This window comes from Stutzerimonas stutzeri, assembly GCF_024448955.1.
Classification (GTDB): Bacteria; Pseudomonadota; Gammaproteobacteria; order Pseudomonadales; family Pseudomonadaceae; genus Stutzerimonas; species Stutzerimonas stutzeri_AQ.
The window spans coordinates 115343-173013 of record NZ_JAMOIH010000008.1 but is presented as its reverse complement, the minus strand read 5'-3'; the positions used below and the strand labels follow the sequence as shown (position 1 = coordinate 173013).

48 protein-coding genes and 1 pseudogene (2 of these 49 running past the window's edge) are annotated in these 57671 nt (G+C 61.9%); 18 read left to right on the top strand and 31 right to left on the bottom strand.

Annotated features, from left to right (window positions below; genetic code table 11):
• Positions 1-538 carry the 5' portion of a MerR family transcriptional regulator gene (locus tag NA645_RS10895; protein WP_256048813.1) on the bottom strand. The gene continues 407 nt to the left of window position 1, outside the view, so the window shows 538 of its 945 coding nt (coding positions 1-538); the start codon lies at positions 536-538; the stop codon falls past the left edge of the window.
• A gap of 142 nt (positions 539-680) precedes the next feature.
• On the opposite strand from NA645_RS10895, the gene NA645_RS10890 reads away from it, so the two are divergent.
• Complete coding sequence (locus tag NA645_RS10890; protein WP_256048812.1) at positions 681-1127, top strand: PAS domain-containing protein; 447 nt, start codon at positions 681-683, stop codon at positions 1125-1127.
• 11 nt (positions 1128-1138) lie between these two features.
• On the opposite strand, the gene hemH is transcribed toward NA645_RS10890, so the two are convergent.
• A complete protein-coding gene (gene hemH, locus NA645_RS10885; RefSeq protein ID WP_256048811.1) occupies positions 1139-2164 on the bottom strand; it encodes a ferrochelatase in 1026 nt (341 codons plus the stop codon).
• A gap of 384 nt (positions 2165-2548) precedes the next feature.
• On the opposite strand from hemH, the gene NA645_RS10880 reads away from it, so the two are divergent.
• The 4 genes and pseudogenes from NA645_RS10880 to NA645_RS10865 all read left to right on the top strand — a co-directional run bounded on the left by NA645_RS10880 (position 2549) and on the right by NA645_RS10865 (position 7361).
• On the top strand, positions 2549-3508 hold the full coding sequence (locus NA645_RS10880) for a YbgA family protein (protein ID WP_256048810.1): 960 nt from the start codon (positions 2549-2551) through the stop codon (positions 3506-3508).
• A gap of 9 nt (positions 3509-3517) precedes the next feature.
• Positions 3518-4942 carry a deoxyribodipyrimidine photo-lyase gene (gene phrB, locus NA645_RS10875; RefSeq protein ID WP_256048809.1) on the top strand — a complete coding sequence of 475 codons (1425 nt, stop codon included), beginning with the start codon at positions 3518-3520 and terminating at the stop codon, positions 4940-4942.
• A 74-nt stretch (positions 4943-5016) separates the two neighbouring features.
• Positions 5017-6510, top strand: a complete 1494-nt coding sequence (locus tag NA645_RS10870; RefSeq protein WP_256048808.1) for a methyl-accepting chemotaxis protein — start codon at positions 5017-5019, stop codon at positions 6508-6510.
• An 82-nt stretch (positions 6511-6592) separates the two neighbouring features.
• A pseudogene (locus NA645_RS10865) lies at positions 6593-7361 on the top strand (SIR2 family NAD-dependent protein deacylase).
• Between the two features lie 78 nt (positions 7362-7439).
• Here the strand turns inward: NA645_RS10865 and NA645_RS10860 are convergent.
• Positions 7440-8060, bottom strand: a complete 621-nt coding sequence (locus NA645_RS10860; protein WP_256048807.1) for a glutathione S-transferase — start codon at positions 8058-8060, stop codon at positions 7440-7442.
• Positions 8061-8143: 83 nt separating this feature from the next.
• The gene (locus NA645_RS10855; RefSeq protein WP_256048806.1) at positions 8144-10120 is read right to left on the bottom strand and encodes a DEAD/DEAH box helicase; all 1977 of its coding nucleotides are present in this window, start codon (positions 10118-10120) and stop codon (positions 8144-8146) included.
• 168 nt (positions 10121-10288) lie between these two features.
• Here NA645_RS10855 and uvsE point away from each other — a divergent pair, with 168 nt between their 5' ends.
• A complete protein-coding gene (gene uvsE / locus NA645_RS10850; RefSeq protein ID WP_256048805.1) occupies positions 10289-11317 on the top strand; it encodes a UV DNA damage repair endonuclease UvsE in 1029 nt (342 codons plus the stop codon).
• A 185-nt stretch (positions 11318-11502) separates the two neighbouring features.
• On the opposite strand, the gene NA645_RS10845 is transcribed toward uvsE, so the two are convergent.
• Both NA645_RS10845 and NA645_RS10840 read right to left on the bottom strand, forming a co-directional pair.
• Entirely contained in the window at positions 11503-11721 is a 219-nt protein-coding gene (locus tag NA645_RS10845) for a hypothetical protein (protein WP_177493025.1), read from the bottom strand.
• 223 nt (positions 11722-11944) lie between these two features.
• Positions 11945-13084, bottom strand: coding sequence for an aminotransferase class V-fold PLP-dependent enzyme (locus NA645_RS10840; RefSeq protein ID WP_256048804.1), 1140 nt, complete (start codon positions 13082-13084; stop codon positions 11945-11947).
• Between the two features lie 526 nt (positions 13085-13610).
• Here NA645_RS10840 and NA645_RS10835 point away from each other — a divergent pair.
• The 8 genes from NA645_RS10835 (at position 13611) to NA645_RS10800 (ending at position 23986) form a co-directional block, all read left to right on the top strand.
• Positions 13611-15350 (top strand): glycoside hydrolase family 5 protein, encoded by a 1740-nt coding sequence (locus NA645_RS10835; RefSeq protein WP_256048803.1) that lies wholly within the window; start codon positions 13611-13613, stop codon positions 15348-15350.
• A 197-nt stretch (positions 15351-15547) separates the two neighbouring features.
• Positions 15548-16636: an endonuclease/exonuclease/phosphatase family protein gene (locus tag NA645_RS10830; protein ID WP_256048802.1), complete on the top strand. Its 1089-nt coding sequence runs from the start codon at positions 15548-15550 to the stop codon at positions 16634-16636.
• 143 nt (positions 16637-16779) lie between these two features.
• Entirely contained in the window at positions 16780-17997 is a 1218-nt protein-coding gene (locus NA645_RS10825; RefSeq protein WP_256048801.1) for an MFS transporter, read from the top strand.
• Positions 17998-18057: 60 nt separating this feature from the next.
• Positions 18058-20061: a TonB-dependent receptor domain-containing protein gene (locus tag NA645_RS10820; protein WP_256048800.1), complete on the top strand. Its 2004-nt coding sequence runs from the start codon at positions 18058-18060 to the stop codon at positions 20059-20061.
• A gap of 52 nt (positions 20062-20113) precedes the next feature.
• Positions 20114-21151, top strand: coding sequence for a FecCD family ABC transporter permease (locus NA645_RS10815; protein WP_256048799.1), 1038 nt, complete (start codon positions 20114-20116; stop codon positions 21149-21151).
• Between the two features lie 2 nt (positions 21152-21153).
• A complete protein-coding gene (locus NA645_RS10810) occupies positions 21154-22197 on the top strand; it encodes a FecCD family ABC transporter permease (protein WP_256048798.1) in 1044 nt (347 codons plus the stop codon).
• Positions 22197-23045 carry an ABC transporter ATP-binding protein gene (locus NA645_RS10805; protein WP_256048797.1) on the top strand — a complete coding sequence of 283 codons (849 nt, stop codon included), beginning with the start codon at positions 22197-22199 and terminating at the stop codon, positions 23043-23045. The genes NA645_RS10810 and NA645_RS10805 overlap by 1 nt, the downstream gene beginning before the upstream one ends.
• Positions 23042-23986: an iron-siderophore ABC transporter substrate-binding protein gene (locus NA645_RS10800; RefSeq protein ID WP_256048796.1), complete on the top strand. Its 945-nt coding sequence runs from the start codon at positions 23042-23044 to the stop codon at positions 23984-23986. The genes NA645_RS10805 and NA645_RS10800 overlap by 4 nt, the downstream gene beginning before the upstream one ends.
• 43 nt (positions 23987-24029) lie before the next feature.
• Here NA645_RS10800 and NA645_RS10795 read toward each other — a convergent pair whose 3' ends face one another.
• The 8 genes from NA645_RS10795 to NA645_RS10760 all read right to left on the bottom strand — a co-directional run bounded on the left by NA645_RS10795 (position 24030) and on the right by NA645_RS10760 (position 38491).
• A complete protein-coding gene (locus tag NA645_RS10795) occupies positions 24030-25475 on the bottom strand; it encodes an amino acid adenylation domain-containing protein (protein WP_256048795.1) in 1446 nt (481 codons plus the stop codon).
• A complete protein-coding gene (locus NA645_RS10790; protein ID WP_272892034.1) occupies positions 25472-30025 on the bottom strand; it encodes a non-ribosomal peptide synthetase in 4554 nt (1517 codons plus the stop codon). Before NA645_RS10790 ends, NA645_RS10795 begins: the two co-directional genes overlap by 4 nt.
• Before the next feature lie 153 nt (positions 30026-30178).
• Positions 30179-30937 carry a 2,3-dihydro-2,3-dihydroxybenzoate dehydrogenase gene (gene dhbA / locus NA645_RS10785; RefSeq protein ID WP_423836576.1) on the bottom strand — a complete coding sequence of 253 codons (759 nt, stop codon included), beginning with the start codon at positions 30935-30937 and terminating at the stop codon, positions 30179-30181.
• Positions 30938-30947: 10 nt separating this feature from the next.
• A complete protein-coding gene (locus NA645_RS10780) occupies positions 30948-34043 on the bottom strand; it encodes an amino acid adenylation domain-containing protein (RefSeq protein WP_256048794.1) in 3096 nt (1031 codons plus the stop codon).
• Complete coding sequence (locus NA645_RS10775; protein WP_256048793.1) at positions 34040-34912, bottom strand: isochorismatase family protein; 873 nt, start codon at positions 34910-34912, stop codon at positions 34040-34042. Before NA645_RS10775 ends, NA645_RS10780 begins: the two co-directional genes overlap by 4 nt.
• A gap of 11 nt (positions 34913-34923) precedes the next feature.
• Positions 34924-36549 (bottom strand): (2,3-dihydroxybenzoyl)adenylate synthase, encoded by a 1626-nt coding sequence (locus NA645_RS10770; RefSeq protein ID WP_256048792.1) that lies wholly within the window; start codon positions 36547-36549, stop codon positions 34924-34926.
• Entirely contained in the window at positions 36546-37718 is a 1173-nt protein-coding gene (locus NA645_RS10765; RefSeq protein ID WP_256048791.1) for an isochorismate synthase, read from the bottom strand. The genes NA645_RS10770 and NA645_RS10765 overlap by 4 nt, the downstream gene beginning before the upstream one ends.
• Positions 37719-38014: 296 nt before the next feature.
• Entirely contained in the window at positions 38015-38491 is a 477-nt protein-coding gene (locus NA645_RS10760) for a GreA/GreB family elongation factor (RefSeq protein ID WP_256048790.1), read from the bottom strand.
• 177 nt (positions 38492-38668) lie between these two features.
• Here NA645_RS10760 and NA645_RS10755 point away from each other — a divergent pair, with 177 nt between their 5' ends.
• Together NA645_RS10755 and NA645_RS10750 are read left to right on the top strand one after the other, a co-directional pair.
• Positions 38669-39472 carry a redoxin domain-containing protein gene (locus NA645_RS10755; protein ID WP_256048789.1) on the top strand — a complete coding sequence of 268 codons (804 nt, stop codon included), beginning with the start codon at positions 38669-38671 and terminating at the stop codon, positions 39470-39472.
• A 111-nt stretch (positions 39473-39583) separates the two neighbouring features.
• Positions 39584-40024, top strand: a complete 441-nt coding sequence (locus tag NA645_RS10750; RefSeq protein ID WP_231752173.1) for an HU family DNA-binding protein — start codon at positions 39584-39586, stop codon at positions 40022-40024.
• Positions 40025-40210: 186 nt separating this feature from the next.
• Here the strand turns inward: NA645_RS10750 and NA645_RS10745 are convergent, their stop codons facing one another.
• Positions 40211-40975, bottom strand: coding sequence for an SDR family NAD(P)-dependent oxidoreductase (locus NA645_RS10745; RefSeq protein WP_256048788.1), 765 nt, complete (start codon positions 40973-40975; stop codon positions 40211-40213).
• Between the two features lie 111 nt (positions 40976-41086).
• Here NA645_RS10745 and NA645_RS10740 point away from each other — a divergent pair, with 111 nt between their 5' ends.
• Positions 41087-42391 (top strand): hypothetical protein, encoded by a 1305-nt coding sequence (locus tag NA645_RS10740; protein ID WP_256048787.1) that lies wholly within the window; start codon positions 41087-41089, stop codon positions 42389-42391.
• A 643-nt stretch (positions 42392-43034) separates the two neighbouring features.
• Here the strand turns inward: NA645_RS10740 and NA645_RS10735 are convergent.
• From NA645_RS10735 to NA645_RS10670, 14 genes are all read right to left on the bottom strand, one after another.
• The gene (locus tag NA645_RS10735; RefSeq protein WP_256048786.1) at positions 43035-45920 is read right to left on the bottom strand and encodes a LysM peptidoglycan-binding domain-containing protein; all 2886 of its coding nucleotides are present in this window, start codon (positions 45918-45920) and stop codon (positions 43035-43037) included.
• Between the two features lie 72 nt (positions 45921-45992).
• Entirely contained in the window at positions 45993-47039 is a 1047-nt protein-coding gene (locus tag NA645_RS10730; protein WP_256048785.1) for an EscU/YscU/HrcU family type III secretion system export apparatus switch protein, read from the bottom strand.
• Between the two features lie 240 nt (positions 47040-47279).
• Positions 47280-48098, bottom strand: a complete 819-nt coding sequence (gene sctT / locus NA645_RS10725; protein WP_256048784.1) for a type III secretion system export apparatus subunit SctT — start codon at positions 48096-48098, stop codon at positions 47280-47282.
• Between the two features lie 21 nt (positions 48099-48119).
• Positions 48120-48362, bottom strand: a complete 243-nt coding sequence (gene sctS, locus NA645_RS10720) for a type III secretion system export apparatus subunit SctS (protein ID WP_272892037.1) — start codon at positions 48360-48362, stop codon at positions 48120-48122.
• A gap of 28 nt (positions 48363-48390) precedes the next feature.
• A complete protein-coding gene (gene sctR, locus NA645_RS10715) occupies positions 48391-49047 on the bottom strand; it encodes a type III secretion system export apparatus subunit SctR (protein WP_256048783.1) in 657 nt (218 codons plus the stop codon).
• Positions 49040-50062, bottom strand: a complete 1023-nt coding sequence (gene sctQ / locus NA645_RS10710; RefSeq protein WP_256048782.1) for a type III secretion system cytoplasmic ring protein SctQ — start codon at positions 50060-50062, stop codon at positions 49040-49042. Before sctQ ends, sctR begins: the two co-directional genes overlap by 8 nt.
• A gap of 10 nt (positions 50063-50072) precedes the next feature.
• Positions 50073-50546, bottom strand: coding sequence for a hypothetical protein (locus tag NA645_RS10705; protein ID WP_256048781.1), 474 nt, complete (start codon positions 50544-50546; stop codon positions 50073-50075).
• Positions 50543-51871 carry a FliI/YscN family ATPase gene (locus NA645_RS10700; protein WP_256048849.1) on the bottom strand — a complete coding sequence of 443 codons (1329 nt, stop codon included), beginning with the start codon at positions 51869-51871 and terminating at the stop codon, positions 50543-50545. Before NA645_RS10700 ends, NA645_RS10705 begins: the two co-directional genes overlap by 4 nt.
• A gap of 11 nt (positions 51872-51882) precedes the next feature.
• On the bottom strand, positions 51883-52473 hold the full coding sequence (sctL, locus tag NA645_RS10695; protein ID WP_256048780.1) for a type III secretion system stator protein SctL: 591 nt from the start codon (positions 52471-52473) through the stop codon (positions 51883-51885).
• Complete coding sequence (locus NA645_RS10690) at positions 52470-53078, bottom strand: hypothetical protein (RefSeq protein ID WP_256048779.1); 609 nt, start codon at positions 53076-53078, stop codon at positions 52470-52472. Before NA645_RS10690 ends, sctL begins: the two co-directional genes overlap by 4 nt.
• Complete coding sequence (sctJ, locus tag NA645_RS10685; protein WP_256048778.1) at positions 53075-53836, bottom strand: type III secretion system inner membrane ring lipoprotein SctJ; 762 nt, start codon at positions 53834-53836, stop codon at positions 53075-53077. Before sctJ ends, NA645_RS10690 begins: the two co-directional genes overlap by 4 nt.
• A gap of 1 nt (position 53837) precedes the next feature.
• A complete protein-coding gene (locus NA645_RS10680; protein ID WP_256048777.1) occupies positions 53838-54242 on the bottom strand; it encodes a hypothetical protein in 405 nt (134 codons plus the stop codon).
• 32 nt (positions 54243-54274) lie between these two features.
• The gene (locus tag NA645_RS10675) at positions 54275-54493 is read right to left on the bottom strand and encodes a hypothetical protein (RefSeq protein WP_256048776.1); all 219 of its coding nucleotides are present in this window, start codon (positions 54491-54493) and stop codon (positions 54275-54277) included.
• Between the two features lie 44 nt (positions 54494-54537).
• Complete coding sequence (locus tag NA645_RS10670) at positions 54538-55155, bottom strand: type III secretion protein (RefSeq protein WP_256048775.1); 618 nt, start codon at positions 55153-55155, stop codon at positions 54538-54540.
• A gap of 270 nt (positions 55156-55425) precedes the next feature.
• Here NA645_RS10670 and NA645_RS10665 point away from each other — a divergent pair, with 270 nt between their 5' ends.
• Positions 55426-56217, top strand: coding sequence for a tetratricopeptide repeat protein (locus tag NA645_RS10665; RefSeq protein WP_256048774.1), 792 nt, complete (start codon positions 55426-55428; stop codon positions 56215-56217).
• 4 nt (positions 56218-56221) lie between these two features.
• On the opposite strand, the gene NA645_RS10660 is transcribed toward NA645_RS10665, so the two are convergent.
• Both NA645_RS10660 and NA645_RS10655 read right to left on the bottom strand, forming a co-directional pair.
• Positions 56222-56611 (bottom strand): hypothetical protein, encoded by a 390-nt coding sequence (locus tag NA645_RS10660; protein ID WP_256048773.1) that lies wholly within the window; start codon positions 56609-56611, stop codon positions 56222-56224.
• Positions 56601-57671 carry the 3' portion of a type II and III secretion system protein family protein gene (locus NA645_RS10655; RefSeq protein ID WP_256048848.1) on the bottom strand. Its footprint extends 213 nt past the window's final position, so the window shows 1071 of its 1284 coding nt (coding positions 214-1284); its start codon lies off the right edge, out of view — the gene reads right to left on this strand; its stop codon occupies positions 56601-56603. The genes NA645_RS10660 and NA645_RS10655 overlap by 11 nt, the downstream gene beginning before the upstream one ends.

Here is a 57671-nt window from a genome sequence, read left to right as displayed (position 1 = left end):
TTTGCAGCACGTGGGCACGGAGGAAGGCATCGAGGAACAGCCATTCGCTGGTCTGGCCATATTCGCCCTGACGCAGCGACAACCGCTGCCACAACGGCAGCATCACATCCTGAAGGACTATCAGCAGCGAATAAGTAGAAATGAGCTGCCCGTAGATCTGTTCAAGCCAGGAGTGATCGAAGCTGCCCACGGCACGCTGCACCTGCGCCGTCCAATCGCCCCACTCGGCTGCGTCCGCATGCCACCGCCCCTCAGACTTTGCAGCGTCGCGAGACAGGATACTGCCCACTTTGCTTACCGCGACGCCGCGGTCAATCCAGGCCAGGATGCTGCGAATCGTCTCGATATCGGCCAGGGAATAAAGGCGATGGCCGCTTTCGGTGCGGATGGGCCGAATGAGGCCGTAGCGGCGCTCCCATGCTCGCAGCGTGATCGGGTTGACACCTGTCAGGCGCGAGACTTCCCGAATGGGAAAGAGCTCTTCCTGACCGGTCGGATCAGAAGCAAGTAGTGTAGAAGCACGGCCAAATTGAGTCATGACACGGGACAGCTCATGCAGAAAGAGTGGCGCATTGTAGCTCAGCGTTTGCGCATGAACCGCGCGAGCCAGTATCAAGGGCGTTGTGCCGCGCCGTCCGAACCTGCCCTAGAATGCCGCAACACCGACAAGAGACGCCCAGATGATCAATGCCAAACTGCTGCAACTGGTAATCGAAGCCTCCAACGACGGGATCGTGGTCGCCGAGCAGGAAGGCGAAGACAACATCCTCATCTACGCCAATCCCGCCTTTCAGCGTCTGACTGGCTACGACGTGGACGATATTCTCTATCAGGATTGCCGCTTTCTACAGGCGGGCCACCGCGACCAGCCTGGCATCGCGGCGATTCGCAAGGCGGTCAGAAGCCGCCAGCCGTGCCGCCAGACCCTTCGTAATTACCGCAAGGATGGCAGCGCGTTCTGGAACGAGCTGTCGATTACGCCCGTGTTCAACGAAGCGGACCAGCTCACCTATTTCATCGGCATCCAGAAGGATGTGAGCCGTGAGGTCGAGGCCAGGCAGCGCGTGATCGAACTGGAGGCCGAAGTGCGGCGACTCAAGGAGCAGCTCGCCGCTCTGAAGCAATGACCGTGAATACTTCATAGCGCCTGCGGGGCGCGCCGGCACAGGGCGATCAGCGCCTGCACCCAGCTCTCATGGGTATTGAGACAGGGGATCAGCTGCAGCTCTTCCCCGCCCGCGGCGATGAATTGCTCGCGGCCACGGTCGCCGATTTCCTCCAGCGTTTCGATGCAGTCGGCAACGAACGCCGGGCACATCACCAGCAGCTTCCTGACGCCTTTTGCTGCCAATTCGTCCAGCTGCGCCTCGGTGTAGGGCTCGATCCATTTGGCGCGGCCGAGCCGCGACTGGAACGACACCGACCACTGCTCCGCGCGCAATCCGGCACGTTCGGCAAATGCGGCGCCGCTTTGCATGCACTGAGCGCGGTAGCAATTGGCGAGGACGGCTCCTTCGGCCCGCTGGCAGCAATCGGCGCCTTTCAGGCAATGCGAACCGGTCGGATCGGCCTTGTGCAGATGGCGCTCGGGCAGGCCATGAAAGCTCAGCAGCAGATGATCGAAGTTCTGGGTCAGGTACGGTTTCACGCTGTCGACCAGTGCATCGAGGTATTCGGGCTGATCGTAGAAGGGCTGCAGGATCGATAGCCTGATATCCAGACGATTGTCCCGGATGACCCGGCGTGCTTCCTGGATTGCGGTCGTCGTGGTGCTATCGGCGAATTGCGGGTACAGCGGCGCGAAAGTCACCTGCTTGATACCCCGCTTCGCCAGCCCGACCAACGCGCGCTCGATCGACGGCTCGCCATAGCGCATCGCCAATTCCACCGGACCCTCCGTCCAGTGAGGGCGCACCGCATCGGCCAGCTGCTGGCTGAGCACCACCAACGGCGACCCTTCCGGCCACCAGATCGACGCGTAGGCGTGAGCGGATTGCGCCGGCCGCTTGAGCAGAATCAATGAGACCAGCAAGCGTCGAACGGGCCACGGCAGGTCGACGACGTAAGGATCCATCAGGAACTGATCAAGATAACGACGCACGTCCGCCACCTCGGTAGAAGCCGGTGACCCCAGGTTTACCAATAACAACGCCTGCTCAGACATGCACATTCCTGACTACTGATTGAACAACTTCGCTGCCCCACCGGGCGCGCCATTTTCACACAGGCGGCTGCGGCTTGCGCAGGTTCGCCAATGCCGCATCCAGTTTCCCCAGTATCGGCCCCTGGCAATCCCCGTTGGCTGCGGCGAGCGGCATTGTAGGACGCGTGCGCAGCGGCTGCCGCAACAGAAAATCTATCAGAGCAATTCGGTCGATCTGATTGCACGCGCAAGCCGCATCACGAACGGTACGACCATCGGGCTAGCTATGTACGGCGACGAGTGAATTGTACAAAGCAAGTTGACTTGTATAAGTCCGACCTTAAGATACCGGCAAATACTGTACAAACAAGAAGGTTTGTACAGGCACGTATCGAGGCCAGCCCGATGTCTACATCCGCCACTGTCATCAAGGTCGGTATCAGCGCCTGTCTACTTGGCAACCCGGTGCGCTTCAATGGCGGGCACAAGGAGTCGCGTCTGTGCAGCGAAACGCTGGCTCGTCACTTTCAGTTCGTACCGATCTGCCCCGAAGTGGCTATCGGGCTGGGCACGCCACGCGAGCCGATTCGGCTGGTTGGTGATCCTGATCACCCGCGCGCGGTGGGCACGGTGCATCCAGAGCTGGACGTCAGCGATGCGCTGAACGCTTACGGCGAGCGGATCGCCACAGAGCTGGACGACGTCAGCGGCTACATCCTCATGCAGAAATCACCCTCCTGCGGCATGGAGCGGGTGAAGGTGTACCAAGCCAACGGTCATCCGGTCGACGGTGGCGGCTCCGGTCTGTTTGCGAAGAGTCTGATGCGGATGCGCCCAGATCTGCCAGTCGAAGAGGCTGGCAGGCTCAACGACCCGGTACTGCGCGAGAACTTTCTGACGCGGGTATTCGCCCATGCCGAATGGCGGCGCCTGTTGCGTACAGGACTGACACGCAAGGCGCTGGTGGATTTCCATTCACGCTACAAGTACCAGCTCATGGCGAGCGACCCGCAGCAATACAAGGCGCTTGGTCGAATGGTCGCCAGAGTCGGCACGACACCGCTGGAAGCCTTCGCACCGGCCTACTTCAGCCAGCTGATGGCCGCGCTGAAAAAGGCCGCCTCGCGCGGCAACCACAGCAACGTGTTGCAGCACCTGAGCGGCTATCTGAAACGCCACCTCGAAGGCGAAGACAAACAGGAACTGCAACGTCTAATCACCCAGTACCGTGAAGGAATCGTGCCCCTCGTCGTGCCGCTGACCCTGCTCAAACATCACTTCCGCCGCCATCCGGATCGCTACGTAGCCAATCAGGCCTATCTGCAGCCGCATCCCGAGGATCTCAGCCTGCGCAACGGGATCTGACCAACCGCAATGAATCAACTGATCTGGCTGCGCAGCGATCTGCGCGTGACTGACAACACCGCCCTGTCCGCCGCGATGAATGCCGGCCCGACCATCGCGCTATACCTGATAACGCCCGCGCAGTGGCTCGCCCATGACGACGCGGCATGCAAGCTTGATTTCTGGCTGCGCAACCTGAGCGCATTGTCGGTACGTCTGGCCGAGTTGAACGTGCCGTTACTGATCCGTCGTGTCGACGATTGGCAGGCTGTGCCCGCGCTTGTGGCCGATATGTGCCGCGAGCACGAAATCGGCAACGTGCATATCAATGACGAATATGGCGCGAACGAGCAGCGGCGTGACGATGCCGTGGCCGCAGAACTTCGCAGCAACGGCGCGTCGCTGCGACGTCATCTGGACCAGTTGCTTTTTGCGCCGGGCAGCGTGCAAACCCTTGCCGGCCAGTGCTTCAAGGTGTTCAGCCAGTTCCGCAAGGTTTGCCATTCACGCCTGAGCCATTCTCTACCGCGCTGCCTGCCGATTCCCGCGCCGCAAACGTGGCTGTCTGTTTCAAGCGATCCGATCCCGACGACGATAGAAGGCTTCGCCCTGCCTAGCGAGCAACTGCGCGCGTACTGGCCGGCCGGCGAAGACGTTGCACGTACACGCCTGGCCTGCTTTGTCGAAGACGACATGGCGGACTATCAATACCGTCGCGACCTTCCCGCCGAGCCCGGCACCAGTCAGCTGTCGCCGTACCTGGCTGCCGGGGTCATTTCACCGCGGCAATGCCTGCATGCCGCTCTGGCAGCGAACCGGGGTGAGCTCGACAGCGGTCAGCCAGGCGCCGCCACCTGGATCAACGAACTGCTCTGGCGCGAATTCTATAAACACGTCCTGGTGGGCTATCCGCGGGTCTCGATGGGGCGCGCCTTTCGTCCCGAAACCGAAGCCCTGCCGTGGCGCAATGCGCCCGATGAGCTAGCCGCCTGGCAGCAGGGGCGTACCGGCTTTCCAATCATCGATGCGGCCATGCGGCAGCTGTTGGCAACCGGCTGGATGCATAACCGCCTGCGCATGCTGGTTGCCATGTTTCTGAGCAAGAACCTGCTGATCGACTGGCGCGAAGGCGAGCGCTGGTTCATGCGGCATCTCATCGATGGCGACCTCGCCGCGAACAACGGTGGCTGGCAATGGAGCGCCTCGACCGGCACTGACTCGGTGCCCTACTTCCGCCTGTTCAATCCGCTCAGCCAATCGGCGAAGTTCGATTCGCAAGGCCGTTTTCTCCGCCATTGGTTGCCCGAACTGGCGCACTTGAGCGATCGCGACATCCATGACCCTAGCGCCCGCCGGGGCCTCGATGTCGCCGGTTACCCGCACCCGATCGTCGAGTTGTCGATGAGCCGCGAGCGCGCCCTGTCTGCCTTCAGGCATTTGCCAAAGCGTGTATGACCGAACCGCGATGGCCACACCGAAGCCCTCTTTCAGCACCGCAAACACCACGCGACCTGTCTCGGAGAAACAGCATGTCCAGCGACACTTTCACGCTCAAGGATCACTACCGCAAGGCTGATCGCATCATGCTCGCCGTGCTGTGGTTTCTGGCGGCCTATGCGCTCGGCCTGGCCGCGCTGTATGGCGATTGGGCGCAAGCGTTCGTTATCGGCGGCGGTACGGCGCTGGCCATGACGCTGCTGCATGGTCTGATCGCCGGTGAGCGACTGCTGCGCTGTCTGATCGGCGCAGCCTTTATGGTCATGGCCGCGCTGCACATCAACCTCGCTCACGGCATGCTGGAAATGCACTTCGGCATCTTCGCGCTGCTCGCTTTCCTGGTCTATTACCGAGACTGGCTGCCAATCGTCGTGGCGGCCATCACCATCGCCGTTCACCACCTGAGCTTCTTTGCGCTGCAGCACCACGCCAACGTATTTCTGATGCCGGATGGCAGCTGGGGCGTGGTGATGCTGCATGCGTTCTATGTGGTGTTGGAGAGCGCCATCCTGATCTACCTAGCCGTGCGCGCCAATGCCGAAGCGCGCGAAGGCGAAGCGCTGCTGAGCGCCGCCGCCGATATCACGCGCGATCCCGTGCAGATCGACCTGCGCCAACGCAGCATCGCCAGCGGGCCGATCGCCCAGCGCTTCAACCACTTTCTCGATCAGCTCGCCGAGCTGGTTGGTGCGGTGGTTCGCGATACACGCGGACTGGACGACACCGCTCGCCACCTGCACCAGGCCACTCGCGACATGCGCGGCGGCGCTGATCGTCAGCTCGCGGAGACCGCTTATATGGTCAATGCCATGCAGCAGATGTCGACCGCCATCGGTGACGTCGCGAGCCACGCCGACCGTGCTGCCCAGGCCGCGCATTCAGCCAATACGAAGGCCGAACAGGGGCGAACCGCGGTTTCGGCCAGCCTGGAGGAAATCACCCTACTCGCCCGGCGTATCGACTCTACCGATGAGGTGACGCAGGACCTGGCCATTCAATCCGAACAGATCGGCCGCGTGCTGGATGTGATCCGAAGCATTGCCGATCAGACCAACCTGCTCGCGCTCAATGCCGCGATCGAAGCGGCACGGGCCGGTGAGCAGGGCCGCGGCTTCGCCGTGGTTGCCGAAGAGGTGCGTAGCCTGGCGAGCAAGACGGCCGAGTCCACCAGCGAAATCCTTGAAATCATCAGCCGTCTGCAACAGGACAGCCGCAAGGCCGCAGAATCCATGCAGCAAAGCCGTCAAAGCGTCACCCGTTGCGTTGCGGACAGCCAGCAGACCACCGCTCTGCTGGCAGCGGTCGCTCAGGAAATCGATGCGATCAGCCAGATGAACGAGCTGATCGCCGCCGCGACCCATCAGCAAACCACCGTATCGGCTGATGTCGCTCGTCATTTGCAGAGCGTTCAGCAGATCGCCGATCAGAATGCGTCAAATGCGAATCGCCTCGATCAGAACAGCAGCGCCCTCAGCGCATTGGCCTCGCGACTGGGCTCGCTCAGCAGCCGCTTTGCCTTGAGCTGAGGCAGCAGCGATTGGAATCAGCCGTATGTCGGTGGTCTGATGGACAGCGATTTCTGCCATCAGTAACCGAGGAGCCGTGCCAATGATCCCAGTCCCGCTGATCGAAACCCTGCGCAACGCCCAGCACGTCGTCGTGTTCACCGGAGCGGGCGTGTCAGCCGAAAGTGGCATTCCGACGTTCCGCGACTCGCTGACCGGACTTTTGGGAACGCTTCGACGCCGCCTCGATGGCCACACCCGAGGCTTTCCGTGCGGACCCGGAACTGGTCTGGGGCTGGTATGAGTGGCGTCGCATGAAGGTTCTGCAAGCCCAACCGAATCCGGCGCACCGGGCCATCGCCGAGCTGAGCCGGCATGTACCGCGCCTCACGCTGATCACTCAGAACGTCGACGATCTGCACGAGCGCTCCGGCAGCGATGAGGTCATCCATCTGCATGGCAGCCTGCATCAGCCACGCTGTTTTGAATGCGGCGAAGCTCCGAACGAACCGCTCGACATGCCCGACGAACCGGAAGGCGGCCGTCGAGTGCAACCACCTCGATGTGCGATCTGCGATGGCGCGTTGCGCCCCGGTGTGGTCTGGTTTGGTGAAAGCCTGCCGCAAGAGCAACTGAATACTGCATTCGCAGCGGCGCAAGATTGTGATGTGCTGATATAGGTAGGCACATCCGGCCTGGTCTATCCAGCGGCAGAGATGCCAGGACTGGCCTGGCGCGCCGGCGCAACCGTCATCCACGTCAATCCCCAGGCAAGCGCCAGTCATGACGAACGGGAATACGCATTGGCCGGCCAGGCCGGCGACACGTTGCCGGAACTGCTCCGGCAGGCATTTGGAAGCCTCCGGACTTGAAATCGGCCGACCCGATTGCGGCCAACTTGAGCCCTGCTATGCCAGCCACGATGAGCGACCGTCAGCCGCTGAGGCCTGTCAGGTCAAGGGTGTGATCACCGCGGTCTGATACGCCGGGCGCTGTTGTAGTCGCTCATACCAGTGCCGCAGGTGCGGCAGATCTGGCCGCTCGATAGGCATCTCGAACCAGGCGTAGGCGAAGCAACCCAGCGGGATATCGCCCATGCCAAATGAATCGCCCGACAGGTACGGCTGCGCTGCCAGGTCTCGGTCGACGATGGCGAGCAGCTTGCCGCATTCATCCAACGCTGCTTGCACGGCGGCCATGTCCCGCTTTTCCGGAGCGGTTCGCACGATGTTCCAGAACAGCGGGCGGAAGGGCGTGGCCAGGGTTGAGGTCGCCCAGTCCATCCATTTGTCAGCCCCGGCGCGCTGGCGCGGATCGGTGCTCCATAGTGTGCCCTCGCCATACTGTGCGGCGAGGTAACGAACGATGGTGTTCGATTCCCACAGCGCCAGCTCGCCGTCTTCGAGGCATGGCACCAGGCGATTCGGATTCTTTGCGATGTACTCGGCTTCTCCTACCACGCCGAAGGCACCTCCCGCATCGATGCGGGTATGAGGGACGCCAAGTTCTTCGAGGCACCAGAGCGCCTTCCTCACGTTGGTCGAGTTGATTCGGCCCCATAGCTTCAGCATGCAATCGTCCTCCGTCGGTTCGGCGTTCATCGCCGAGGCCAAACCCTAACCGCAATTTATGTCACACGCGACGTTGAAGCCGCTCAGAGCGTTTTTCTTCGTGCCTTCAGCAAACGCGTTGCGCCTTGGGTTTTCTGGGTGAACCAAAAGACCCGACTGACGCCACGGGTAATCGCCACGTAGGCCAGGCGCAGGCTCTCGTCGGTCATGGCTTGGTCATAGCTGTTTCGGAAGAAGCCCGAATAGGCGTACAGCGCGTTGCGCAGCGGGTGCTTTTCCGGCAGTGAGCAGTCATCGACGATGATCGCGACCTCCGCCTGCAATCCCTTGGCGCGGTGAATGGTGTAGGTCTTGACCGGCAATTTCTTGTCCAGCTCGGCCTGAATGGCGCGCAACGGCTCGTTGCGCCGGCTCAGCACCAGCACGGCGTTGCGATCGGCGTCTGGCCGGGCCGCGACATGCGCGCACTGCGCCTCGATCTGCCTGATCAGGTCCGGCAAGCGGGCTTTCAGGTCGAAGCCCGTCACCAGCTTCACCCCGTGATCGCCCGGCTGAGTCGCCTTGCCGGCCTTGCTGGTTTTGTCCTGTTTGAACTCGACGCCGGCCAGCACGGCTTCGCCATCGCGGATGATCGGCTCGATGGAGCGATAGTTGGTTTCCAGCATCAGCACCAAGCTCTTCTTCGACGCGCCTTTGCTGGGGAAATACTTGTCGAAATCCATGAACAGCTCCGGCGAACTGCCGCGCCACCCATAGATCGACTGCCAGTCATCACCGATGGCCATCAGACTGACCGGCTCGCCCAGACCGGCCAACGACCGATGCAACGCCTGCAGCCACTGGACGATCTGCGGCGAGATGTCCTGAAACTCGTCGATCAGCAAATGGCTGAACGGTGCCAAGGCGTTGGTAGAAGCACCCTTCCCGCCCGCGGCCAGACGCTGCGTAAGCTGCTGAAACGCGCCGTTGAAAGTCATCAGCCCCTGCGTCTGTAACGCTGTCTGGAAATGCTTCCAGAACAGGATCAGCGCGTCGATGAACCAGCGTTCACGTTCCGAGCAGGTCATCCGACTGGTTTGCATCTGTTCGATGCGGATGCCGATGCTCTCGATGAAACCCGCCTGCGCATAGAACGCCTCGAACAGCGGGACAGCGACGAACTCGCCAGCCAGCCTGAACGCATCCAACGGCGCTTTTGGCGTTTTGCGCTGATCGGCAACCGGCGATGGCAGGTCGAGTAACTGGTGCACCAATGTTCGGAAGTCTTGATCTTCGGCATAGCAGCTCTGGTAGGCCTGCTTCAGCAGCCGCTGCTGCGCCGGTCGCAAACGCGAAGCGGTCAGCGGATTGTCCAGCTCGGTCGGCGAGGCACCCTTTTCGTCGAGCTGCTCGAACCAGACCGGTTTGCCCAGCACATCCTTGGCCAGCACCGCCATCGCAGAATGGAAGGTCCGTACGCATTGGCGTGCACTGGCGGGATCGAACTCGAAGTTCCAGAAGCCAAGCACCCGCACCAACTGTTCGCGCAGCTGCGCGCAGGAGGCATTGGTGAAGGAAATCACCGTCAGCCGCTCCGGTGGTATTTCCAGATGACAGAGCATGAACACCACGCGCAGCACCAGCGTGGTGGATTTGCCCGAGCCGGCACCGGCGAAGATCCGCGTCACCGGGCTGTCGCTGAGGATCATCGCCCATTGTTCCTCGGACGGCGCGCAGATCACCCCGGCTTCGACCGCACGGCCGACGCGCAGGCGCATCGCCTGGATCTGCTGGTCTTCCACCGACAGTTTCGCCGGCCCGTAGATGCCTTCGCTGGCGGGCTTGCGGGGTTTGGTTCTGGGTTTGGCGGTTGCATCTGCTTGCTTGACCTTGCGACCGACTGCGGCGGGCGGCTTGCCGGCGTGTTTGGCGACTCGCTTGCCTCCCTGTTTGGGAGCGGCGCCGGGCCAACGGTGCAGGATCAACTCTTCTTCCGATTGCAAATAGGCCGAGGTGCGGGGAAAGCAACGCGCCAATGCTCCCGAAACCAGGCGCTTGTAGCGTTTGACGGCAGACAACATGACGATCAACCAGACATAAACAAGTGGCTGATATGGTAAGGGTTTTTCGTAGGTCGCTGGCTTCCCGACGCCAATTGACGCGATGCGTTCGTCGGTTGTTCCGCACCTCTGCGCGCGTGCGGGTAACTAAATGGAATCCCATCCATATAAGTGCCTGCTCAGGTTTCTATGCACAGAATCGGTTTCGCCTGCATGTATCGCCATCCCGGACACAGCGAATCGCTGAAGGAGCTGGAGGCCATCGAGCGTGCCTTCAACCCGCGTTCAACCACGTTGCGCTGGCTCAACAGCGTGACGCAGGACGCAGCTCGCGAAAAGCTGAACGGCATCATCGAGCACAACCTGGCTGCGCAGCTGCGGTTGCTCGAATACGTCGGAACGCTGCCAGCCCAGCTGCACATGCTGCGTCTGAGCAGCGATCTGCTGCCCTTCTACAGTCATCCGGAAGCAGCTGATTTCTATCGCCAGACCGAGGTGCGGGATGTGATCGAGAAGGGTTTTGCGCAGATCGGTGACTGCGCCAAGGCGCTGGGCATCCGCCTCTCGTTACACCCAGGGCAATACTGCGTGCTCGGCTCGGACAAACCGCAGGTGGTGGAAAACAGCCTGGCGGAATTCGAATACCACGCCGACATGATCCGCATGATGGGCTTTGGCCGGCAGTTTCAGGACTTCAAGTGCAACGTGCATATCGCCGGGCGGCTGGGCGTCGATGGGATTCGCGCGGTCTGGCCGCGTCTGTCGCAGGAAGCGCGAAACTGCATCACTTTCGAGAACGAAGAAAAGACCTACGGGGTCGGCGACTGCCTGCAACTCGCAGACCTCGCGCCGGTGGTGCTGGACATCCATCACTGCTGGATCAATGAGGAACGCTACATCGACCCGCATGACCCACGCGTCGCCCGAATCATCGACAGCTGGCGCGGTGTGCGGCCGACCATGCACTACTCCCAGCCACCGGAAAATCTGATGGAGCTTGGTTATTCACCGGAACGGAAGCTGGAAATGCCTGACCTGCTGCAACGCGTCAGCAAGCGCGATCTCTATAGCCACAGCAAGCGCATGTGGAATCGCTGGACCAACCTGTACGCTCGCGAATTCCTCGACCGCTTCGACATGATGTTCGAGGCCAAGGACAAGAACCTCGCTGCACTGGATTACTACACCGATTACCTGGCGGACAGCGTTGACTCCTGATGCCGTGGCGGCATGCAAGGCTGACTAATCGGTACTGGGTTTGGGAGATTTGGGACTGGCGCAGGATGAGGAATCACTGTTTGAGTCTATGCCCCGGCTGGGCATGTACTCGGCATGGACCTAAGCGAAGTTGACTGTTGACCCTGCGCAAGCCCCGTGTCGGTTTGCGCAGGGTGATCAAGGGATCAGAAGTTTCGAAGCAGAATTTCCTGTTCTTTGCGCTTGGCCAGCGCGTCGGCGGCCACAAGGGCCAGTAGTGGCAGCACGCCCACCTTGAGCGCGAGGTCCCAGGATCCAAGGAAACCGATCAGTACAGCTCCAACGACGACGAGTATGGCCATGCAATGTGCACAGAAGCGCCACAATTCGAGTGCAACGACCTGAGCATTCTGGTTGTTGATCATACTGAGCCCCTCTTTTGTTGTTTTAATCGCCTTGTACAAGCTTCAGCGTAGCTACCCTGCGCGCATGCGCAACCATATTTTTGTGTCATTAATGTGTCTAGCACGCCGGTTACAGCGATTTTTTACGAGAGTTCCGTCAACGCCAACGGATCGATCAGCAATCTCGCCACCGACATGTCGCAACCAGCCATGGCGACACGCGGCGACGTTTGGTGTCAGCGGATCAACGATCCACTCCGAGAATATTGTCCAGCGCGCCCCGGAGAATCTCGACGGTGCGATCCAGGTTTCTCAGCTTTTCCAATCCGAACAGGCCGATGCGGAAGGTCTGGAAGTCGGTTGGCTCGTCGCATTGCAGGGGGACGCCCGCGGCAATCTGCAGGCCTTGCGCCGCAAACTTGCTGCCGCTCCTGATTTCGCTGTCGGTGGTGTAGCAAACCACCACGCCCGGCGCCTCGAAGCCATCGGCCGCGACGCTTCTGAATCCTTTTTCAGCCAGCAGCGCCCTCACCCGCCGGCCCAGCTCCAGCTGGTCGGCACGAAGGACGTCGAAGCCGTAGTCCCGTGTTTCCAGCATGACGTCGCGAAAACGCATCAGTGCGTCACTCGGTAGGGTCGCGTGATAGGCATGCCCGCCCTGCTCGTAAGCCTGCATGATCTGCAGCCATTTTTTGAGGTCGCAGGCGAAGCTGCTGCTCTGGGTCGCTTCGACGCGAGACTGCGCAGCCTGGCTGAGCATCACCAGCGCACAGCAAGGCGAAGCGCTCCAACCTTTCTGCGGTGCACTGATCAGCACATCGACGCCGCTTGCCTGCATGTCTACCCAGAGCGCGCCGGAGGCGATGCAATCGAGAACGAACAACCCGCCAACCGCATGCACGGCATCTGCCACCGCACGTAGATAGTCGTCCGGCAGGATCATCCCTGACGAGGTTTCCACATGAGGCGCAAATACAAGATCCGGCTGCTGCGCGGCGATGGTTGCGATCACCTCATCAATGGGTGGCGGGATGAATGCAGCCTGGGAAGCCTGGCTCTGCGGCCGCGCCTTGAGCACGGTGGACGATGCAGGAATCCCACCCATGTCGAAAATCTGCGTCCAGCGGTAACTGAACCAACCATTTCGAATCACCAGACATTTGCGGCCATGCACCAGCTGGCGAGCCACCGCCTCCATGCCGAACGTACCGCTGCCCGGCACCACAGCGACCGCGTGGGCGTTGTAGACGGATTTGAGCGTGGTGGAGATGTCGTTCATGACAGCTTGGAACGACCGGGACATATGGTTCAGCGAACGATCGGTGTACACGACCGAATATTCAATCAATCCATCGGGATCGACACGAGGAAAAAGGTCTGACATGGGTTCACTCCGCAGCAAAAGAGCTGGCATCGACCCTGCCCGAAGCCGGAACGCATTACAAGCGTTACAAAGCCCGGCTCTTATCCTGAAAAACCCCTGCGTAGTTTCGATGAGAAATCGGTAGCGAAACAGACACAGCGCCGCCGGCTCGAATAGTTCAAACCACTTGTCGGAAACCTAAACGAATCGTCCCGGCGTGTCGTTCAAAAAAATGGCGCCGCAAATACAAGGAGTGGCAGCACGTGTGGCGTTGGCCAATGGAACTGCGTATCGATAGATGGCAATTATTACCATCCGCTTAAAAAGCCAATATATTGGCGCCTGTATTCAGGCTTTCACTGTTTAAATGATTAGAAAAACAAATTATAAAAGCGCCAGCGAAACGAAGAGCCACCTGGGTTCCGTCTCGCCTCTGGTTCGGTCTTAGTGGAAATTCGCCTCCTTGGGCAGCCCCTCTTATTGATCAACCTCCCTGTCACTACGTCCCGTGTATCGCGTTTGGACGTTCATAGTCACGGTGAGCCGAATGTCCGTCACAGTTTTTCCGAGCGCCCGTAAAGGCCTCATGTCTGCAATCGCCCTGGCCGCATTGCTGAGCTTTTTCCCTAACAGCAATGTCAGCGCGGCATCCGCCGGCAGCACCAGCACATCGGGGATCTCCTACTCGGCGCTGATCAACAAGTTCACCAACAGTTATTGGCAGAACGGTTCCTGGCGCGCATCGGCTGGCGTTTCGGTCGCCGCCACAGAGCAGAACCTCGCCGCTTTTCGTGTCGGCACCTCGGTGCGAACGGCTGATGGCCAGATACGCACCGTCACCTCGGTCAAGCCCGCCAGCGGCGCGCTGACCGTCTTCCTGACGGGGCCGGTACTGGACGGCACCGTGATCGGTTATCCCAACCGACTCAGCGTCAGCAACGTGGCAGGCCCGAAGCCGGACGTTACCGTACCGGAAAGCCAGCCGGTCGCTGCGCCCAGCCACGCCGCGCTGATCAACAAATTCACCAACAGCTATTGGCTGAACGGCTCCTGGCGAGCATCGGCCGGTGTTTCGGTCGCTGCCACCGCGAAGAACAGCGCGGCCTTCGTCGTCGGCGCATCGGTACGCACGGCGGACGGCCAGGTACGCACCGTCACGTCGGTCAAACCGGCGAGCGGCGCGCTGACCGTATTCATGGACGGTCCCGTGCTCGATGGCAACATCATTGGCTACCCGAACAAGCTCAGCCTGGTCGCACCTCCGGCGTCCCGGCCAGCCCTGTCTCCTGATCCGATTACAGAGACAACGCCCCCAACGGCCGAACCCGTGCAACTGGTGGGCGTTGCCCTTTCCGGTGCCGCTTTCGGACCTTCGGTTTTGCCCGGCAAGCACGGCACCAACTACATCTATCCGGCCGAGTCGTACTACAAGAAGTACGCCGGGCAGGGGTTGAAGCTGGTTCGCCTGCCGTTCCTCTGGGAGCGTATCCAGCCGCAACTGAACACCGAGCTCGACGCCGCGCAGTTGGCGCTGCTCACGCAATCGCTCGACTTCGCGCACAAGCACGGCGTCAAAGTCGTGCTCGACATGCACAACTATTACCGCTACTACAAGCAGCCGATCGGCTCCGAAAACGTGCCGATCCAGGCGTTCGCCGATACCTGGAAGCGAATCGCACAAAAAGTCGGCAACCATCCGGCCCTGAGCGGTTATGGCCTGATGAACGAGCCCAATACCAAGGGACTCTGGCCCGAAGCAGCGCTGGCCGCCGCCAAGGAAATCCGCACGGTGGACAAGGCCAACTGGATTTACGTCGCCGGCGATCGCTTCTCCAGTGCATGGCACTGGCCGCAATCCAACACCCAGTTGATCGCCGATCCATGGATGCGCGATCCGCAGAACAATCTAATCTTCGAAGCGCACATGTACCTCGATCGCGACACCTCGGGCCTGTACGTCGACAAGACCGAAACCTTCGCACCGGATCTGGGCATCAATCGCGCCAAGCCGTTCGTGGACTGGCTACGGGCGAATAACCTGCGCGGCTTCATCGGCGAGATGGGCGTTCCGAGCTACGCGCCCGATGCGATCGTCGCGATGGACAACCTGCTGGGCTACCTCCGTGACAATTGCGTACCGCTCACTTACTGGGCCGCCGGTCCGTGGTGGGGTAACTACATCCTCGCGCTGGACGTATCGGGAGGCGCCGAGCAACCCCAGCTGCCAGTTCTGAGAAAGCACGCCGCAACACCGAACACCTGCGCGGCCATTGGTGAACCGATGTAAACCAAGCAGCACTGAGACATTGAATGTCTGGCACGTACCGCGTGCCAGACTTTTAGCTCACCTAGGTTTTTGCACGAGCCGTCTCGCCGCTAACAGCGGAACCAATCAACGGGTCTGCTGGACGAATCCCTAGTGCCTGGTTTCGGGCATCCGAACGGCCGACATGACGTCGAGGTAAAAGACTCCGAGGATCGGGAATGAAGGAATGGATCATGTTGGCGGCGACCGGTCTGCTGGTTGTGCTGACCTTTTTGCCACTCTGGAAGAGCCCCGCCTGGTGGGTCCGCGGGCTGGATTTCCCCCGATTGCAGCTCTGCGCGCTGGCCTTCGCAATGCTGTTGGCTCAGGCGCTGTTGCTGTCCTATTCCAAACCACTTCAGATCCTGATCAGTTTCCTGGTGTCCGTCTGTCTCGCCTACCAGGCTTGGTGGATCCTCCCCTATACCCGTTTATGGCGCCCCGAGGTGAAAACCGCCGACACGAGCCGCAACAGGCCCCGAATTCGCGTCATGGCAGCCAATGTGCTGGCACCGAACCGTCAGGCTGACAAACTCAAAGCCATGGTTCGCGAGCACCACCCTGATGTATTGGTGACGCTCGAAACCAATCATTGGTGGGAAGCACAGCTTGAGGAGCTGTCTGCGGAATATCCTTATTCCATCCGCTGCCCGCTGGAGAACCTCTATGGCATGCACGTCTGGTCGCGGCTGCCGTTGGAAAATGCCGAAACGTGCTTTCTCGTCGACGACGACATTCCTTCGATGCACGCCAAAGTCCGCCTGAATGAGCAACTGGCCGTGCGCATGCATTTCCTGCATCCGACCCCGCCCAGCCCCACCGAGAATGACGAATCGACCGAGCGCGATATCGAGCTGCTATTGATCGCCAAAAGCGTCAAGGACCACGAGCCCGACACGCCGATCATCGTCACAGGCGATCTCAACGATGTCGCCTGGTCCGCCAACACACGGCTGTTCCGAAAAGTCAGCGGCCTGCTGGACCCACGGGTTGGGCGCTGTATGGTCAACAGTTTTCATGCGCAACACTGGTTCTTGCGCTGGCCTCTGGATCACTTGTTTCACAGTCACCATTTTCAGCTGGTACGCATTCAACGCTTGGGATACTTCGGCTCTGATCATTTCCCCGTATTGGTCGAGTTGCAATACGACCCCGCGCCCGAGCAGGAAAGTTTGCAAGGCGATGCGGAGGACGAACGCGAAGCCGACAAAAAGATCAGCGAGAAGGATGTCAGCGAGTCGGATGTTCCAGAGCCGGAGAAACGGTGATGCTCGATTGGTGCAGGCCGCATTGCCAGCTCCGAACAGGCTACGCTCGAGAACAGCCAATGAATGTGAACGATTTGTATTTGATATAGCATTTGCGATGCTTTAGGATGCTGACCGCCTGCCAACAGAGCGTGCCGCACCTAATGAATGTTGCCGACCAGTCGAGGATCGCCGCCCACCTAGCGATGCTGATCAACATGCTGTCGCTGGGCAGCCTGATGATGGTCATGCCGCTCGGTCCGGATCTCGTGCGTCACCTTGGAATGGAGGCTAGCCACGTCGGTTACATCAGCGGCGGCGCCACCCTCGCCGCCGCCCTGAGTGCACTTGTCGCAGCCCCATGGCTGGATCGCTTCGACCGTAAACGCGCGCTGACCGTCTTGCTGGTGCTGCGTTTTGCCTTGCTGCTCAGCTGCGCGCTAGCGACCGACCCGACTCAACTGATCGCGCTGTTCGTGCTCTCCGGCCTAGTCGCCGGCCCCATGGGCGCGATTCTGATGGCCACGATGCTGGATCTGATTCCGCCCGCCGAGCGCGGCCGAAAGCTTGCCTACATCGGAATGGGCTTTTCCCTGGCTGCGATTCTCGTCATTCCATTGGCGCTGGAATGCTCGATGCGCTGGAACTGGACGACACCGTTCGTGTTGCTCGGAGGCACCGGATTGATTCTGGCGCTGCTTTGCCAGCTGTTGTTCCCCGCGCCAGCTTCATCTCATCGGCCTTCGGGTTCGATCAAGCCGCTGCTCACCTCGCGCCTGTGCCTGGCGGCGCTGGCTATCACCACGTTGCAAATGTTCGGACATTTCCTGCTGGTACCGCACTTCGCCACCTACTTTCAGTTCAACGTGGACTTTCCTCGCGAAAACCTGGGCCTGCTCTATCTGCTCGGCGGCTTGGCGAGCATCGCGGCGATGCGCATTGGCGGCGCCTGGATCGATCGCGGCAGTGCCGTGACGGTCGTGCTGGTCAGTAGCGGCAGCCTCGCGCTGGTGACCTTGCTCGGTTTCGCCACGCCAGTGGGCATTTCTCTCTACGTCGTTTTCACATTGTTCATGGCGCTGAGCGCCGTGCGCAGCAACAGCACCATGACCATCGCGGCTGGCATACCACCGGCCCATCAGCGCGCCGCGTTCATGGCGTTTCAGGGAACGGTTTCGAATATCGCAGCAGGCTTCGGCAGCCTGTTTTCAGCGCGCTATCTGACCGAAGGGCCACAGCACCAACTACTCGGCTTCGAAGAGCTTGCCGCGCTTTACGCGGTACTGGGCATCGTGGCCGGTCTGGGCGTGCTGTACCTGATTCACGGCATCAAACAGCGCGACGCAAACCCGACAGCAACAGCAGAACAACAGGCGGGATGAACCCGCCGAGGGATACGTGATGAGTCCATTTCGAAACATCGAGCAGCAACGGAGCATGCAATGACTATCGTAAGCAACCGGGGCATCAGCCGCCCTCGTCACCTATCCCTGACCGTCTTGGCCAGCCTTCTGCCTTTCGCCGCACTGGCGAACGAGCCGGTGGCGCTGGAGCAGCAAGTCATCACTGCGACCCAGACTGCGCACAGCGAACTCAGCGCACCGGCCAGCGTGTCGGTCGTCACTCGCGAAGAGCTGGAAAAGAGGCCGGTCTACAACCTGGCCGATGCGGTGAAATACCTGCCGGGCGTGCATCTCAACCCGTCGTCCACCTATGGTCGCCAGGAAATCAAGATTCGTGGGCTGGACTCGGATTACACCCTGCTGCTGGTCAATGGGCGTCGCATCAATTCACGCGACGCGCTGACCTCCAACTACGCCAACGACTTCGACCTTTCCGCCATTCCGGTGGCAGCGGTCGAGCGCATCGAGGTGATCCGCGGCCCGATGACCTCGCTCTACGGCGCCGATGCCATGGGCGGTGTAATCAACGTCATCCTGCGGCAACCGACCAACCAGACCGAGGCCGGCGTCGCCTACAGCTATGAGCATCCAACCGAGGGCAACTCGGGCGACAGCCACAAGGCCAGCGGATATGTAAGCGGCGCCCTCGTGGAGGACAAGCTGCTCGGCAACCTGATTCTGGATACGACCGATCAGGCCGCCTGGCAATCGGACCAACTGCGTCTCGAAGGCAGTGACGCCGCCGAAAAACGCCAGAACGTCAGCGCGATGGGCACGCTGAGCTGGATTCTGGACGAGCGTCAGAGCGTGGTTCTCGACATGAGCTACCGCGAAGACGATCGCAAGGCGCGCTGGAACAACGCCGGCGCTCCGCAGCCCCTGACGACCAACGTCCAGGAAATGGATCGCTGGACGCTGGGCCTGACGCACAACGGGCAATGGGACGGCTTCAACACGCGCCTGCGCTATTACTACGAAGACGTCGAGCTCATGGACGATTCCGAGTTAATGACCAATATGCGTGGCGTCGAAGGCGACGTTAACCAGACCAACCACACCGTCGATGGCCAGGTCAGCGCGTTTCTCGGTAATCAGCTGCTGACGCTGGGCAGCGAGTTCCGCCGTACCGAGCTTACCCACAATCAGAACCTCGGAGCTGACACTGAGGTAGACCAGAAAGCTATCTATTTACAAGACGAGTTCTCGCTCGGTGATCTGGATATCACACTCGGCGGACGCTGGGATCACCATGAAACCTTCGGCAGCGAGTTCAGCCCGCGCGCCTACGGCGTCTACAACCTGAGTGACAACTGGGTCATCAAGGGCGGCGCCGGCAAGGCATTCAAGGCACCCAGCATTTCCCAGTCCGATTCGAGCTATGGCGTGCTGGCCTGCCGTGGTCTGTGCACCGTATACGGCAACCCGAACCTCAAGCCCGAAACCTCCACCAGCTACGAGATCGGCACCCAGTATCAGGACGAACGGCTCGAAGCCGGCGTAATGTTCTTCCACAACGACATCGAAGACCTGATCATCACCGAGACCACCCGCCTGGTCTTCGACCCGACCCTGGGTCGGCCCGTCCCGCTGCGTTCCGAACTGAGCTATTACAACCTGTCCCAGGCGCGCATCAAGGGATACGAGCTGCAGGGCCGCTACGCCCTCAGCGATGCGTTGTCGGTGCGCGCCAACTACACCTACTCCGACAGCGAGGACCGCGACACCGGCGATGAGCTGGATTACACGCCAAAGCACGTTGGCAATATCGGACTCGACTGGCGCGCGCTGCCACAACTAGACCTGAATCTGGATTACCAGTACACCGGCAGCCAGATGGTGTACGTGCCGGCACTTGCCGACAGCCAGCGTTCCGATGCCTTCCACACCTTGGGCGTGGGCGCTCGGTTCCATGCAACCAACGAGCTGACGTTCAACGCCGGGATGAACAACCTCACTAACGAAAAGCGCGACGAAGTCGCCCAATCCGTGGATCACATTCTCATGGGACGCACGGTTTTCGTCGGCTTCAGCTACGACATCTGACCCATCCCGGCGGCTTCCGTCGCCGGACTACCTGGAGAACCACAGCGCGACAATGATCAGAACCGAGGCGGCATTCCCCAACTACCAGCAAGCGGTGCTCCTCGGGGGCGGCGGTCTGCTGCTGGGCTTGTTGATTCTGTCGATGAGCACCGGTGCGGGCGTCTACGGCGCGGTCGAAGTGCTGCATTACCTGACGGGCGATCCGCTCGCCGTGGCGGACGACAAGCTCGCCATGGTGGTCGAAACCCTGCGCCTACCGCGCACCCTGGCGGCTCTGGTGGTCGGTGGCAGCCTCGCGATCGCCGCCTCGTTGCTGCAAAGCGCGACGCGCAATCCGCTGGCCGAACCCGGCCTGCTCGGCGTCAATGCCGGCGCGGTCTTGGGTCTGGTGATCGGCCTGATCTTCTTCGGCGTCGAGTCCACTCGCGGCTATCTGCTGTGGTCCGGCGCCGGCGCGTTGTTGGGAAATCTCGTGGTGCTGGGCGTTGGCCTGATGCTGGGCCAGGCCAGCCCACTGAAACTGATCCTCGCCGGCGTTGCGCTGGGCGCGATCTTCGGCGGGCTTTCCAACTTCATGCTGCTCCAGACCCGCGTGGCGCTGGAGCAGTTTCGTTTCTGGAATCTGGGATCACTGTCGGCCTCCAGCCTGGACGCCGTGAGCACCGTGGCTCCGGTCGCCTTGATCGGCCTGATCCTGGCTGCTCTGCTCTGCCGGCAACTGACGTTGATGCAGATGGGCGACAGCCAGGCGCGGGCGCTGGGCATCCACACTACCTGGGTGCGCCTGGGCGTGCTGGTTGCTTCGACCCTGCTGACGGCCTGCGCAATTTCTCTGGCCGGCCCGATCGGCTTCGTCGGCTTCCTCGCGGCTTACTGTGCACGATTGATCGAACCAGTCGCGTTGCTGCGCCAATTGGTGTTCTCGACGCTGTTCGGCATGTTGTTTCTGCTGGCAGCCGACGTGCTCGCGCGTTGGTTGCTGCAACCCTTCGAGCTGCCGGTCGGCACCTTGCTGGCCGCACTGGGCGCGCCGGCGCTGATCGCTATCGTGCTGCGCGGCGGTTTTCGATCCCTGCTGACGGTGAGGTAAACATGACGTCAATCACTCCCAGCGGCGTCTGGACGCTGCGCCTGGGCGGCATGAGTCTGTTGCTGCATCGTCGCAACTGGCTGATGTGCGGCCTGCTTACCCTGTTGCTGGCAACGCTGGCGGTCCTCGCGATCAGCCTCGGTTCGGGCCAGATGGGCACGCGCGATGTGCTCGCCACCCTGCTCGGCCATGGCAGCAAGCTGAACGACATCATGGTGTTCAAGATCCGTATGCCACGGGTTGCCGCGGCCATCGTCGCGGGCTTCGCCATGGGCATGGCCGGGTGCCTGATCCAGACGCTGGTGCGCAATCGCCTGGCCACGCCGGACATGATCGGCGTGAACGAAGGCGCCTCGCTGGCGGTGGTCGGGTTCTCCCTGTATCTGACGTTCGGTAGCTGGCCCTGGTGGGCCTCGCCTCTGGGCGCAATGCTGGCTGCGGCTGCGTTGTTCACCCTGTGCCGTCGCCCCGGCGAGCAGGGATATCTGTTCATCGTCATCGGCATTGCGCTGTCGGAGTTGTTCGGCGCGCTGGGCGACTTCGCCATGTCCACCCAACCGCTGGTGCACCTGGGCAGTATTTACCTGTGGACCATGGGCCACTTCGCCGGCATCGGTTACCAGACGGTCAACCCGATCGCACTGATACTGCTGCTGTTGTGCCCAGTGATGGCGCTGCTCAACCGGCCGCTGGCGCTGCTGCGGTTCGGCGATGCCACGGCTCAGAATCTCGGTATTCGCGTGCCGCTGGTGCAACTCGGCGTGCTCGGCCTGGCGATTCTGGTGGCTTCATTGGGTACCGCAATCGGCGGGCCGGTGGTGTTCATCGCCATGGCCGCACCGATCCTTGCCTCGTGGCTGGCACGCGACAACCTCGCCCCGCTCTGGCTGTCGGCCATCTGCGGCGCCGTGCTGCTGTTGGGCAGCGACACCCTGGTGAGAGTATTGGCACAGCCAGAAGAGATTCCCACCGGGATCATGACGCGCCTGCTTGGCGGCATCCTGCTGCTTGGCCTGCTATTGAAGGACAGACGAGGGGCCGATTGATGACGGTACTGAGCGTGAGAAACCTGCATTTCGCCTATCAGGACAAGGTGATTTTGGACGATCTGTCCTTTTCCCTTCTCAAAGGTCGGCTGATCGGCATCGTCGGGCCCAACGGCAGCGGCAAATCCACCTTGCTCAAACTGCTGGCGCGCCAGCTGCCGTTGCAACGCGGCGAGATCGAGATTCACGGTCAGCCGCTGCTCCGCTATTCGATGAAGAGTCTGGCCCGCCAATTGGCCTTTCTGCCGCAACGGCCGGTGATGGCCGAGGGAATTCGCGTCGAGCAGTTGGTGCAGTACGGTCGCCATCCGCATCAGGGCTGGTTCAACCAGTGGAGCGAGGAAGATGCGCGCCAAGTGGCGCGTGCCCGAGCGGCAATGCAACTCGACGCCATCTGGCAGCGGCAGGCTTCGTCACTCTCCGGCGGGCAGGCGCAACGCGCGTGGCTGGGCATGATCCTGGCGCAGAACACCGATCTGATTCTGCTCGACGAACCCACCAGCGCGCTGGATATCGGTCACCAGGCTGAGGTCATGGAAGCCGTGCACCGGATCGCTGCCGAAGGCCGCACTGTATTGATCGTCATCCATGACCTGGGCATCGCCGCGCGCTATTGCGACGAGTTGATCGCGCTCGCCGATGGACGCATCCAAGCCATCGGCCCGGCTCGCCAGGTGATGACGAAGGAATTGGTGGATCGCCTCTACCAGACCGAAGTGGACATCCTGCCCGCGCCCGGCGACGGCGCCCCGGTAATCGTGCCGCGCCGTCGCCTGCTTTCCGCTCCCGCCCCTTCTACGCGCACCTCCGCGGTGCATGAACTCGCTCAACAGGACACGACCCCATGATCAAACAAAACGCCTGGCGCCTCACCGTGGCGCTGTTCACCGCCGTGCTCGCCCTCAACGCACATGCCGAAGACCGCCAGATCGAAGATGCCCTTGGCAACCGCGTGACCGTCCCGGCTACGCCCGAGCGCGTCGTCACCCTCAGCGAGATCGATCTGGATACCGCGTTGACCCTCGGCGTGACACCCGTCGGTACCGTCAACGGTCGTGGCCAGGCCGTACCGCCGCGTTATCTGGAAGGCAAGTTGCCGTCTGGCATCAAGGTGGTCGGCGATCTCGACAACCCCAACCTGGAGACGCTGCTGGAGCTGGAGCCCGACTTGATCCTCACCGGACCGGTAAAGCCGGAGCAGCTGGCCATCCTCAACGAGATCGCGCCGACCGCGGTCACCTTCAACTGGGGGCAGCCATGGCAGCAAAGCCTGCAGCGCACAGCTCACATATTGAACAAGGACGCCGAAGCCCAGGCGGTTCTGCAGCGTTACGAAGCCCGCACCGCGGAGGCTCGCGAACGGCTGAGCGATCATCAGGGCGAAACCTTCAGCATCGTGCGCTGGAATCCGAAGGGTCCGTCGTACATGTTCAAGGACTCCTTCGCCAGCACCGTTGTCGAAGATGTCGGCCTTGTTCGCCCCGCGCATCAGCAGGACGCCGGCCATACGCATTCGATGGCGCTGAGCCTGGAGTCGTTGGAAATGCTCGACGCCGACTGGCTGGTGATCGGCACCTTGGCTACCAACGGCGAAGCCGTCGACGCCATGCGGCAGGCCGAAGAAACCGCTGCGTTCCGCCAACTCTCGTCGATTCAGAGCAAGCGCTTCGGCACCGTCGACGGCTCGCTATGGACGTCGGTCGGTGGCCCGATGGCGGCCATGCAGGTGATCGAGGATATCGAGGGAATCGTCGGCAAGACCGATGCCGAGCCGGTCGCGAAGGATTGATACAACCGCTCCGCCCCGATGCCACGGGGCGGATGCATTACGCTCACACCGGTTCAGATAAACGCTTGCGATCGATCTTTCCGCTGGCGGTTTTGGGCAACGAGTCGAGCAGTACGATGCGGCTCGGAATCATGTAATACGGCAGGCTGCGCTGCAGCTGCCGGCGGATTTCCACCCGAGTCGGGCCACCGCTACGCAGCTCCACATATCCCACCAGACAGGCTTCGTCGCCCTCCCCCAGCAGCCGCACTGCAGCCTCCAATACACCCTCGATGTGGCGCAGGCTCGCTTCGATTTCCCCTAGTTCGATGCGAAAACCGCGCAGTTTGATCTGATCATCGCGACGACCACGATATTGGAACTCGTCTTCGGCGATACGTCGCACTCGGTCGCCGGTCCGGTAGAGACGCCGCCCCTGCCATGCAATGAAGGCCTGCTCGGTCAGGTCGCGTCGCTGCCAGTAGCCCTGCGCCAGCGACGGGCCTTCGATGCACAGCTCGCCCTCGCCGCCCGGCTCGACGTCGATGCCTTGCTCATCCAGCACCAGGTGCCGATAGCCATCCAGCGACTGCCTGAGCCGCACGCCTTGCTCGCCGAGCGGCAGTTCGACGCGCGACATCATCGACCAGACGGTCGCCTCGGTGGGGCCGTAGCAGTTCCAGAGCTGGCCCACCATGGCGCCTAGGCGCATCGCCAGATCCGGATCTAAAGCTTCCCCGCCGCATAGCGCAACCAGCCCGGCGCGGCCCTGCCAGCCGGCCTTGAGCAGCATCCTCCAGAATGCAGGGGTCGCTTGCAGGGTGTTCAGGTCCGCGCGGCTGTCGAGCAATTGCAGCAACGCCACCGGGTCCTTGTGCGCTGGCGCGCAGACCACTTCCACATAACCGCCTGACCACAGCGGGCCGAGCATTTCCAGCAGGGAAATATCGAATGCCGGCGTGGTGGTGAACAGCCAGCGCGTAGCCGTACTGACGCCGATACGCCGGGTTGCGGCGTCGAGGAAATTGCTCAACGCGGCGCGCTCGATGACTACCCCCTTGGGTTTTCCAGTAGAGCCGGAGGTGAACATCATATAAGCCGGCAAGCGCTCATCCAGCGCTGGCGGCTCGGGCTTCTGCGCCGTCCCTGGAAGCAAGCGCAAGGACGGAATCAGCGGCTGTACTGCCTGCTCGTCCTGAATGACCCACCGTACCTGAGCGTCATTGGCTATGCCCTGCAGCCGCTCCTGCGGAAAGTCCGGCTCCAGGGGAACGAAGCACAACCCCTCATGCAGACAGGCCAGCAGCGTGGCGACCAGGTCCGGACCACGCGCCAGATGCAGCCCTACGCGGTCGCCCGCAACCAGCCCGCGTTCACGCAGTTGCAGCACGATGGCCGCAACCCGCGTATGCAGCTCGGCATAGCTGAAGCTGGCGCCGAGGCAACCCAGAGCGGGCAGCGCGGCGTGGCGGGCAAATAGATCGGCGAAATGCTCGTTGATCGCGCTCATCGTTCATCCTCGGCCAGCGCTTGTAGGTTGTCGCGCATGAACGCCAGCAGACGTGCACTCAGGTCCTCACGCAGGCTGCCGATCTGGCGCAGCGTCAGCAGGCCGTCGAAGATACCGCCGTGCAGGCTGATCAGCTCGGCGGACAGATTGCCGGCGTCGCTCGGATTGCCAGGCGGCACCGGCAATGCCTGCCAGTCTCCCGCTCCGCTCTGGTAAACACCCAGGTAGTTCAACGCCACGGGCGGTAACGGCAGGCTGTCGCGGTGGGCCGGATTGCTACGCAGCGGCAGATAACCGGCGCCCTTGTCCGGAACCTGACGCAGCTGCTCGGCGGCGTGCCGCACCAGCGCAGACCAGTCCGCCTGATTCTGCACCGCGACCGGGAACATGCTGGTGAACCAGCCAACCGTGCGGCTGACATCCAGCGCGGGATCGATCGCCTCGCGCCCGTGACCTTCGAGCATGATCCAGTGCTGCTCACCGAGCCCAAGTTGCACCAGCGCGCGCGTCAGTGCCGCTAATAGCAACTCCCGGACATCCGCCGCGAAATAGCGAGTAGCGGACTGACTCAGCTGGCTTGTAGTGACTGCATCCAGCTGCAACAGCTGCGGCTCGGTTGCTTGTGAAGAGGACCAATCGGCGGCGATGCGGTAGTTCATTCCCGCGTTCTGTTCGTGCCAGTACGGTAGCTGCGCCTCGGCACGCTGGGCATAGGCGGCCAGCCCTTCGCCCCACTGTCGATAGCTGCTGGTCTTGACGGGCAGCGTTTCACCGCGCGTCAGCCGTTGCAGGTCCTCGATCAGGATGCGCCAGGACACCGCATCGATGACCAGATGGTGGAAGGCGATAAACAGACCACGTTCGTCGTTCGGCAACCCATTGATCACCGCCCAGGCCAGGGTCCGTGCACTGGCCGGGTCCAGATGCGCCTGCAGTTCGGTCAGTGCCTGCTGCAGCCCGGCTGTGCCCAGTTCGGCCGCATCCAGATGCGCAGGCTCGGCCAACGACAGATATTGCTGATAGCTCTGACCGGTTGGGATGGTAACCAGGCGCAGGGCGTCGTGCTGTTGCAACAGCTGACGCATATGGTCCATCAATTGAGCTGTTCCGACATCACCGGGCAGGCGCAGCACCATGCCTTGATTCCAATGCTGCGGCTGCGCAAACGGCTGCTCGAAGAACCATTGCTGGATCGGCTGCAAGGGCAGATCCCCCGTCAACACGCCCTGCTCGGCACGAATCGTCTGCGCCTCGCGCGGGCCGGCCAGCACTCGACAGAGACGGCGCACGGTCTTGGCCTCGAACACTTCCTTGACGCTGCAAGGGTAGCCGGCATCGCGCAGGCGGGTCGCCAATTGAATACTCAGGATGGAATCGCCGCCCAGCCGGAAGAAATCGCACTCCACGCCCAGCGGTTGCTCCAGCACGCCTTGCCAGATATCCAGCACTTGGCGCTCCAGCTCCCCGACAGGTGCTACCTGCTGTTCTGTCGCAGCCAGTTCCACCGGCGGCAAGCGCTTCTGATCCAGTTTGCCGTTGGCGGTCAGCGGCATTTTTTCGAGCAGCATCAACCTCAGCGGCACCATATATTCGGGCAGTCGCCGCGCCACGGCCTGCAACACGGAATCCGGTTCGGGAATGGGCTCGCCGGGTTTGACGGTGGCGTAGGCCACCAGCGCCTGGCGCGCAGCCTGGCTGGCGACGATCACCTTGATTTCCTGCAAGCTCGGGCAGCTGGCGTGCAGCTGGGCTTCTATCTCGCCCGGCTCGATGCGGTAACCGCGCAGTTTGAACTGCGCATCGAGGCGTCCCAGGTATTCGTATTCGCCGGTGGCCAACAGGCGCGCGCGGTCGCCGGTGTGGTACAGGCGCACCTTCATACCCGCCACGGTGTGTTCGCGGAAGGCCTCGGCAGTGCGCTCCGGCTGGTTGAGATAACCGCGAGCCAATCCCAGACCTGCGAGACAGAGCTCGCCGGGGACGCCGACCGGGCACAGCGCGCCGTGCCGATCCAGCACGACCGCCTGCATGCCATCGATGGGCGCCCCGATGGTCCGGCGCTCGCCTGGGCTGAGCGTCTTGGTCAGCGCGGTCACGGTGGCCTCGGTGGGACCGTACATGTCGATCAGGCGGAACTGGCTGGCCCAGCGTTGCGGAATCGCCGGTGGACAGGCTTCGCCGCCGAAGCCTACGGCTTTCATCGCTGGCAACGGGCGCTCCGGCAGCGTCGCCAACAGCGCCGTGGCAAAGATCATATGGGTGGTTTCGGTTCGCTCGATCTCATCCAGCAGACCCTCGCCGGGGTCCGCCCAGAGCAGGCAGGCGCCGTGGACGAGCGGGACCAGCGCGCACATGTTGCCGGCATCGAACGACAGCGACATGCAATCGAGCATCCGATCGCCAGGCGCAACGCCCAGCCGGCGGCCGTGGTCCAGCAGCAGGTTCGCCAGCGATCCGTGCTCGACCATCACGCCCTTCGGTACGCCGGTCGAGCCGGAGGTATAGATCACCTGCGCGAGTCGCTGTGGGTCCTGCTCGCTCAACAGCGCATTGGGGGATTGCGCATCCAGTTGGGCTTGAATCTCGGCACTGCCGAGGTCCACCCAACGCTGGTCCGCCGCCAGAGCAAAGGGCGCTGCGCCCTGGCCGACAATCATTCGCACATTGGCGTCACGCATGATGTGCGAGAGCCGTTCCTGCGGGTAATCTGGATCCAGCGGAACGTAGGCGGCGCCGAGCTTCCAGCTGGCGAGCAGCGCGACGGCAAAGGCATTTTCACGACAGGCGAGCACGCCGATCAGCTCGCCCCCCATGCAGCCCTGAGCCTGCAGCCAGTGGGCCAGCCGGTTGGCGCGGGCATCCAGTTCGGCATAACTGATGCTGCCCTCGCCCTGCCGCAGCGCGGGCCGATGCGGATGCGTTTTGGCCATACCCTCGAACAGCGACAGCGCCGTCAGCCCGTCGGGATAAGCGGCTGGCAGCTCGCTCAAGCGCCGGGCGGTCTGCGCCAGCAGAGACTCATCGAGCATCGGCAGCTGCCAGATGTCCTGTTCCGGATTAGCCACCACCGCCTCCAGCAAGCGCAGCAGACGACTGGCATAACCCTCGACGCTGCTGCGTTCGAACAGCGCCGTGGCGTAGAGCCAGTCGACCCGAACCGAATTCATCAGCTCGGTGACCTTGACCGAGATATCTGTTTTGGCCGGCAGCACCGGCGAGGTTTCTTCTACTGCGTCGCAACCCGGAATCAAGTCGTTGAAATCCACCCGCGCCTGGTACACCAGCATGATCTGAAAAATCGGATTGATCGCCGTGTGGCGGTCCATGCCCAACGCTTCGCTCAAGGCCTCGAAGCGATAGAGCTGGTGATCGAAGGCCTGCAGATCGTCCGTCCGGCATTGGCGCAGATAGTCGATGAAAGACTGCTGCTCGGGCAGCTGCGTGCGCAGCACCAGCGTATTGACGAAAAAGCCCACCAGCGGCTCGATGTCAGGCCGCTCCCGATAGGCCAGCGGTGTGCCGACTACGATGTCGCGCTCACCGGAGTGCCGTGCCAGCAACAGCGCGAATAACGCATGCAGGCCGATGAAGGGCGAGGTGTTGTGGCGCTGGCAGAGCTGCTTGAAGCGCTCCCACAATGTGTTGTCGATGGTCGAGAACACCACTTCGCCGCCGCTGGCCTGCTGGGCCGGCCGTGGTTTATCCAGCGGCAGGCTGTGCACCTCGGGAATGCCAGCCAGGCGCTCGACCCAGAAGGGTTTGAACTGCTCGTGGTAATCGCGGAACAGCGGCGAGTTGAACCAGTGCGCGTAGTCGATGTAGGTCAGCGCGGGCTCGTTTCGATTTAACGGCTGGCGATTCTGGTAGGCAAGAAACGCGGTTTTCAGATCGGCGAACATGTTTTTCACCGACCAGCCATCCGAGATGATGTGGTGCTGGTTGATCATCAATAGATGCTCGCGCTCGCCCAGCGCCAGCAGGTTGACCCGCGTCAGCTTGCCGCTGGCAACGTCGAACGGACGCTCGATTTCCTTGCGCACCCGCTGGGCCACGCGCTCCTCGCGCGTCTGTGGTTCGAGATGGCTCAGATCCTCGCGGATCAGATGAAACCCGCTGTGCGGCAGAATCTCCTGTTCGCCGCGCCCCTCGGCGCTGCGTTGAAAGCGGGTGCGCAGGCTGGCATGGCGCGCCACCAGCGCATCGAAGGCGAACTCCAGTGCCGCGACGTCCAGCTCGCCGGTCAGCCGGAAGAACACCGGCATGTTGTACAGGTGCGAATCCTGCTCGTACTGCTCGATGAACCACAGCCCACTCTGTGATGACGACAGCGGCCCGACGTTGCTGTGCTGCGGCATGATCGGCGCCTCGAATGCCTGCTGCGCACGCAGGCACTCGATGATGGCGTCGCGATGCTCGCGAATCTGCTGGCCGAGCGTGGGTGTCACGGCGTCCTTGCTCGACTGCGAAACCAGTTGTCCCTGTTCGTTGAGTGCAAGCTGCACCCCCTGCTGAGCCAGATGCTTCAGCAGTCCGATGATGTTGTTGTGCATCTGCTACCTCTCAAAATCTATTCAACGTCTGCTGCGCGTCGGGCCTGCTGCGTTGAAAACAGACTCGGGTGCTCATTTACCGCTCGTAAACTGCGCGCCCTCGCCTGTTTTCGCCTTGCAGGCCTCTAGCTCGCGAGACGTTGAACAAGTTTTTCAAGCCGCCAGGGTGGCGCCGCCATCGACGACGATGTCCTGCAGGGTGATGTGGCTGGCCAGCTCCGATGCGAGGAACAGCACCGTACTGGCCACTTCCTCGGGCGCGGCGATCTTCCGCAACGGGATGCCCAGCTTGTACTGCTCCGGAAAGCCGGCAATGGTGCGCTCGCGGGCATCCTCGCTGTGCCACATGCCGCGCTGCATGGCCGTATCGGTGGAGCCTGGCGACACCAGATTGCAGCGCACGCCATGCTCGGCTAGCTCCAGGCCGGCAGTACGGATCAAGCTGGACAGCGCAGCCTTGGAGGCGCTGTACGCAGCCATCTGCATGCGCGGGACGTGAGTCGCGTTACTGCTCACGGCAACCACCGCCCCGCCGCCTTGTGCCTTGAAGCGTGGGATCAGCTCGCGCAGCAGATAAAAGGGACCGGAAACGTTTACCTGCATCGACGCATCCCAGTCGGCCGAGGTCAGTTCCTCAATGGGCGCGAGCCGCAAGATACCGGCGACGCTGGCGAACACATCGACTGTCTGCTGCGTGCCGAGCAGTTCGCTACAAGCTTGCTGCACGGCGTGAACATCGCCGACGTCGAGTACATAAGGCATGAAGCCGTAATCGCGCTCCGCAAAGGCGCGATCGAAGCCTGTGACCTGCGCGCCCAGCCGAGCAAAGCCCTCGGCGACAGCGCGGCCAATGCCCTGCCCGGCGCCAGTAACCCAGACGCTTTTGCCAGTGAAATCCATCTGATCGTTCATCTGCTGCCCCTTACCAAACCATTTCCACCTGCTCTTCCCGTTGCCGTACGCGGCTGTCGAGGAAACTGCAGAAGTCCGCCAGTTGCGGGTGATCGAAGACATCCGAAACCTTCACGGCAGCGCCGAATTCGGCACCCAGACGGTTGACGATCTGGATGGTCTGGAGCGATTGGCCGCCGAGTTCGAAGAAGTTGTCTTCGGGCTGGATGCCGCTGACGCCGAGGATCTGCTGCCAGATGGCACTGACCCGGCACTGGGTCTCGTCGCTCAAGGCGCGTTCCGGGGCGCCACCCAGGTACTCCAGGTGCAGGCGCTTGCGGTCGAGCTTGTTGCTGCCGGTACGCGGCAAGGCGGAAAAGTGGCGGTAGTCCGTGGGTATCATTGCGGCGGGCAACACTTCGCTCAGCTCACGCTTGATGCCGCGAACGTCGCCACGCGGGCCGGCGACGAAGGCCACCAACCGGCGCACTCCAGCGCCCAGCTCCAAGCCCAGCACACAGGCCTCGTCGATGCCATCGAGCGCCAGCAGCCGGGCCTCGACCTCGCCCGGTTGTATGCGGTAGCCGCTGATCTTGAATTCGTTGTCCAGCCGGCCGAGGTACACCAGCTCACCGTCTACCAGCCGCACCCGGTCACCGGTGCGGTAGATCCGCGCCGTCTCGTCGCCGATGCGCAAATGGGCAAACGCCGGCGACTCGCTGTTGAGGTAACCGTTGGCCAGCTGCGCGCCGAACAGCACCAGCTCGCCTTCCAGGGCGGGGCGATTGCCGCGATCGAGAATCAGCGCCTCGACGCCAGCCAGCGGCCGACCGATCGGTAACTGTTCACGGTTGGGGTCGATTCGCTGCAGATCGCAGGTGGTGGCGACCACGGTGGTTTCGGTCGGACCGTAGGTATTGATCAGGCGCACGTCCGGCCGGTTCATGCGTTGCCAGGCGGTTAGCTGCTCCGGATAAACCGCTTCGCCACCGATGATCACGGTCTTGAGCTGCGCAGCAATCCGCGCCTGATCACTGCGCAGCGCGACGACCCATTCGTTCCAGAAGGCCGTCGGCAAATCGACGACGGTGATCGCCTGCGCCTCCAGCGCGTCCACGAAAGCAGTCATCGATTGCAGCATCGCGTCGGTGCGCAACACCAGTGTCGCACCGGCCGACAGGCTGACGAAGACCTCCTCGATGCTGGCATCGAAGTTGAACGGCGCGAACTGCAACACCCGGTCAGCTGCTGTGATCCCGTAGCGCTGCTGCGCCGCCACGGCGAAGTGCGCCAGTGCCCGATGACTGACTTCCACACCTTTCGGCGTGCCGGTGGAGCCGGAAGTGAACATCAGGTAGCCGGTTGCATCACCTTCGCGGGGGCGGTACTCGCGCTTGGCCGAGGTCAGCAGGCCGATCAACTGGATCGGGCCGCAATGGATATCGGAAAGTCGATGACGGTAGGCCGCCTCGGTAATCACCAACGCAAGGTTGGCGCTCGCGCAGATCAGCCGTTGGCGATCCGCCGGTTGCTCCGGATCGAGCGGCACGTATACCGCTCCAGCCAGCAGCACGCCGAGCTGCGCCAGAATCGCTTGCGGCGACCGGCTCAGCATGACCCCGATCCGCTCGCCCGGCTGAATGCCCAGCTCCACCAATGCTGCAGCAACCAGTTCGGCACGCGCTTGCAGCTCGCCGTAGCTCAGCGCCTGTTCGTGCTGGATCAGCGCGATACGTTCCGGCTGGGCGTGCGCTTGCTGGCGTATCGCATCCAGCACACTGCCCGGCTGCCCAAGGTTGCCAACAGCCGGCGCGCTCAGCCGCTGCCAGGCGCGCCGCACGGCATAGAGTTCGTCGAGCAACACGTCGCGCGGCTGCTGCGGCGCGGCCAGCCAGCATTCGAGCAGGCCGAACAGTTCTTCTTGCAGGCCACACACCTGCTCCAGGCTGTAGCAGGCCGGGTTGGCGTCGTAATCGAGCACCGGCATGCCGTCTGCGCCGATTTGCACTTCCAGGGTGAGGTCTTCGACCGGACCGGCGCTGAGGTTCAACGTGCGGGCCGGGCAAGCGCCGTACGCCAGCGGCCGGTCGAACGGCATGATGTTGATCAGCGGGCCGAACAACCGTTGCTCACCACCGACACGGCCGAGGTCGCGCCGCAACGATTCGTAGCGGTAATGCTGATGCTTGCGGCTGCTGCGGCGCAGCTTGCCGATGGCTTTGGCGCAGCTGATGAGATCGGCATCGTCGGGCAAATCCAGGCACAACGGGGCGATATTCATCTGCATGCAGGGCACATTGAATGCCGCCGAGCCGATGCGGTTCATCACCATCAACCCGAGCACTTGCGCCCGGCTGCCGCTAACCTGCCTCAGCTGGGCCGAGACGCCGGCCAATAGCAAATCCGGCCAGCCGATGCCGTGGGCGTCGCCGACCTCGTTCAAGGCCTGCCACAGCGGCGCAGGAAACGCCGCGCCGTGACGAATGAAGGTGGCGGAAATGGGCGCGCTGCGCTCACTGAAACTCACAGGCTCCAGCATGCGTGACAATGTTTCCAGCCAGTATCCGCGCGCGGCGGCGGTGCGGCCCTGGGCGTCCCGTTCGGCGTCTTCCCGCAGCACCTCGTCGTAACGACCGAACCCGCTGGCAGGCGCGGTTTCAGCTTTCAGCGCGGCGCCGTAGAGTTCGGCGATTCGCTGGTACAACAGGTTGGTGCCATAACCGTCGAGGGCGATGTGGTGCACGCAGCTATAAAGGAAATCCCCGTCATCGGCGTGTAGCAGTACGAAGCGACACGGCAGTTCGCATTCGAGATCCATTGCAACGCGGATATCGCGCATGGCCCAATCGCGCACCCAGCGTTCGGCCTCCTCGCCCGCCGGCACCTGGACTCGCTGCACCTCGACCGGTAATTCGCACGCTTTGAAAAACACCGTTTCTTCATCGGCAACGAACAGACCGGACAGCGCCTCGCATTCGCGCACCGCCTGCTGCACCGCTGTGGTCAATGCCGCTGTATCGATCTTGCCGGCGAAGGCGATGCATTCGGCGGTGTTGAACATGGCACGGTCTTCGTTGAGCAGATAGGCGTACCAGAGCCCCTGCTGAGCGATACCCAGCGGTCTCATAGCGCACCCCCGTGTTCACGAATGAGCGTCCACCAGCAGTTGAGCGTCGGCGTTTTCGCCAGGTCGGTGAAGCTGAGTTCGAGGCCCTGCTCGCGCCATTCGCTGAGCAGCGACATGATCTGGATCGAATCCAGGCCGTAGTCGAGCAGGTTCTCATCGGGATCGAACGGCTCGTCCATCTCGTCGAGCATCGCCAGCAACCGCGCCTCGAGTGCTTCACGGGTCGGCAGCGATACCTGTGGCTGGCCGAGGTCGAGCACGTCACGGCAGCGGATCACCCGCCCGCAGCGCGTGGCCACGTAGTTCAGCGCCATTTGATGTTCGGCCTGGCTGAAATCAGCGATGCCGTCCGCCAGCAGGAACGGCTGAATGTCCCGCATGAAGGCATCGCAGGCCGTCATCAGGCAGCCGATATGCCCGTAGATACCGCCGATGATCAGCTGATTGCGGCCGAGTTCGGCCATCATGTGTTCCAACGGCGAACGCTGAAAAGCGCTGTAGCGCCACTTGGTCAGCACGGTGTCGGCGGCCGCCGGCGACAGCCCGGCAACGATGGCCTGACGCTCGGGATGCTGGGTGATGCCAGGCCCCCACATGTCGGTGAGCAGTGCCCGATCCGCATCGGCCTGCTCGACCGGCTGCGCGGTGTAGACGACCGGAATGCCCAAGGTTTTGCAGCACTCGCGTACCTGCGCCAGGCGTGCAACCAGCGCGGCGATGAAGGCGCTGTCTTCACCCCAGAAGTCGCAGAAATAGCCCTGCATGTCATGGATCAGCAGTACCGCGCGATCAGGATCGACCGACCACTGGACTTTGTTCGCGGCCCAGTCGCTGGGCAGGCTGTAGGGCGTCAGGGTGGGAATAGCCATGAAACGGGTCCTTATTCGGTAACGGTCAGTTGTTCAGCGATGCGGCGACGCAGGCGGTTCTTGTCCACCTTGCCTACGGCCGTCATGGGAATTACGTCGAGGTGCTCGAATCGGTCCGGCAGCTTGTAATCGGCCAGACCGAGGCTGCGCAGAAACTTGCGCAGCGCGATGCTTTTGAGCGTGGGGTCTGCGCTGACGATAAAGGCGCAACTCTTCTCGCCCATGGCCGCGTCCGGCATCGACACCAGCGCTGCCTGAGTGACGGCGGGATGCGCCATCAGCAGGTTTTCCACTTCCTCGGCAGCGATCTTTTCGCCGCCGCGGTTGATCTGATCCTTGATCCGCCCGACGACGACCAGGTAACCATCCTCGCGCTGACGGACCAGATCGCCGGAGCGGTAGAAGCCCTCGGCATCGAAGGCGCTGGCGTTGTATGCCGGGCTCTGGAAATAGCCGCGGATGGTGTAGGGCCCGCGGGTCATCAGGGCACCTACCTCGCCGGTCGGCACCGGATTGCCGTCGCGGTCGACGACTTTTACCTCGTCGTCCGGGCTCATCGGCTGCCCCTGGGTCAGGTAGACACGTTCGTCGTTGTCGTCCAGCCGGGTGTAGTTGACCAGCCCTTCGGCCATGCCGAAGACCTGCTGCAAGCGACAACCGAGATCCTGCGGCACGCGGCGAGCGAGCGACTCCGGCAGCTTGGCGCCACCGACCTGCAACAATTCCAGCGAAGCGAGTTCGTCCCGATGTGCCGGCGCGGCTTGCAACCACAGCGACAGGGCCGACGGCACCAGGGCAGTGACGTTGACCTGTTGCTGCGCGATCAGCGGAAAGCAGCTGGCCGGGCTGGGGTCCGCGCTGAGCACCACCCGTCCACCAGCGAGGAATACACCCAGCGCGCCGGGCGAGCTCAGCGGGAAGTTGTGCGCCGCAGGCAGCGCGCAGAGGTAGCGGGTATTGCGGTCGAACTCACAGAGTTCATTGCTGCGACGGACGCTATAGAGGTAGTCGTCATGGGTGCGCGGGATCAGTTTCGGTGTGCCGGTGCTGCCGCCTGATAGCTGGAAAAAAGCCACTTCGCTGGCCGGTGTCGGAGTGAATGGGCGCTGTGTCGCTGCCGGTTCGAGCCAACTCTGCAGACGCAGTTCGGGCTGGGGGTCGTCGTGCAGCAGGACGGTGTCGAGCTCAGGGATCAGCTCGGCCAGCTCATCGAGAAACGCATCGCCGGTAAACAGCGCATGCTCGCGACTGGCAACCAGCAGGCGCGGACGAATCTGCGCGGCATAGGCGACCAGTTCCAGACGGTTGTGGCTGAACAATGCATTGACCGGAGCGATGCCCGCCTTCATCAACGCGAAGAACACGATGTACAGCTCGGCGTGGTTACCAAGCTGTACCAGCGCGCAGTCGCCATGCCCCAAACCACGGTTGGCCAGGCGCTGGGCTAGGTGAGTCGACATCTCGTCCAGCTCGGCGTAACTAAACGCTCGACTACCGGATACCACCGCAATGGCGTTCGGCTGAAGGCTGGCCTGATCGGTGAGCATCTGGCTCAGCGGCTCGCCCCGCCAATATCCGGCGCGGCGATAACGCTCTGCGAAAGCTTCAGGCCAGCGGGTGAACGGAACCAGGTTCATACCGCCTCCTGATCAAGTCCGAACGCGGCGAGCATGGTGCCGAGCTTGGTTCCCGTCTCACGCCACTCGGATTCAGGGCACGACGCCGAGACCAGCCCCGCACCAGCGAACAACCGGACCTTGTGTTCATCGATCACGCCACAGCGGATCACCACGGCCCATTCGCCGTTACCAACGGAATCGCACCAACCGACGATGCCGCCGAACACGCCGCGGTCGAACGGCTCCAGTTCGGCAATCAACTGTTTGGCCGCCGCCGTGGGAAAACCGCAAAGTGCCGGCGTTGGGTGCAGCTGGCACGCCAGGCTCAGCGCCGATATTGGCGCGGCCAGCTCGCCCTCGATCCGCGTCGACAGGTGCCATAGCTTGGCGGTGCTCATCAACGAAGGCGCCGCTGGAATCTGCAGGTCGCGGCATAGCGGACGCAGCTGGCGCGCCATGTCTCGAATCACCAGGCGATGCTCGTGCTGATCCTTGCCCGAATCGAGCAGGCTTCGCGCTGACTGTTCGTCCGCTGCAGAATCGGCGTAGCGCCTGGCGGAACCGGCCAATGGGTTGGTCTCCAGGCGCTGACCGGTTTTGCGCAGCAGCAGCTCGGGGCTGGCGCCGATCAGAACGCCGCCATCCGGTAGATCGGTGAAGAAATGGAAGGCTTCCGGATTCTGCTGGCGCAGCCCCTGAAAGATGGTCGCAGCACAGGGTGGTACGTCGAACTCGAGCTGCAGCAGGCGTGACAGCACCGCCTTGTCCAACCGACCGTTGCGCAGCGCTGCCAATGCGCGGGTAACGGCTTGTTGGAAACCTGCATGATCGGGCTGCTCGGTGCATTGGCGCGCCGCGCCGCAGGCGAATCCGCAAATCGCGGTCGGAGGAGATGCGGGAGCCAGATGGGAAACGTGTCGTGGAATGAACAGACTGGAGGGCTGCTGCTTGTCGAAGGGAATCACGCCAACCAGCACAGGATTATTCAAACCGGCTGCCTGCGCCTCGGCGAAGGCTTGCTGAACGTCATGCTCCAGGCCCTGCCCCGCGCCCTCGGCCGGCGTGTCTATCGCCTTGAAACAACCGCTGGCTTCGATGCCCCCTGCTGGTGAATAAAATCGATACGACGGCGGGAATTTATATCCCACGCCTGGTCCGTCGTAGGCGACGCGAGTCAATGCGTTCACCACCACCTCCACATAACAATAATGGGATTGATTATCATTTGCCGGCGGCAACGATAGTCAGCGGTGACAGATGCGTCAAATTATTTCTGTTCGTGGGCGCAGAGACGGTTTACTGACGGCTAGGTCGAAGGCGGTTGCGGTTGGTTTTTAGAACGGGTGGAGTGAGGGGCATCAATCACCGGCTATACGGCCATGACGTGGCGACCATAAGTATGGAATAAATTACTTTAACTAGTGCAGTTAACGGTTTGATCTATCTATAAAAGCCAGCTATCAACGAGACAGACGATGGTCCGCTAACGAACCTCGACGATTTCGTATTGCTGGCGGCGCCCATCCACGAGCACTTCAACCTCATCACCATCGCAGCGCCCAAGCAACGCTTGGCCCAGCGGCGATCGCGGTGAAATGACCAGCACTGCTGTTTCCGCGACGTCCACTCGCAACCCAGCGGCATCCGGGCCGAGGAAGACCCAGCGCCCGACACCGGCCTGCTCCAGCGAAACCAGCGCGCCGAGCGTGATCCGCTCGTCGACCTGCGAGCGCACCGGCAAATTGCGATAACGGGTCAGCGCTATCTCGATCTCATGCACACGGCGACGCTGTCCGTCAGCAAGATAGGCAGCCTCGAGTCCGCGAGTGTCGTATTTGTTTTCCGCCTTGCTCTCGGCATGCGTCGCCGCCTCGTGGGAAGCCTTCAGCGCGTCCTTGGCAATAGTCAGATCGGCTTGCAGCTTTTCGATGATAAGTGCTTGGAGATCGGTCTTGTTCATGCAGGCTCGGGACGATAGTGCCGGGCCTCTAGCATGGCATCGCTACGACCACAGAGCCACGCCGACTGAAAACGTCTTTCTGCAACATCCGGCGACTGTCGAACACAGAGCCGCCTGACATGACAGGTAAAGTGCGACCCCTATTCGAAATCAATCAACGCAAAGGAACGAGACAAAATGCTCACGCTGAGCCTAGGCCCGCTGACGATCGGCATACCCCATCTGATATTGGTCGGCTGTTTGTTACTGGCGACGCTGACCGGCTGGTGGGCGGGCCGACCGTACGGACGGAACCCCGAGCAACAGATATTTCGGCTTATGCTGCTGGCTGTGCTGGTCGCGCGCCTGTCCTTCGTAGCGGTCTACATCGACGATTTTGCAGGCGCCTGGTGGCGAGTATTGGATATCCGCGACGGCGGCTTCATTGCCTGGCCGGGTATCGGAGCCGCATTGCTGGCCGGTGGCTGGCTGATATGGCGTGACCGAGAACTGCGCAAACCACTGGGCCTCGCCTTGATGGTGGGACTCGCCAGCTGGACCTTCGCCAGCTTTGGCTGGCACGCCTTGGAACGAGGGACGCGTCTGCCTGAGATAGCCCTGCGCGACATAGACGGCAGGTCGGTCAGCTTGGCCGACTACGGCGGCAAGCCGATGGTCATCAACCTTTGGGCCACTTGGTGTCCGCCGTGCCGCCGTGAAATGCCGGTACTCGCCGAGGCGCAAGCGAACAACCAGGAGCTGGTCTTCCTTTTCGTCAACCAGGGCGAAGGTGAAGGCGAAATCAGGCAATTTCTACAGAGTCACAACCTTGGATTACGCAATATGCTGGTCGACAGCGATGGTCGCCTTGGACAGCACGTCGGCTCGCGAGCATTGCCGACCACGCTGTTCTACGACGCAGACGGTCGGCAAGCCGGCAGCCATCTCGGCGAGCTGTCACGCGCCAGCTTGGCAAGAGCAATGAAAGCACTGCGGCAATAGCTCTCGATACCGCCACCACATTTACCTAAACGCGATGGTGGGACGCCTATCCAGTCACACTTCTGCAACAGCCCAGGTCATCGGCGCTGCCGATGACCGGACTGCAGATGAATGAACCGAAGCCGAAAAGCCGCTGTCCAGACAGAAGCGTTCGAATCAGCCGCAGCATGCGGATTTGTCGGCCCGCGCGGGATATTTTTAAAAAAGAGGAAATTTGCCGCAGGCGACAGAGCGAGACGCTGCTTATACTGTCCCCCCATCCAATCTGGAGCCACACCCGTGAATAAAGCCGAGTTGATTGAAGCGATCGCAGCCTCCGCCGATGTCCCTAAGAGCACCGCCACTCGCGTACTGGACGCCTTCACCGAAAGCGTGACCAATACCCTGCAGAACGGCGACAGCGTGACGCTGGTTGGCTTCGGTACCTTTGCTGTCAAGGAGCGCGCCGCCCGTGACGGCCGCAATCCGCAGACCGGCGCAACGATCAAGATCTCCGCAGCCAAGCTGCCAGGCTTCAAGCCAGGCAAGTCGCTGAAGGATGCGGTGAACTAATCCATCCGTATCTCGGATACCGGGTCGCTGACGTCCTTACGGACGCAGCGCCTGTCCTGGCGCTAACCGCCTCGGTCGCGCACCCCGCTCCACTCCCCGCTACATGTGCTTTACCGGAATGAAGCGTCGGCTTTGTCAGCCGCTTAGGCTCGACCCGGCTACGCCAACTCTATTCGTCGCTGCGACTCACTTGTCGCGGTCGATCGCAAAGCCCGCCCAGGCCTGCCGCGACGGCATGATCTCCAGCCTGTTAATGTTGATATGTGCCGGTAGCGTGGCAACATAGAAGATCTGCTCGGCGATGTCTTCAGCGGATAACGGCGTGGTGGTGCTGTAAAGCGCGTCGGACGCCGCCTGATTGCCCTTGGTCCGCACCAGCGTGAATTCGGTTTCGGCCATGCCAGGCGCGATGTCGGTGACCCGCACGCCCGTGGCGATCAGGTCACAGCGCAGGTTGTAGCTGAACTGCTGAACGAACGCCTTGCTGGCCCCGTAGACATGACTCCCCGGATAGGGCCATTGGCCTGCTACCGAGCCTATATTGACGATGCTGGCGCCCTTGCCTGTCTCGATCAACGTTGGCAGCAATGCATGGGTTACGTTGACGAGGCCGGTGATGTTCGTGTCGATCATGGTATGCCAGTCGTTCAGATCGGTTTTTTGCGACGGCTCCGGAGCCAGTGCCAGCCCCGCGTTATTGACCAGGCAAGTCACGGCACGAAAGGCTTCGGGCAGTTTAGCGACGACGTCCTCGACCGCCTCGCTCTTGCGCACATCAAGCGTTGCAACATGCACCGGAACCTTGCTCGCTAGCTCTTCCTTCAGCGCTTCCAGTCGCTCCGAGCGTCGGCCAGTCAGTACCAGCGCCCAGCCTGCTTCAGCAAAACGGCGGGCCGTGGCTCGACCAAAACCTGAGGTGGCACCGGTGATGAATACGACCTTGCTGTTCATGCTTTTCCTCTTTTTTCGATTGGCGCGCTCGTAGAAGCGCACGGTGGTATCGATGGCTATGGTCCGTGCATAGGCGGAAAAGTTCGAGCGGTTTCTCCGCTTCATTGCCTAATGACTGAAGGACTAGTTTCTTTATTCCAACAAAATACAAAGCACAACGATGGCCTTTTTGCCGGTCGAGCACGATTTCTCGACCTTTCAGCCCGGTTCGTTTTGGGATTAATTCGCCGTTCAGCCTGTATAGACCTTGAGACTTATTCCCAGCCGGGAACACGCCAGTTAAAAGCCGGGCTCCCGCCCATTCAAAAGGAATCTGAAATGCTTAAAACAAAAACACTACTAGCAGGCGCTATCTCGTTACTGATTGCGAATCAGGCTGCGGCCCTCAACGAGGCACAACAAGACCAGACCGGCACCGACAATTATGCCGATGTGGTACAGCAGACCGGCACAGATAACTACAGCAGCCAGATCCAAGATGGCGATGCCAATGTTGCCTACACATTACAGAACGGATCGGAATTGACGGCCTCCAGCGAGCAGCGCGGCGCGGGCAATATCTCGACGATCGAGCAGGACGGGTTAGGCAGCCAGGCAAACGTCTCACAGGGCGGCAGCTACAACCTCGCCACCGTTTACCAGGAGGCTTACGGGGAAGTGGGCCATACGGCGACCATTTCGCAAATCGGTCGCCAGAATCTCGCTTATGTCGAACAGGTCGACGGTGCCGTCAGCGTCGCTGACATTTACCAGAACGGCGAAGGCAACTCTGTCGATGTGACGCAGCAAATGACCGCCAACCATCTCAGCGCGGAGCAGACCGGCAACGGAAATACCGCTCTGGTCGAGCAGTTCGGAAATACCTCTGCCTATATAAGCCAGACCGGGAATGCCAATGCCATCGACTTCCGCCAGGACGGCGCATTTTCAGGAGCCTTTGCCTCGATCAGTCAAGACGGTACCGGTAACGAGGTCAACCTCTCACAGCAAGCCAGTCGATACAGCGCAGGCGACGTGCGCCTGGTACAGATCGGCGCGGACAATACCGCCGACGTATCGGAAAGCAGCGGCTTCGGCAGCTTCAGCTTCACCCAGGACGGAACGGGAAATGAGCTGACCGCCCAGCACGGCGGCCGCTCGACGACGGTAGAAGGCACCTCCACCGGCGACTTCAACCGGGTAGACATTCGTCAGGACTTCGACGGCAGCAGCCTGACCATCGCCCAGAACGGTACTCGCAACGAGATCGACGTTGATCAGACGGGTTACTACGGTGTCGGCGACATCCAGCAGACAGGCACCGAGAACTTCGCTTCGCTGGTACAGATCGGAAACTCCAGCAGCGTCACTCAGGAAACGGCGCTCATCATGCAAAACGGTACGGGAAATTCGGCCTTCGTGACCCAGGGTCAGTAAGTCATTTCGGCGAGCCGATTAACAGCCTAGTGCTGCAACCAAGGCTCGTATCGGCTCGATCATAGAGCCGGCGTGCTGGACCAACGCCAGCGCGCCGTGACGACGTAAGTTTTCCCTCCGAGTTCAAGCAATAGGCCCAGCCTTAATGCAAGTGCCTGTCGAAGCTGCTAGTCGCTGGAATAGTGCTACTCGGGTGAAACAAACTCTAGGTAATACGCTGAGAAATAAGGCACTAACGCTCAACCAAATCGCGGCTTTTCCGGCCTGGGTGGTTTTTGGTCTGCCGTCACTCTTTCCATGGGAACGCATTGGGAACAAATACACGCCCTTTTACGCTACCTCAGATACGCGAAAGCCCCGGAATACGGGGCTTTCAGCGTTTTAGATGGTGCGGACGGAGAGACTCGAAACGGCCATCTATATTATTGAATTAGCAACGAAATTTTCACGCCACATCTACTCTAGGTACACACTTTCGTACATGCCAGATTACGTTGGGCTGAGCCGGTATAAGAGGGGGTACTGCACGTGCGACCAGACTTTCGTTGCGACGGCGTGACGCACACCGAGCTATTACGCTCGTGTCACTCAGCGCCAGCCGGCCGACTTGGCGCCCCGTTCGGTCTTAGCCGCAACGTGCCAATTAGCTAGGAAGTGTTTGCAGGTCTAGGATCTGCAGTACCGTGTCCAGCTGATTCATCGACAGGGGCGTTGCGTAGCCACTGTAGGTGAAGTGTGGGCGATCGGTGTTGTTGAATTCAAAGAAGTCATCGTCGTCGCTGGCGTCCGGAATTTGCTCGAGATCATTGTCGACCTCATCCAGGGACCGGTGAAGATTGTCTCGCAGCACACCAAGACGGTCCGCGGGCATCGCATTGATCCAGGAGACGAATCCCTGCTGATCAGCTGCATCATTGAGGTCGAATCCCCGGCTATTGGCGTAGCGCTCGAGCAGGGGCAACACGCTATACCCTTCCCCACTCTGATCCGAGAGTATTTGGGCAGCACTGTTGCTGAAGCCGGCCTGTGTCAGGAACGTCACCGTGGTTTCAGTCTGGTACTGGTTGGCCCGCTTGACCTGGTCGTACTTCATGTGGATTCCGGTACCCAGCAACACCACGCCGATACCGATCGGTCCCCACATACTGCCGGTGCCGACCGCCGCCATCACCCCGCCCACGCCGGTGCTGGCATACAGCGCCGCTGCCCCCGCATCCCCTTGATTACCAGCCTGCCAGGCATTGCGGAAGTCGTAGAGCGAGGTCAGCACACCGAGCACCTTCACCGGCATGCGATTGCTGCCGCCGACCAGTTTGTCGAGCGTGCCGCCCTTTTCGAACATGCCGGCACCGATCATCAACTCCGTGGTTTTCTGCGCCACGCCGGCGGTATCCAGGGAGAGTTTCAGCGCCGTCCAGACATTCGGGTCGTCCACCAGGTTCGTCTGTGAATTGAACATAACCGCCGTATTGCCGACCACACCCAACAGTCGCAGGACCTGCCCGGGCGCAGTGTCGCGGTTGAAGGCACGCACGCCGGAACGGGTCGAACTCAGCCGATTGAAATCGTCGTTCATCGTCTGCAACCGGGCACGCGCATCGACGGTGCTCTCGCCCGGCTGCGGCATTGCACGCTCGATCACCTTCATCGCCTCGTCCAGGTCGGCTTCGGTCACCCCAAGCAAACGAGCGGTCGACTTGCTGTTGAAATTGTCCAGCGCGTTCTGCGCGTACTGGTAGCTCTTCGGGTTGGCGGGATCGAGCGAGGCAAGCTCCGGTAACACGGTACGGCGGATGATTTGTGTGGCCGTTTCCTCGACGAACTTGCGCCCCCGGTCGGTCAAACGACCGTACTGGCCGAGCAGCTGCATGCTTTGCGGGTCGGACAGCAGCGACGGATCACGATCGAGTGCCATGCCTAGCGCGGTAAAGGTGTCGGGGTTATCGAAGGATGCAATCAGTTCCCTTGCGAAGGCGCGTTCTTCGGGGTTCTCGATGCGGTTCAGCCGAGCATCCAGTTCAGCGCTGCCCATGTTCTGCAGTTCGGTCGCGAATTCTTCCTCACCTTCAAATAGCTCCGGGTAGTGCGCGTCGATGGTTGCGAGGTTTTCCAGCACCTGCTCACCATCATCGGCAAGCTGATCGCGCATGTCGGTGGCCTTTTTCTGCCAGCCCTCGTTGCCCTCGACGTACTGGTCTACCGCATCGGCGAGTTGGTCATCGGTCATCACCGATCCGCCGTTTTCCTCCAGCCAAGTCAGCTCCAGCAGATGGTTCTGGTAGGCATCGACGTGCTCGCCGATGCGCTGTGTGTTCTGTGTCAAGCCGGGAAGGATGTCGCCTTCAGTGAGCGTGGTCGGGAAGTCACCCTCGTAGTGCCCGACAAGCGCGAGGGGATAGTTCAGGCTGCCACCTCCGCCGAGATGCTGACTGATGCCATGCATGTGGTAAAAGCCCATCGCGCTTAACCGCTCCAACGAACGCTGATCGGCGTGGGGGTCGAGCCGGCCGGTCAGATTGAGCAGGTGGTCCATGCCCTGAGTCCCCACACGCAGCGCGCCAAAATCGCTACTGAGCGACTCGGCGAATGCCTCCTCCAATCCGGGCAACGCCGCCTCGACCAGTTCGCTGGTGAGCGCGGGTTCCAGATCGGCGCTCATTTCATCAAGGCGACGGAACAGCTCCAAGGTCTTGAATACGTGTGGGTCCACCGCATCCTTGTGCTCTTCAGTCAGCGCGGCCAACGCCTGATCGGCAGCTCCCTCTATGATGTCCCGCGCGTCCGACGACCGCAGGAGCGCCTGCTGTACCTCGGGTGATGCTTGTTTGAAACCTGTGTTCAGGCTCTCGAGACGTTCGAGCGGATCGGTCTTCGCTTGCGCGTCGGCAACGAGCTGGCGGGTCTTCGTCTCGATGGCGCTACCGGCATGCGAGGACGCCGCAAGGGTAATGCCTTCGGCGCTAGCGGCCCGTTCTATCGCCATTTGTGCCGGTCCGGCATCGGTCCAGTTCTCATCGAACAGGCGCTGCGCGGCATCTTTGCGCTCGCCGTCAGGCAGCGCGCCGAGGTATTCACGGACGTCGGCCGCCAGCGTGTCGACCTCGGCCTGGTGGTCGATCTCGCTGGCGTCCGCGTATTCGATGGCGTTGCCGCGGGTATAGAGATCATTCAGGAACAAGGCTTCGCCGTTGGGTCGCTGAGCCAGCTCCACAGGTGATGGTGGCGGCAGGAACAGCACCTCTCCGGTTTCGATGTGATCGAGACTTTCCAGCTGCGGGTTGAGTTGTTCGACCTCCGGCAGCTCGACGTCATACGCCTCGACGATGTCATTCAAGGTATCGCCGCGCTCGACGACCACCAGTCGCTCCTGTGGTTGCTGCTGGTCCAGACGCGCATCGCCAGAAGCCCTGGCGCGATCGCCTACAGCCTCCTGCACGGCCTGGCGGAAACGCTCGCGCTCTTCCTGTGCCTGGGTCTGAAGGTTGCGCGCTAGACGGCGCGCGCCCGAATCGTCGATCAGCAGAGCCATGTAATGTTCTCCGAAGGTTCGTTGAAAGGCAGGCCCATACGGGCAGAGCAATGAACGAGCTGTCATGCACGCTCATATCAACCGCGCGGCGACCAGCAGGTCCGCCACACGCTGGAAATAACGATCAGGCACCGGAGCGCCAGGCGGTGTGCGCTTGCCTATGGCCTCGGCCAGCTCGCTGTCGGTGGCCTGCGGCAGACCGAGCTGCGCGGCGCGGGCCAGCACCGACGGAGACTGTTCGGGTGCCGCGCGGAACACCACGACCGGTACAGGCGTCTGCCCGCGAACATAGCGCAGCCCGACGAGCCAACCACCGGCCTGGCCCACTATCAGCGTCGCCTGCTCAAGACCGAGGCGCGCGCCTGGTGTTTGGAAATCCTGCCGCAAACGCCGCCGCTCACGCTTGATCAGCGGGTCACCTTCCATGTCCTTGTGCTCACGCTTCTGCTCGCTCTTGGTCATGCGCATTTCGCGACTGAACAACCAGCGCTGGATCAGCAGGTCCACTGCCCCCACGACCAGAAAAGCGATGAGTGCGGTCACTACCAACGGCGTCAGGAGTGAAAGGAAGGAGGAATAGACGCAGGCGGCGCCGCAGCGGGACGACTCCATCAAGGCCTGCAAGCCGAGGCGATAGACGATCACCAGAGCCACCGCTACCACCAGCAGCTTGAATAGCGTTTTGAGAAATTCGGTAATGCTGCGCATCGAGAACAGGCGTTTGAAGCCCGCAACCGGATTGATGTGCTGGATGTCGGGTTTGATCGGCTCTGCGGTGAACACCATGCCGCGCATGGCTGCGACGTTGGTGAGAATGACCGTTGCGACGGTCGCCGCCAGGATCGGCAGCGTTGCTGCTATCAGCAGGCTGAACGCCTCTGCTTGCACACGTGGCCAGACCGTGGCGAATGGCTCTACATAGATGCGTGCCACAGTGCCGAGAAATTGCTGCACGCGGGCATGGATGCCGTCGATCAGCACGACCACACACAGGGTGCAGACGAGCATGACCATGCCGGTCACGAGGTCCTGACTCTTTGAGAGCTGTCCCTTCTGCCGTGCATCACGCAGCTTCTTGTCGGATGCAGGCTGGGATTTCTCTTCGCTCTTGTCACTCACCGCAGCCGTGCCTCGCGTTCAGGCACCAGTGCCAGCGGCCATGCGGGGCTCAACGGGCAGCCGATCATACTCAGGCCACCGGACACGATGGACATGCGTTGTCTCCTTCGGGATATCGACGCCAGACGACACGACTTCCATCCCGAAGCCAAACAAGCTAATGCGAGGCGGCTATCCAGCCGCTTTGGTATGACTCTGCCGCGACACGATGACAGAGGTATTGCAGTAGGCGGCACGCCGTCAGTCGAACGCAGCCGCCCCCATGGCGAGGCTCGAATCCAGGAAGCGTTGGAAGAGCGTCGGCAAAGCCTCCAGTTCTGTCAGCATGAACGGCACCAGGAACGCGGCATACAGCGTCAGCAGAAAGGCGAACAGGAGATTCTTGACCGGCAGCGAAAGGTCGAACACATGGAGCTGCGGTGCCATTCGCGACAGGTATGCCAGCAGCAGATCCGCCACCAGCAGTGCGATGACCACGGGCGCGATCATCAGCACACCGATGCTCATCAGCCGGTCCAGCACGTGCAGCAACTGCAACGCGGTGCTCTCGACCAATACCGGCGTCAAAGCCTGCGCTGGCCAAAGGGTGTAACTGCGATAGAAGCCGTCGAGCATGGCAATGAACCCGCCGGTCATGAAGAACAATGCGATCAGCGCTACCGTGAGAAAGGTCGAGGTCACACTCGCCTCGCCAATACCCAGCGGATCGAGCAACTGCGCCATGGTTGACCCTCGTTGCAGGTCGATCAGTTCACCGGCGACCTCGGCCGCCCAGAACGGGATACCGAACAACAGCCCGATCGCAAGTCCGATCACCAGTTCCTTGACCAACAGCCCTGACAGCATCAGAGGCGACGGCGCGTCCAGACTCGAAAATGCCAAGAACACTGAAGGCGCCACAGGGATCGCAAGGACCACCGCCACCGCCGAACGCAGCAGACCGGTCAGCCCGAGCCGGTTGAACGCAGGCGTGATCATCACCAGGCCCAGCGCGCGTGCGACCGCCAAACCGAATGCGCTGAGTAACGGATAGGCCAGATCGAAGAATGCTGTGGCCAATTCCCCGCCGGCAAACACGGCCTAGCGGGTCCAGGCAGGAAAACGGTCGAGCATCTGTCCCGCCAGATCAGCCACTTCGCCGCCCAAGAGCGGCCCGGTGACGATCAACACCAGCAACACCGCCACCAACTTGACCGCCTGCGGCAGGGTTTGATCCTGGATCTGGGTCAGCGCCTGCAACAGTCCGACGCCAAAGCCGACCAGGATAGCGACGCCAAGCGCCGGTGCGGACAGCAGCAGCACCAGCAGCGCAGCGTCCTTCATCAACGCCACGAAAGCGGCTTCGCCCACGTCAGCCTCCGTAACTCATGATCAGACCATGCATCAGCCGCGACCAGCCATCGACCGCCACGAACAGGAATATCTTCAGGGGGATCGAAATCAGCGTCGGCGAAACCATCATCATGCCCATCGCCATTAGCACGTTGGAGACGATCAGATCGATCACTAGGAAGGGTATGTAGAGCAGGAAGCCTATCTCGAACGCGCGGGTCAGCTCCGAGCTGACGAACGCCGGGATCAGGACGACCAGATCATCATCGCGCAGGTCAGCCCGCGCTTCTTCCGACCATAGGTCCTCGGTGGCATCAAGAAAGAATGCCCGCTCGCTCGGCTCAGCGTAGCGCGACAGATGCGCCTGCAACGGCGCGCGAAGCACACCGGCGGCGGCTTTCACCTCCTCGACGCTGTCGAGCGCCAAGGGTCGGTTCTCCAATTGACGGAACAGCTCTCCTGCGAGAGGGGTAGTGACATACACGGCCAGGATCAGAGCAATGCCGTAAAGCACCAGGTTCGGTGGCGTCTGCTGAACGCCCAGTGCGTTACGGATGAGGAACAGCACCACGGAGATCTTGAGAAAACCGGTCATGGTGACCACCGCCAGCGGAAGCAGGCCAATGGTGGCGACCAGCAGTATGATGCCGAACAGGTTCGGCTCGAACTCATTCATCGGCGGCGAAGCTCGTCAGTCGCACACCCAGCCCCGTGCCAAGCGTTACCAACTCGCCGCGGCCGATACACCGGCCGTTGACGGTGAGCTGCACCGGCTCGGTGAGGTTGCATCCAAGCTCCAGCACACTGCCCTCGCCCAACTCACGGACGTCACCCAGCGGCAACTCCAACCGGCCTACCTCGCAAACCAGGCGTACCGGCAGGCGGTCCAGTGCATCGTTAGACGATGCATGTGAGGTCGTGGAATCAAGCGAGGCTTCCATGGGGTTAGGCTCCATCAGACGAAGGGAAGATAGGGGCGCAAGCAGCCGAACCGCGGCGGGCCCGGCGGACTCACACGAGGTTTCAAACGCCTCGGCCAAACACAGTCGATAGCGGGCAGCGGGACGATCGAGCATCACGACATCACCAGGACGCAGACTGCGCAGGTCACCGAGCGTGAGCGACTGCCATCCGCATTCGATCACCGCATGCAGTGGTATGACGGGTAGCCGATGCGGCGCGATGGGAAGTTGTTCGAGCAGATCGGCCAGCAGATGCGCGGCTCCGTCATCCAGGTCGATCCAGCCATGTGCCTCGGCTGACGGCAATCCGAAGGTGACCCCCAGACGCAACCGGCAGGCCTCAACGGGACCGTCGATATCGAAACGAATTGGCCGCTGAAGACGCTCTTCCAGCTGGACGATCGGCCCGAGCAGTGCCTGTTCCACATACAAGGCTCGCCAGGGCGACGGCAACTGCGGCCAGTTTTCGATCCCCATCAGTGCAGCCGCTTGGACGCCCAGATGCAGACAGGCGCGCGCAGAGCCAATGCTCAGCGGCAGGCCGGTCAGCGCCTGGTGTGGCGTCTTGGGCGCCGTCAGTTTCGCCAGCCGCTCACCCGTCACCGTACTGATGGGTACCGGCAGCCGTCGCCGATGCAGGCGCGCAATCAGAGGCAGGAGATCGGGAGGAACGGCGGGCAAGCTGTCACGCATAGGCCGGTAATCAGATGAACGCTCGGGTGTCGTCACTCGGTCTTCCTTAGGGCCAGTCGGGGCGCGTGAGGCGTTCAGCCTCGTCTTCGTCGTGCAGATCGGCGTCCACCCGGGCCTTGTTTGCTTGACGTTGACGATGAAGCTCCATCGCCTCGCGTCGTTTGCGCTGATGCGAATGGGTACGGGCAAGCGCATCCCTTTGCGTCTCGGCGTCGTCCTGTGCCACGCGCGCCTGTTCGATCGTTCGCTGGTGGCCGGCCTCTTCGCTGGCAACGCTGGTTCGCCGGGCGTGCTCCCGCTGCAGCGCGTCGAGATCAAGCCGATCGCCGTTCAGGTACTGGAGTGTCGATGCGTCTTCGGCCTCGAGTTCGTCGAGAAAACGCTGATAGTCCTGCTGCGCATCGTTTGCACGCCGTGCCGCTTCCCTTGCGGTCTGGGTCTGTCGGGCCAGCGCAGCAGCAGCCTGACGTTCTCGCAGCTGGCGCAAGCTCAGTAGGCGACCAAGCGTGAGGCCGGTCATCGGGCCAATTCCGTCATGGCTCGCAGCGTGTCGCCGAACGTCGAATGTTCGCCTGGCGTCTGGCGTAGGAAGCGGTCGATGGCCGATTGACGGGCAATTGCAGCGTCTGTTTCTGCATCGCTACCGGCCTTGTATTCGCCAACCTGCAGCAGCAATTCAATATCCCGGTAGCGCGACAGCGACTCACGAATGCGCGCAGCGGTTTGCCGTTGCAGGGGCCGGGTCACTGCATCCATCAGACGGCTGCGGCTGCGCAGCACGTCGATGGCGGGGAAATGGTTGCGCTGGGCCAGCGATTGACTGAGGTGAATGTGCCCATCAAGGATCGACATCACCTCCTCGGCCACCGGATCCTGACTGCCCTCGCCTTCAGTCAGTACCGTGTAAAGGCCGGTAATACTGCCCATGGCACCCGGCCCCGCGCGTTCGAGCAAGCGAGGCAGCGCCGCGAACAGCGAGGGCGGATAGCCGCGACGGGTCGGCGGCTCGCCAGCGGCCAGGCCTATTTCACGCTGGGCGCGGGCGAAGCGCGTCACGCTGTCCATCAACAACAGAACATGGCGGCCTTGGTCCCTGAAATGCTCGGCGAGAGCCGTCGCGACATAGGCCGCTTTCACCCGCTCCATTGCCGGGCGATCTGAGGTAGCGACAACGGCAACGGTGCGGGCCCGAGCCGTCGGATCGAGATGACGGTCCAGCAGCTCCCGCACTTCCCGGCCGCGCTCACCGATCAGCGCGAGCACCACCACGTCCGCCTCGGTACCACGGACCATCGAGGCCAGCAGTGACGACTTGCCCACCCCCGCCTCGCCGAACAAGCCCATCCGCTGGCCGCGCGCGAGCGTCAGCAGGCCGTCGATTGCGCGAATACCCAGCTGCAACGGCTGCTCAATCAGCTGACGATCAAACGGCGCCGGTGGCTCGGCCTGTACTGAACAACGCGCCATCGGTGGCAGGCTCTCGCCTTTCGGTCCATCGAGCCATTCGCCAAGTGCGTTGATCGCTTTGCCCAGAAGCCCGTCACCCGCAGGTACCTGTAACACCGAGCCGGTAGAAATGACTTCGGCACGGGTGGACATCCCGTCGAGATCGCCAATCGGGGTAAGAATCGCCTCTTCGTCAGCGAAGCCCACGACCTCTGCAGGAATCTGCCGTCCGGTCAGTGGATCACGCAGATAACAGAGTTCACCAATTCGCGCCATCGCCAGGCTGGCATAGACCATCACACCGCGAACGCGACGTACACGGCCACGCGGAAGACGCGGGTCGGCCTGTAGGGCGCGCTCCTGCAAGCGTGGCAACAGGTCGCTCAGGCGCTGGTCCAGCGGTAGTTCGCTCACGCCGATAGCTCCCGACTGGACGGATGGAGCGCCTTCGACAGTCCTTCGAGCTGCGCATCGAGGTCTAGGTCCACCACTGCCGAACGGCTGGCGAGCATTGCCTGAGCGCCCACCAGTTGCGAATCCGCGGTTACGGTCGGCGACCGGCTGCCCACCAGCGCGTCAAGGTTGGCCTGCACCGCTGCAACCTGCTCAGGAGCGACGTGTAGCGTCAGCACCTGTTGATCACGGAACGCTTTCAGTGCTTTCGCAGTGAGACGGGCGATGCGTTCAGCATCGTCCAAGCCTTCGAGCAGCTGACGGACAACAGAGAGAGCGAGCTTCGCCAGATCACCTTCCAGACCGGCGAGGTAGCGGTCGACGTCCGCATGGGTCTGAGTCAAGAGCTCTGCCGCCGCTTCGGCTCCCTGCCGGTGCCCATCGGCGTAGCCCTGCTCCCGAAGTTGATCGGCCTCCTGCAGCGCACGTTCGCGTAAGGCTTCGGCCTGCTCACGCGCCGCCTGAAGAAAAGCAAAGCCGTCGGCCCAGGCCTGCGCCTCGTCAGCGCGAAGGATGATGCGGTTCGGCTGTGTCGGCAGGTCAATCATGGCTTGTCAGCTGCCTCAGCGAAGTAATCGACGGCGACGGCGCGCACGATCTCGACTCGACGTGCGTCATGCTCATCACCCACAGGCGCACCCTCATCAAAACCACGCAGACGCATCCAGCCACATGACGGCAGCGATAGTTGGGCGTACCAGGCAGCCATGCAGGCCTCACCTGTGGCGTAGACGGCAGCCTCCAGCGCCGCCGGGTCATCCGGTACCCCCGGCAACCACGCCAGCGCTCGGTGCCGCAGCGCCAACTCGTAAAGCGGCCGGCCAAAGCGCTCGGTTAACGTCTGCACCTGTGCCGCCTGAATGGCACACACGAAGGTTTGCGCATGGCAAACCGCGCCACAGGCTCTACTCAGCTCGGCCCATTGGCTGACGCCAGCGCGCAACAGAAGGCGGTCGCCTGCATCAACGACCGTATCGAGGGGCACGGCGTTGCCTGCTAGCAACTGAAGTAGTCGGTCATGGAAACGCGGCTCGGCGAGCAACACATCGACGCTGGCGACACCTATCTGTTGACGAGCCAGCGCAGACACGTCGAGCAGGCCAAGCAGCTCGGTGCTCGACGGTGGCCAGTCAATAGCGGCCAAACTACTCATGTGCGCGGCACCAATGGGTAGACACGCGCCCCGCCAGCGGGACGACGCAACAGCCAGATACAGACGCCGGCGAGTGCCAGCACCGCCAGGAGAAGGCCGCCGAAAACCCAGCGTGCCTGATCGAGGCTGGCCTGTTGCAGCGTTATGCCGAAGAACCGCACCAGCGGCTCGGTTGCACGCTCGATGGGCGCCGGTGCTTCGACGGGAATCACGGAAACGCCTTCGTAGCTCAACCCGGAGATGCCGTTGGCCACCAGCGTTTTCACCTGCGGCAACAAGCGATTGATATCCAGCCCGGGTTCATGGCGGATAAACACCGAGGCCGAAGACGGCACTGTGTTGCGCTTGAGCAGATCGTTATCTGGCAGTACCACGTGCACGCGCGCCGAAAGCACGCCATCGACTTGCGAAACGGTATGTGACAGTTCCTCACTGAGCGCATAAATCATCTGCGCGCGCTCCTGCACGGGCGACGACACCAGCCCGTTGTTCTGGAACACCTCGCCCAGATTGGTGAAGGTCTGCTCCGGCAAACCGGCATCTTCAAGCAACGACACGGCCTCGGCGAAACGGCGCTTATCCACTGTCACGGTCAACAGACCATCCTTCTGCACGACTCGATCGGCCGCGATTCCCCGTTCCAGCAGCGTTGCCACCATACGGTTCGCTTCGCGTTGCTCAAGGTCGCTGTAGAGTTCGGTGTCGCAAGCCTGCAGCAACAGCGTCAGCGCAATCAACGAGATCAGCCTGAGCCACATGTCATTGGCCTCGCAGCAGCGTGTTGGCCGCGCCGGATATCTGCGTCGCACCGCGCACCACCATTTGCGTCTCGATGGCGTGATCGAACATCCGGCTCAACGACTCGGCAACCTTTTCGAGCTGAGCGTCGGCCATGCGCGTCGGTGCGCCAGGCTGATCAACAACGCTGACCTGCGCGTCGACGGCTGTTGAACCAGTGCCGGATAGGCTGTCAGCGCGGGCAGCAAATGCTTGGGACCGCTCCAGAAACCCGTCGAGTCCATTGACTAGCCCTTCACCCAACTGCGCGGGGCTGGCTCCCTGTCCCGCGCTTTGGGCCTGGCTGGCCAGGTGTTCGAAAAGGTTCTGCGATGCCAACTCCTGACCGCCGCTAGCGAGGTTGGTGGTGGAAATTGCTGGCGTCATCGCGTCTCCCCTTCTGTCTGTGGTGCAGACGTTTACTCGTCCGACATGGCTTCGTTGAGAATTTCAGTGGCGCGCGGCATCAGAATCATTTGCCCACCCACCTGGATGGCCCCGACGATCAGCTGCTCGTTGAAATCGGCCTCCGACAGTTCGTTTTGGGCGTTCTCGATGGCCTCGTCGAAGGTCCGCTCGTTGGCGGCGGCACTGGAGCCGTCAGTGATGACGCTGGTATCTACGGGATTGATCGACATGGAACTCTCCTGCATGGATGTGCCAGGGGCACGGTCAGTGGCTGTCAGCTGCGATTGCTGACGACTTCGGTGTCGGCGCCGCCTCGGAATACGCGGACGCCGATACTCGGAGCTCGACCCGGACTGCCACGCAGGCTATCCAGGCGTTGCTGAACATGAGCGATGTAGCCCGGCGGGCCTGAGACGTTCAGTGTCGCGCGGCGCTCGTCCAGACGCGCCCCGACGCCTGTTCCGTGGCGAAGCGTGGCAAGCAGATGATCAAGCGCATCGCTGTCGAACGGGCCGACGTTGAAGCTGCGGCTAGCGAGTTCGGCGGCTGAATCGACCACGATCGCGTCGCCCTTGAGGTACCAGGTAAGCCCGGCAGCGGTTGAAATACGCTTCAGAAAGGCTCCGGCGTCCGGCGCCTGGATGTCCCCTCGCACTCTGCCCTTCACGCGTGCAGAGAGAATGACCGGCACGTTCAGGTTACGGCCGAACTCAGCCAGCACGTTGCGCACGTCCTGATCAATCACGCGATAGCGATAGGGTTGAGCGAACCAGTCGGGGTCAGAGGTGGCCTGCGCAGGTTGTGCGAGGGCAAGCCAAGCGAAAAACCAGATCGCGGCATGACGGAATGGCCGCAGGATGTTGAAGGCGTCATCGTGGCGATACGAGGTCATGTTCGTTCCATCCATACCATCACCTTGAAAGGCGGCAGCCGGGCGCGGGCCCGCTAGGAAAAACAGCCATCCTGGTATTGCGCGACTACAACGACCACGTCCAGCAGCCGAAACGCGGAAGTCGCCGTCAGCGACCTCTCGAATGGCAAAAGTATTGCGGCCCCAGATGACAACATGATTGCAGCGGCCCTGATGGCGTCGGCAGGATGTCATGGCATTGTCATGCCGCTCTGGCCCAATCGCTTGCTGCACCCACGCAGGAGCTATCCGTTGCCAGAGCTTGTCCGCCCCCGCCTGTCGGCTGTCTTCGTCTGCATGGCGCTAAGCGCCTGCGCCAGCAATCCCACCCCCCCTGTCAGTGATCGCGACCGTCTCCTATCGCTGGCCGAACAGGTGCGACGTGGCGGGGACCCAGCCTCGGCTGTCGCGCTGTATGAACGAGCCGCCGAGCTGAGCGACCAGGCACCGGAGGTCATGCTCGCACTCGGCGATACGAAGCTGGCTACAGGTGATGCAAGCGGGGCAGCACAAGCGTTTCGCGCGGTATTGACCCGCAAGCCGGACGACCCACAGGCGCTACTCGGGCTGGGCACCGCGGACCTGCAGCAGGGTCGCATCGAGCGCGCCGTACGGTCTCTCCAAGCCGCCGCGCCGCAGATCGACACGGCGGTAGCTTATAACCGTCTCGGAACCGCGTACGTGCTGTCCGGCGCGTTCACTGAAGCCCAAGCCGCCTACGGAACCGCACTGGCGCATGCGGGCGGCGACCTGGACATTCGCAGCAACCTGGCGTTGGCATTCGCACTTGACGGTCAAGCCCAGCGAGCACGAGCAGAGGCTACGGCGATTACCGAATCCCCATTATCCGAACCGCATCACGTGCGCCAGCAAATGCTGGTATTGACCCTGCTTGGTGATGATCAATCTGCAGCTGATGCGCTGGCTGGTTTACCCAAGGCAGAGCGCGGCGAGTTGCTCGCTCAAGCTCGGGCGATCCGTTCTATCAAAGATCCCGCGGCCCGCGCGCGTGCCGTCGGCTTGTTGACCTCTACCCAACTCTGACCTGTCAGGGTGCGCCTGTGCTGCTCTCCTGCTCCAGACGCCGGCTGCGCTCGCGCTCATCTTCGTTATCGCCACGCAAGTAGCGCTCCGCGGCCTGGGCAACTGGCGCCGCGAAGGACGGTCCAGTATCGCGACCGCGACGCAGGTCATCAGGCCGCTCGACCATCCGCTGCAAATTGAGCGCATTGGCGCAACCGACCGGCAGGCGGGGCGAATTCGTTCCATTAGCAATGGCCAGACAAGCATCGGGAAAAGGCCGCGAGTCGCCGGGCAGGTCCACATCGAACCCTGCCGAATAGTGTGGTGAGTCCAGCTCAGTGGCGCAGCCGCCAAGCATCGCAACCAGCCCCACCCAAACGACCGTTGCAGAAAAAAAGCGGATCTCATTCAACATGGAAGCCGAACTCCGTACGACGCGTGAACGCTGACGCGCCAGCCAGTTGCCAGGCGGGATTGGTGCCCGCCGGGTCCAGCGGCGTCGCCAGGTCGCGCTCGCCGCTCGGCTCGACCAGATACGGCGTGATCAGGATGACCAGCTCCGTCTCGTTCTGCTGAAAGCGCCGGGAGCGAAACAAACTGCCCAGAACCGGCATATCTCCCAGCAATGGCAGGCTATCCATGTCTTGTGAGTTATTGCGTTGGAACAGCCCGGCAATAGCAAAGGTCTGTCCGCTGCCTACCTCTACCCGCGTATCGGCGCGGCGGATACGGAACGTCGGCAGCGTCAGCCCGGCGATTTCAACCGTGCTGCTGCCATCCAGGCTGCTGACCTCAGGTCGCACCCGCAGACCGATCCGCTCGCCGGGTAGCAGCGTCGGGGTGAACATCAGCGAGACGCCATAAGGTTTGTATTCGATACCCACCAGCTCGTTGCTGACGGGGACCGGCACCGGGATCTCCCCGCCCGCCAGAAAGCTTGCAGTCTGCCCGGTCATGGCCGTGATATTCGGCTCGGCAAGAATCTCGAGAATACCGTTACTCTGCAGCGCGTCGAGCAGCACGTCGACACTGCCGCTGCCGGAGCTGAAACCGCCACCGATCAGGTTGGTCGCCCCGTTGGCTGCCGCGCTGGCCAACGGGCCACCGGTCACCAGGCCGAAGGAGAAGTTGCCGGCGTTGACCAAGGCGTTCCAGTTAACGCCATAACTGAGCAGTTGCTGACGTGAAACCTCGGCGAACCGAACTCGGATGTTGACCTGTGGCGAGCCGGCATAAGTGGTCGCATTGACGGCCGGTTGGCCTTCTATAGCCTGGCTGTCCAACGAAGCCTGGGTAGCCAGCGCAGACTGCACCGTATCCGCTTCTCCGGTTGCGAACGCGCGGCGCCCGGCAAGATCGACACGCACCTTGCCACCACCGTCGGGCCGAACGCCCAGACTGACCGTGCCGCGTGTTTGTTGTTCTGGCCCCAGAGCGATCAGATCGGTATTGCCAACCGCCTTGGCGTAGACATA

What these genes read in the sequence shown, in the direction of transcription:
- NA645_RS10890 (WP_256048812.1), top strand. Translation starts at nt 681, where the DNA reads ATGATCAATGCCAAACTGCTGCAACTGGTAATCGAAGCCTCCAACGAC.
- hemH (WP_256048811.1), bottom strand. Translation starts at nt 2,164, where the DNA reads ATGTCTGAGCAGGCGTTGTTATTGGTAAACCTGGGGTCACCGGCTTCT.
- NA645_RS10880 (WP_256048810.1), top strand. Translation starts at nt 2,549, where the DNA reads ATGTCTACATCCGCCACTGTCATCAAGGTCGGTATCAGCGCCTGTCTA.
- phrB (WP_256048809.1), top strand. Translation starts at nt 3,518, where the DNA reads ATGAATCAACTGATCTGGCTGCGCAGCGATCTGCGCGTGACTGACAAC.
- NA645_RS10870 (WP_256048808.1), top strand. Translation starts at nt 5,017, where the DNA reads ATGTCCAGCGACACTTTCACGCTCAAGGATCACTACCGCAAGGCTGAT.
- NA645_RS10860 (WP_256048807.1), bottom strand. Translation starts at nt 8,060, where the DNA reads ATGCTGAAGCTATGGGGCCGAATCAACTCGACCAACGTGAGGAAGGCG.
- NA645_RS10855 (WP_256048806.1), bottom strand. Translation starts at nt 10,120, where the DNA reads ATGTTGTCTGCCGTCAAACGCTACAAGCGCCTGGTTTCGGGAGCATTG.
- uvsE (WP_256048805.1), top strand. Translation starts at nt 10,289, where the DNA reads ATGCACAGAATCGGTTTCGCCTGCATGTATCGCCATCCCGGACACAGC.
- NA645_RS10845 (WP_177493025.1), bottom strand. Translation starts at nt 11,721, where the DNA reads ATGATCAACAACCAGAATGCTCAGGTCGTTGCACTCGAATTGTGGCGC.
- NA645_RS10840 (WP_256048804.1), bottom strand. Translation starts at nt 13,084, where the DNA reads ATGTCAGACCTTTTTCCTCGTGTCGATCCCGATGGATTGATTGAATAT.
- NA645_RS10835 (WP_256048803.1), top strand. Translation starts at nt 13,611, where the DNA reads ATGTCCGTCACAGTTTTTCCGAGCGCCCGTAAAGGCCTCATGTCTGCA.
- NA645_RS10830 (WP_256048802.1), top strand. Translation starts at nt 15,548, where the DNA reads ATGAAGGAATGGATCATGTTGGCGGCGACCGGTCTGCTGGTTGTGCTG.
- NA645_RS10825 (WP_256048801.1), top strand. Translation starts at nt 16,780, where the DNA reads ATGAATGTTGCCGACCAGTCGAGGATCGCCGCCCACCTAGCGATGCTG.
- NA645_RS10820 (WP_256048800.1), top strand. Translation starts at nt 18,058, where the DNA reads ATGACTATCGTAAGCAACCGGGGCATCAGCCGCCCTCGTCACCTATCC.
- NA645_RS10815 (WP_256048799.1), top strand. Translation starts at nt 20,114, where the DNA reads ATGATCAGAACCGAGGCGGCATTCCCCAACTACCAGCAAGCGGTGCTC.
- NA645_RS10810 (WP_256048798.1), top strand. Translation starts at nt 21,154, where the DNA reads ATGACGTCAATCACTCCCAGCGGCGTCTGGACGCTGCGCCTGGGCGGC.
- NA645_RS10805 (WP_256048797.1), top strand. Translation starts at nt 22,197, where the DNA reads ATGACGGTACTGAGCGTGAGAAACCTGCATTTCGCCTATCAGGACAAG.
- NA645_RS10800 (WP_256048796.1), top strand. Translation starts at nt 23,042, where the DNA reads ATGATCAAACAAAACGCCTGGCGCCTCACCGTGGCGCTGTTCACCGCC.
- NA645_RS10795 (WP_256048795.1), bottom strand. Translation starts at nt 25,475, where the DNA reads ATGAGCGCGATCAACGAGCATTTCGCCGATCTATTTGCCCGCCACGCC.
- NA645_RS10790 (WP_272892034.1), bottom strand. Translation starts at nt 30,025, where the DNA reads ATGCACAACAACATCATCGGACTGCTGAAGCATCTGGCTCAGCAGGGG.
- dhbA (WP_423836576.1), bottom strand. Translation starts at nt 30,937, where the DNA reads ATGAACGATCAGATGGATTTCACTGGCAAAAGCGTCTGGGTTACTGGC.
- NA645_RS10780 (WP_256048794.1), bottom strand. Translation starts at nt 34,043, where the DNA reads ATGAGACCGCTGGGTATCGCTCAGCAGGGGCTCTGGTACGCCTATCTG.
- NA645_RS10775 (WP_256048793.1), bottom strand. Translation starts at nt 34,912, where the DNA reads ATGGCTATTCCCACCCTGACGCCCTACAGCCTGCCCAGCGACTGGGCC.
- NA645_RS10770 (WP_256048792.1), bottom strand. Translation starts at nt 36,549, where the DNA reads ATGAACCTGGTTCCGTTCACCCGCTGGCCTGAAGCTTTCGCAGAGCGT.
- NA645_RS10760 (WP_256048790.1), bottom strand. Translation starts at nt 38,491, where the DNA reads ATGAACAAGACCGATCTCCAAGCACTTATCATCGAAAAGCTGCAAGCC.
- NA645_RS10755 (WP_256048789.1), top strand. Translation starts at nt 38,669, where the DNA reads ATGCTCACGCTGAGCCTAGGCCCGCTGACGATCGGCATACCCCATCTG.
- NA645_RS10750 (WP_231752173.1), top strand. Translation starts at nt 39,584, where the DNA reads ATGAACCGAAGCCGAAAAGCCGCTGTCCAGACAGAAGCGTTCGAATCA.
- NA645_RS10745 (WP_256048788.1), bottom strand. Translation starts at nt 40,975, where the DNA reads ATGAACAGCAAGGTCGTATTCATCACCGGTGCCACCTCAGGTTTTGGT.
- NA645_RS10740 (WP_256048787.1), top strand. Translation starts at nt 41,087, where the DNA reads ATGACTGAAGGACTAGTTTCTTTATTCCAACAAAATACAAAGCACAAC.
- NA645_RS10735 (WP_256048786.1), bottom strand. Translation starts at nt 45,920, where the DNA reads ATGGCTCTGCTGATCGACGATTCGGGCGCGCGCCGTCTAGCGCGCAAC.
- sctS (WP_272892037.1), bottom strand. Translation starts at nt 48,362, where the DNA reads ATGAAGGACGCTGCGCTGCTGGTGCTGCTGCTGTCCGCACCGGCGCTT.
- sctR (WP_256048783.1), bottom strand. Translation starts at nt 49,047, where the DNA reads ATGAATGAGTTCGAGCCGAACCTGTTCGGCATCATACTGCTGGTCGCC.
- NA645_RS10705 (WP_256048781.1), bottom strand. Translation starts at nt 50,546, where the DNA reads ATGACCGGCCTCACGCTTGGTCGCCTACTGAGCTTGCGCCAGCTGCGA.
- sctL (WP_256048780.1), bottom strand. Translation starts at nt 52,473, where the DNA reads ATGATTGACCTGCCGACACAGCCGAACCGCATCATCCTTCGCGCTGAC.
- NA645_RS10690 (WP_256048779.1), bottom strand. Translation starts at nt 53,078, where the DNA reads ATGAGTAGTTTGGCCGCTATTGACTGGCCACCGTCGAGCACCGAGCTG.
- sctJ (WP_256048778.1), bottom strand. Translation starts at nt 53,836, where the DNA reads ATGTGGCTCAGGCTGATCTCGTTGATTGCGCTGACGCTGTTGCTGCAG.
- NA645_RS10680 (WP_256048777.1), bottom strand. Translation starts at nt 54,242, where the DNA reads ATGACGCCAGCAATTTCCACCACCAACCTCGCTAGCGGCGGTCAGGAG.
- NA645_RS10675 (WP_256048776.1), bottom strand. Translation starts at nt 54,493, where the DNA reads ATGTCGATCAATCCCGTAGATACCAGCGTCATCACTGACGGCTCCAGT.
- NA645_RS10670 (WP_256048775.1), bottom strand. Translation starts at nt 55,155, where the DNA reads ATGACCTCGTATCGCCACGATGACGCCTTCAACATCCTGCGGCCATTC.
- NA645_RS10660 (WP_256048773.1), bottom strand. Translation starts at nt 56,611, where the DNA reads ATGTTGAATGAGATCCGCTTTTTTTCTGCAACGGTCGTTTGGGTGGGG.